The sequence below is a fragment of the Rhizobium sp. BK181 genome (assembly GCF_014193305.1).
Taxonomy (GTDB): Bacteria; Pseudomonadota; Alphaproteobacteria; order Rhizobiales; family Rhizobiaceae; genus Rhizobium.
Genome location: NZ_JACHZA010000008.1, coordinates 1 through 57143, shown reverse-complemented (window position 1 = coordinate 57143; position 57143 = coordinate 1). Strand labels below are relative to the sequence as shown.

49 protein-coding genes and 4 pseudogenes (1 of these 53 running past the window's edge) are annotated in these 57143 nt (G+C 60.1%); 19 read left to right on the top strand and 34 right to left on the bottom strand.

Features of this window, described 5'->3' with window-relative positions; all coding sequences use genetic code 11:
* Positions 1-42, top strand: the end of a protein-coding gene (locus FHT77_RS18835; RefSeq protein WP_183756445.1) for a DUF3422 family protein. 1236 nt of this gene lie to the left of the window's left edge; 42 of the gene's 1278 nt are visible here — the last part of the coding sequence; the start codon falls outside the window, past its left edge; it ends in the stop codon at positions 40-42.
* A gap of 106 nt (positions 43-148) precedes the next feature.
* Here the strand turns inward: FHT77_RS18835 and FHT77_RS18830 are convergent, their stop codons facing one another.
* The 4 genes from FHT77_RS18830 to gabD all read right to left on the bottom strand — a co-directional run bounded on the left by FHT77_RS18830 (position 149) and on the right by gabD (position 6835).
* Positions 149-1684, bottom strand: coding sequence for a SpoVR family protein (locus tag FHT77_RS18830; protein ID WP_183756444.1), 1536 nt, complete (start codon positions 1682-1684; stop codon positions 149-151).
* 11 nt (positions 1685-1695) lie between these two features.
* The gene (locus FHT77_RS18825) at positions 1696-3012 is read right to left on the bottom strand and encodes a YeaH/YhbH family protein (protein ID WP_183756443.1); all 1317 of its coding nucleotides are present in this window, start codon (positions 3010-3012) and stop codon (positions 1696-1698) included.
* Positions 3013-3037: 25 nt separating this feature from the next.
* Positions 3038-4987: a PrkA family serine protein kinase gene (locus tag FHT77_RS18820; RefSeq protein ID WP_183756442.1), complete on the bottom strand. Its 1950-nt coding sequence runs from the start codon at positions 4985-4987 to the stop codon at positions 3038-3040.
* Positions 4988-5380: 393 nt separating this feature from the next.
* The gene (gene gabD / locus FHT77_RS18815) at positions 5381-6835 is read right to left on the bottom strand and encodes an NADP-dependent succinate-semialdehyde dehydrogenase (RefSeq protein ID WP_183756564.1); all 1455 of its coding nucleotides are present in this window, start codon (positions 6833-6835) and stop codon (positions 5381-5383) included.
* Positions 6836-7119: 284 nt separating this feature from the next.
* Here gabD and FHT77_RS18810 point away from each other — a divergent pair.
* A pseudogene (locus FHT77_RS18810) lies at positions 7120-7381 on the top strand (DUF4142 domain-containing protein); the annotation flags it as partial.
* Positions 7382-7719: 338 nt separating this feature from the next.
* Positions 7720-8307, top strand: a complete 588-nt coding sequence (locus FHT77_RS18800) for an IMPACT family protein (RefSeq protein ID WP_183756563.1) — start codon at positions 7720-7722, stop codon at positions 8305-8307.
* Positions 8308-8381: 74 nt separating this feature from the next.
* On the opposite strand, the gene FHT77_RS18795 is transcribed toward FHT77_RS18800, so the two are convergent.
* The 14 genes and pseudogenes from FHT77_RS18795 to FHT77_RS18730 all read right to left on the bottom strand — a co-directional run.
* Complete coding sequence (locus FHT77_RS18795; RefSeq protein ID WP_183756441.1) at positions 8382-9404, bottom strand: LLM class flavin-dependent oxidoreductase; 1023 nt, start codon at positions 9402-9404, stop codon at positions 8382-8384.
* 170 nt (positions 9405-9574) lie between these two features.
* Positions 9575-11119 carry a DHA2 family efflux MFS transporter permease subunit gene (locus FHT77_RS18790; RefSeq protein WP_183756440.1) on the bottom strand — a complete coding sequence of 515 codons (1545 nt, stop codon included), beginning with the start codon at positions 11117-11119 and terminating at the stop codon, positions 9575-9577.
* A 45-nt stretch (positions 11120-11164) separates the two neighbouring features.
* On the bottom strand, positions 11165-11542 hold the full coding sequence (locus FHT77_RS18785) for a VOC family protein (RefSeq protein ID WP_183756439.1): 378 nt from the start codon (positions 11540-11542) through the stop codon (positions 11165-11167).
* Positions 11543-11777: 235 nt separating this feature from the next.
* On the bottom strand, positions 11778-12068 hold the full coding sequence (locus FHT77_RS18780) for a hypothetical protein (protein WP_183756438.1): 291 nt from the start codon (positions 12066-12068) through the stop codon (positions 11778-11780).
* Between the two features lie 69 nt (positions 12069-12137).
* Complete coding sequence (locus tag FHT77_RS18775; protein WP_183756437.1) at positions 12138-13178, bottom strand: fatty acid desaturase; 1041 nt, start codon at positions 13176-13178, stop codon at positions 12138-12140.
* 456 nt (positions 13179-13634) lie between these two features.
* The gene (locus FHT77_RS18770; protein ID WP_183756436.1) at positions 13635-13856 is read right to left on the bottom strand and encodes a hypothetical protein; all 222 of its coding nucleotides are present in this window, start codon (positions 13854-13856) and stop codon (positions 13635-13637) included.
* Positions 13857-14199: 343 nt separating this feature from the next.
* The gene (locus FHT77_RS18765) at positions 14200-15375 is read right to left on the bottom strand and encodes a helix-turn-helix domain-containing protein (RefSeq protein ID WP_183756435.1); all 1176 of its coding nucleotides are present in this window, start codon (positions 15373-15375) and stop codon (positions 14200-14202) included.
* Positions 15376-15439: 64 nt separating this feature from the next.
* Complete coding sequence (locus tag FHT77_RS18760) at positions 15440-15778, bottom strand: slr1659 superfamily regulator (RefSeq protein WP_183756434.1); 339 nt, start codon at positions 15776-15778, stop codon at positions 15440-15442.
* A 17-nt stretch (positions 15779-15795) separates the two neighbouring features.
* The gene (locus FHT77_RS18755) at positions 15796-16353 is read right to left on the bottom strand and encodes a slr1658 superfamily regulator (protein ID WP_183756433.1); all 558 of its coding nucleotides are present in this window, start codon (positions 16351-16353) and stop codon (positions 15796-15798) included.
* 4 nt (positions 16354-16357) lie between these two features.
* Complete coding sequence (locus FHT77_RS18750) at positions 16358-18715, bottom strand: SpoIIE family protein phosphatase (RefSeq protein WP_183756432.1); 2358 nt, start codon at positions 18713-18715, stop codon at positions 16358-16360.
* On the bottom strand, positions 18712-19890 hold the full coding sequence (locus FHT77_RS18745) for a class I SAM-dependent methyltransferase (protein WP_183756431.1): 1179 nt from the start codon (positions 19888-19890) through the stop codon (positions 18712-18714). The genes FHT77_RS18750 and FHT77_RS18745 overlap by 4 nt, the downstream gene beginning before the upstream one ends.
* On the bottom strand, positions 19887-20384 hold the full coding sequence (locus FHT77_RS18740) for a ubiquinone biosynthesis methyltransferase UbiE (protein ID WP_183756430.1): 498 nt from the start codon (positions 20382-20384) through the stop codon (positions 19887-19889). Before FHT77_RS18740 ends, FHT77_RS18745 begins: the two co-directional genes overlap by 4 nt.
* 13 nt (positions 20385-20397) lie before the next feature.
* Positions 20398-22131 (bottom strand): bifunctional diguanylate cyclase/phosphodiesterase, encoded by a 1734-nt coding sequence (locus tag FHT77_RS18735; protein WP_183756429.1) that lies wholly within the window; start codon positions 22129-22131, stop codon positions 20398-20400.
* A 346-nt stretch (positions 22132-22477) separates the two neighbouring features.
* A pseudogene (locus FHT77_RS18730) lies at positions 22478-23573 on the bottom strand (M24 family metallopeptidase); the annotation flags it as partial.
* A 310-nt stretch (positions 23574-23883) separates the two neighbouring features.
* Between FHT77_RS18730 and FHT77_RS31395 the strand changes: the two are divergent.
* Positions 23884-24066, top strand: coding sequence for a hypothetical protein (locus FHT77_RS31395; protein ID WP_246712761.1), 183 nt, complete (start codon positions 23884-23886; stop codon positions 24064-24066).
* 179 nt (positions 24067-24245) lie between these two features.
* On the opposite strand, the gene FHT77_RS18725 is transcribed toward FHT77_RS31395, so the two are convergent.
* From FHT77_RS18725 to FHT77_RS18715, 3 genes are all read right to left on the bottom strand, one after another.
* Positions 24246-25016 carry an SOS response-associated peptidase gene (locus tag FHT77_RS18725; protein WP_183756428.1) on the bottom strand — a complete coding sequence of 257 codons (771 nt, stop codon included), beginning with the start codon at positions 25014-25016 and terminating at the stop codon, positions 24246-24248.
* A gap of 102 nt (positions 25017-25118) precedes the next feature.
* On the bottom strand, positions 25119-26369 hold the full coding sequence (locus FHT77_RS18720) for a dihydrolipoamide acetyltransferase family protein (RefSeq protein ID WP_183756427.1): 1251 nt from the start codon (positions 26367-26369) through the stop codon (positions 25119-25121).
* Positions 26370-26372: 3 nt separating this feature from the next.
* The gene (locus FHT77_RS18715) at positions 26373-28454 is read right to left on the bottom strand and encodes a transketolase C-terminal domain-containing protein (protein WP_183756426.1); all 2082 of its coding nucleotides are present in this window, start codon (positions 28452-28454) and stop codon (positions 26373-26375) included.
* Between the two features lie 316 nt (positions 28455-28770).
* Between FHT77_RS18715 and FHT77_RS32275 the strand changes: the two are divergent.
* From FHT77_RS32275 to minE, 5 genes and pseudogenes are all read left to right on the top strand, one after another.
* A pseudogene (locus tag FHT77_RS32275) lies at positions 28771-29385 on the top strand (GSU2403 family nucleotidyltransferase fold protein); the annotation flags it as partial.
* A 237-nt stretch (positions 29386-29622) separates the two neighbouring features.
* Positions 29623-29760, top strand: coding sequence for a DUF1127 domain-containing protein (locus FHT77_RS18705; RefSeq protein WP_007797120.1), 138 nt, complete (start codon positions 29623-29625; stop codon positions 29758-29760).
* Between the two features lie 333 nt (positions 29761-30093).
* Entirely contained in the window at positions 30094-30816 is a 723-nt protein-coding gene (gene minC / locus FHT77_RS18700) for a septum site-determining protein MinC (protein WP_183756425.1), read from the top strand.
* 32 nt (positions 30817-30848) lie between these two features.
* Positions 30849-31667, top strand: a complete 819-nt coding sequence (minD, locus tag FHT77_RS18695) for a septum site-determining protein MinD (protein WP_183756424.1) — start codon at positions 30849-30851, stop codon at positions 31665-31667.
* Positions 31664-31924, top strand: a complete 261-nt coding sequence (minE, locus tag FHT77_RS18690; protein WP_183756423.1) for a cell division topological specificity factor MinE — start codon at positions 31664-31666, stop codon at positions 31922-31924. Before minD ends, minE begins: the two co-directional genes overlap by 4 nt.
* 111 nt (positions 31925-32035) lie before the next feature.
* Here minE and FHT77_RS18685 read toward each other — a convergent pair whose 3' ends face one another.
* Complete coding sequence (locus tag FHT77_RS18685; protein ID WP_183756422.1) at positions 32036-32638, bottom strand: TetR/AcrR family transcriptional regulator; 603 nt, start codon at positions 32636-32638, stop codon at positions 32036-32038.
* A gap of 218 nt (positions 32639-32856) precedes the next feature.
* Here FHT77_RS18685 and FHT77_RS18680 point away from each other — a divergent pair, with 218 nt between their 5' ends.
* The 3 genes from FHT77_RS18680 to FHT77_RS18670 are packed head-to-tail and all read left to right on the top strand — an operon-like array spanning position 32857 to position 36613.
* Positions 32857-33333, top strand: a complete 477-nt coding sequence (locus FHT77_RS18680) for a (2Fe-2S)-binding protein (RefSeq protein WP_183756421.1) — start codon at positions 32857-32859, stop codon at positions 33331-33333.
* Positions 33330-34316 (top strand): FAD binding domain-containing protein, encoded by a 987-nt coding sequence (locus tag FHT77_RS18675; protein WP_183756420.1) that lies wholly within the window; start codon positions 33330-33332, stop codon positions 34314-34316. The genes FHT77_RS18680 and FHT77_RS18675 overlap by 4 nt, the downstream gene beginning before the upstream one ends.
* Positions 34313-36613 (top strand): xanthine dehydrogenase family protein molybdopterin-binding subunit, encoded by a 2301-nt coding sequence (locus FHT77_RS18670; RefSeq protein ID WP_183756419.1) that lies wholly within the window; start codon positions 34313-34315, stop codon positions 36611-36613. Before FHT77_RS18675 ends, FHT77_RS18670 begins: the two co-directional genes overlap by 4 nt.
* A gap of 381 nt (positions 36614-36994) precedes the next feature.
* Here FHT77_RS18670 and FHT77_RS18665 read toward each other — a convergent pair whose 3' ends face one another.
* Positions 36995-38827, bottom strand: a complete 1833-nt coding sequence (locus FHT77_RS18665) for an ABC transporter ATP-binding protein (protein WP_183756418.1) — start codon at positions 38825-38827, stop codon at positions 36995-36997.
* Positions 38828-38867: 40 nt separating this feature from the next.
* A complete protein-coding gene (locus tag FHT77_RS18660; RefSeq protein ID WP_183756417.1) occupies positions 38868-40064 on the bottom strand; it encodes an aminotransferase class V-fold PLP-dependent enzyme in 1197 nt (398 codons plus the stop codon).
* An 88-nt stretch (positions 40065-40152) separates the two neighbouring features.
* Between FHT77_RS18660 and FHT77_RS18655 the strand changes: the two genes are divergently transcribed.
* Positions 40153-40992, top strand: a complete 840-nt coding sequence (locus tag FHT77_RS18655; RefSeq protein ID WP_405049316.1) for an IclR family transcriptional regulator — start codon at positions 40153-40155, stop codon at positions 40990-40992.
* Positions 40993-41003: 11 nt separating this feature from the next.
* Here the strand turns inward: FHT77_RS18655 and FHT77_RS18650 are convergent, their stop codons facing one another.
* From FHT77_RS18650 to FHT77_RS18630, 5 genes are all read right to left on the bottom strand, one after another.
* The gene (locus FHT77_RS18650; RefSeq protein WP_183756415.1) at positions 41004-41501 is read right to left on the bottom strand and encodes a RidA family protein; all 498 of its coding nucleotides are present in this window, start codon (positions 41499-41501) and stop codon (positions 41004-41006) included.
* A gap of 33 nt (positions 41502-41534) precedes the next feature.
* Entirely contained in the window at positions 41535-42743 is a 1209-nt protein-coding gene (locus FHT77_RS18645; protein WP_183756414.1) for an amidohydrolase/deacetylase family metallohydrolase, read from the bottom strand.
* Position 42744: 1 nt separating this feature from the next.
* A complete protein-coding gene (locus FHT77_RS18640; RefSeq protein ID WP_183756413.1) occupies positions 42745-43623 on the bottom strand; it encodes an ABC transporter permease in 879 nt (292 codons plus the stop codon).
* Positions 43623-44564, bottom strand: coding sequence for an ABC transporter permease (locus FHT77_RS18635; RefSeq protein WP_183756412.1), 942 nt, complete (start codon positions 44562-44564; stop codon positions 43623-43625). Before FHT77_RS18635 ends, FHT77_RS18640 begins: the two co-directional genes overlap by 1 nt.
* 80 nt (positions 44565-44644) lie before the next feature.
* Positions 44645-46171 (bottom strand): ABC transporter substrate-binding protein, encoded by a 1527-nt coding sequence (locus tag FHT77_RS18630; protein ID WP_183756411.1) that lies wholly within the window; start codon positions 46169-46171, stop codon positions 44645-44647.
* Between the two features lie 250 nt (positions 46172-46421).
* Between FHT77_RS18630 and FHT77_RS18625 the strand changes: the two genes are divergently transcribed.
* Positions 46422-46634, top strand: coding sequence for a hypothetical protein (locus FHT77_RS18625; protein ID WP_183756410.1), 213 nt, complete (start codon positions 46422-46424; stop codon positions 46632-46634).
* 169 nt (positions 46635-46803) lie between these two features.
* Here FHT77_RS18625 and FHT77_RS18620 read toward each other — a convergent pair whose 3' ends face one another.
* A complete protein-coding gene (locus FHT77_RS18620; protein WP_183756409.1) occupies positions 46804-47931 on the bottom strand; it encodes an OpgC family protein in 1128 nt (375 codons plus the stop codon).
* Positions 47932-48197: 266 nt separating this feature from the next.
* Here FHT77_RS18620 and FHT77_RS18615 point away from each other — a divergent pair, with 266 nt between their 5' ends.
* Entirely contained in the window at positions 48198-48395 is a 198-nt protein-coding gene (locus FHT77_RS18615; RefSeq protein WP_183756408.1) for a hypothetical protein, read from the top strand.
* Between the two features lie 88 nt (positions 48396-48483).
* Entirely contained in the window at positions 48484-48963 is a 480-nt protein-coding gene (locus FHT77_RS18610) for an MEKHLA domain-containing protein (RefSeq protein ID WP_183756407.1), read from the top strand.
* A gap of 362 nt (positions 48964-49325) precedes the next feature.
* On the opposite strand, the gene FHT77_RS18605 is transcribed toward FHT77_RS18610, so the two are convergent.
* Positions 49326-49907: a L,D-transpeptidase gene (locus FHT77_RS18605; protein ID WP_183756406.1), complete on the bottom strand. Its 582-nt coding sequence runs from the start codon at positions 49905-49907 to the stop codon at positions 49326-49328.
* Positions 49908-50522: 615 nt separating this feature from the next.
* Here FHT77_RS18605 and FHT77_RS18600 point away from each other — a divergent pair.
* From FHT77_RS18600 to FHT77_RS18590, 3 genes are read left to right on the top strand one after another with little or no spacing between them, the layout of a single operon-like run.
* Positions 50523-52220: a type I secretion system permease/ATPase gene (locus FHT77_RS18600; RefSeq protein WP_183756562.1), complete on the top strand. Its 1698-nt coding sequence runs from the start codon at positions 50523-50525 to the stop codon at positions 52218-52220.
* Positions 52217-53524: an HlyD family type I secretion periplasmic adaptor subunit gene (locus FHT77_RS18595; protein WP_183756405.1), complete on the top strand. Its 1308-nt coding sequence runs from the start codon at positions 52217-52219 to the stop codon at positions 53522-53524. Before FHT77_RS18600 ends, FHT77_RS18595 begins: the two co-directional genes overlap by 4 nt.
* 58 nt (positions 53525-53582) lie before the next feature.
* Positions 53583-55010, top strand: a complete 1428-nt coding sequence (locus FHT77_RS18590; protein WP_183756404.1) for a family 16 glycosylhydrolase — start codon at positions 53583-53585, stop codon at positions 55008-55010.
* An 82-nt stretch (positions 55011-55092) separates the two neighbouring features.
* Here FHT77_RS18590 and FHT77_RS18585 read toward each other — a convergent pair whose 3' ends face one another.
* The 3 genes and pseudogenes from FHT77_RS18585 to FHT77_RS18575 all read right to left on the bottom strand — a co-directional run bounded on the left by FHT77_RS18585 (position 55093) and on the right by FHT77_RS18575 (position 56379).
* Positions 55093-55305: a hypothetical protein gene (locus tag FHT77_RS18585; protein ID WP_183756403.1), complete on the bottom strand. Its 213-nt coding sequence runs from the start codon at positions 55303-55305 to the stop codon at positions 55093-55095.
* 240 nt (positions 55306-55545) lie between these two features.
* Positions 55546-55877 (bottom strand): annotated as a pseudogene (locus tag FHT77_RS18580) (substrate-binding domain-containing protein); the annotation flags it as partial.
* Positions 55878-56013: 136 nt separating this feature from the next.
* Positions 56014-56379, bottom strand: a complete 366-nt coding sequence (locus FHT77_RS18575; RefSeq protein WP_183756402.1) for a hypothetical protein — start codon at positions 56377-56379, stop codon at positions 56014-56016.
* Positions 56380-57143: the final 764 nt, after the last annotated feature.

Genomic DNA, 57143 nt, shown 5'->3' with positions numbered 1-57143 from the left:
CGCAGCATCAGGCGCAGGCATGCCGAAGAGGATAGGCATTGATGTGCTTTCCCAGGCAGCCGGAGCGATATGCGATTGGGCTTGCGGGAGACAAAGGCAATGGCCCGACTTGCGGCAATCCGCTTTGGGGCGCCAATTCCTTCCCGGTTCAGGCGGTCGAGCACTCGTAAAGGACTGCCCCCGTCGAGCCATCGACACCCTGTAGGCTTACATCGTAGCCCCATAGGTGGCGGATGTGAGCCAGGGTGGCATCACGGTTGCTTTCTTCGAGAAGGATGCCGTTTCTGACATTGTGCTGCAGCCTGAGCTGCCTGTCACCGAGCAGGTCGACATCAACCACCTGGATATCGGGCTGTCTTGCGCCGACGTCATAGCTGCGCGCAAGCGACGACCGGATTGCCGCATAGCCTCGTTCGTTATGGATCGAAGATACCTCGCAAAAATTGTCGGTGGCGCGATCGCTCAGCACGAACAGCCGGAATTTTCGCATCATGGCCGGGCTCAGATACTGCAGGACAAAGGACTCGTCGCGGTGATTTGCCCAGGCATCCAGAAGCGTTGCCTGCCAGTCACCATTGCCGGCAAAGGACGGAAACCAGTCGCGATCCTCCTGCGTCGGGTCCATGCAGATGCGCTGGATGTCCTGCATCATCGCAAAGCCAAGCGCATATGGGTTTATTCCTGGGAAGCGGGGATCATCAAAGGCGGGTTGGAAGACCACGTTGGAATGACTTGCCAGGAGCTCCAGCATCACGCCTTCGCTGATCCGGCCCTGATCGAAGAGGCGGTTTATGATCGTGTAGTGCACAAAGGTGGCGCAGCCCTCGTTCATCACCTTGGTCTGGCGCTGCGGGTAGAAATATTGCGCAATCACCCGCACGATCCGGAGGATTTCACGCTGCCAGGGCTCGAGGATGAGACTGTTCTTTTCCAGGAAGTAGAGCAGGTTCTCCTCGGGAAGGTTGAGAACCTTCTTGCGCTCGGACGCATCGCGTTCGGCATCCTCCGGATTGCGGCTCTCTGTTGCGAGCGGCAGTGTTCGCCACAGGTCACTATAGGTCTGTTCCTCGTATTCCAGTCGTTCGCGGGCACGCTCCCTGACTTTTTCGGATGAAAGGCGCGGCGGCCGCCGGTAGCGGAAGACGCCCTGGTCCATCAAGGCGTGTGCCGAGTCCAGGACTGCCTCGACGGCATTCGTCCCGTGCCGCTCCTCGCATTTGGAAACGTATTTCTTGGCAAACTCCATGTAGCTCAGGATCGCGCCGGCATCGGTCCACTGCCGGAACAGGTAATTGTTCTTGAAGAAATGATTATGGCCGAATGCGGCATGGGCGGTCACCAGCGCCTGCATGGCCATGGTGTTTTCTTCCATCAGATAGGTGATGCACGGATTGGAATTGATCACCAGTTCGTAGGCAAGTCCGCGCCGGCCCTTGCGATAGAGATTGTCCTCGAAGATGAAGCGCTTGCCAAACGACCAGTGCTGGTACATCAACGGCATACCGACCGAAGAGTAGGCATCCAGCATCTGTTCCGACGAAATGATTTCCAGTTGGTTGGGATAGACATCCAGCCCCATCTCGTCGAGCGCCACGGTTTCGATGGCGTCGTAGGCACGTGAAAGGGTCGCGAAATTCCAGTCGGAACCGTCAAACAGCAGGCCTGGGCTCGAGCGTCTCGCCATTCGGTCTTCCCTTACTTGCGCGTGCGCACGGCAGGCTGCCGGGTAAAGAGCTTGCGAAAAACCGGATAGATGTCGGCCGGCTTGGAAATACGGGTCATCTGGAAGTTGGGGATCGCGCCGTCGACGGTGCGGTAGGCACGCCACAGCGAGGTGCCGTTGTCTGTGGCTCCAAATATTTCCGTTTCGCGCTCATCAATGATTTCGACATAGGCGTAGTACTGGCAAAGGCGCATCAGATGGTTGCGGAGAAGCTCCGCGCAGCGTTCCGAATCGCCGCTGATATTGTCGCCGTCGGAGGCCTGGGCGGCATAGATATTCCAGAGATTGGCGGGATATCGCTCCTCGATCACCCGAAGCATTTCCTCGAGCGCGGTCGAAACAACAGTGCCACCGCTCTGCTTGCTGTAGAAGAACGTTTCCTCGTCGACCTCATGGGCCTCATCGGTGTGACGGATGAAGACGATGTCGATCCGCTCGTACCGGCGCGTGAGAAACAGATGCAGCAGCACGAAGAAGCGCTTGGCCAGATCCTTCTCGCGCTCGCCCATCGATGCCGATACGTCCATCAGGCAGAACATCACGGCGCTGGCATTGGGCAGCGGCTGGCGTTCGAAGCGGTTGAAGCGAATATCGACGGGATCGACATAAGAAATGCGCCGTCGCCGCCGTTCCAACTGCTCCAGTTCCTCGCGCAGCGCCTGCAGGCGCCGCCGGTCCGCGGCAGATCGCTCCTCCATCGCCTCCAGCACGGCGATCTCGTCCGCAACTGCCTTCACGGTCGCCTCGCTCGGGCGTTGCAGCGCTATTCGGCGGCCGAAACTGTTTCGCATCGTGCGCCCGACATTGATGTTTGTGGGCGTACCAGCGGTGCTGAAGCCGACACGGTGCGGCTTGTAGGTAACCGTTTCCTTCAGATTGAGCTTTACCATGTCAGGAAGCTCGAGATCCTCGAAGAAGAGGTCGAGGACTTCGTTGCGCGACAGGATGAACTGGAAATCATCCTCGCTCTCGCCGCGACCAGCGCCGCGATCTCCGCCTCCGCCACCTCCTTGTGGTCGCGACAGCTTGTCACCTGCCATGTATTCCCGATTGCCGGGGAGGATGTACTCCCGGTCGCCGCTGCCGCTGCTTGGCTGGAATGTCGGCTCGCCCGCGCCACGCTTGGGCATGGGAACGCCGTGGGCGGCGTCCACATCGGCGATCTTGTCCGATTTTACCTGCTCCTTGATAGCCCGCTTCAATTCCTCCCGGGCTCGGTTCAGGAAACGCTGTCGGTTGCCAAGGCTCTTGTCCTTCGGATTGAGCCGGCGGTCGATGAAATTCGGCATCTGCCAATCCCCCGGTTCGGCATTGTCAACCGGCCTTGTTGACCCGCATGTACCAATCAACGAGCCGCCGGACCTGGCGGACGGTGTAGCCTCGCTGAGTCATGCGCTGGACAAATTCGGCGTGCTGCTTTTCAGTCGAACTGTCCTTCTTGGAGCCGAAGCTGATGACAGGCAGTAGATCCTCGACCTGACCGAACATCCGCTTCTCGATTACCTCGCGAAGCTTTTCATAGCTGGTCCAGGAGGGGTTCCGGCCGCTGTTCCTGGCGCGGGCGCGCAAGGTAAACTTGACGACCTCGTTGCGGAAGTCCTTGGGGTTGGCGATGCCGGCCGGCTTTTCGATCTGCGACAATTCGCTGTCGAGAATTTCCCGATTGAGAATCTGACCGGTGTCGTAGTCCTTGAAGTCCTGGTCCTCCAGCCACGCGTCGGCATAGGAAATATAGCGGTCAAAGAGGTTCTGGCCGTACTCGCTGTAGGATTCCAGGTAGGCCTTCTGGATTTCATGGCCGATGAATTCCGCGTAGCGCGCGGCGAGTTCCGACTTGATGAAGTCGAGGTAGCGCGCCTCCGTTTCCTTCGGGAACTGCTCCCGCCGGATCGCCTGCTCCATGATGTACATCAGATGCACCGGATCGGCTGCCACCTCCTTTGTGTCGTAGTTGAAGGTCTCCGAGAGGACCTTGAACGCGAAGCGGGTGCTGATGCCGGTCATGCCTTCATCAACGCCCGCCGCATCGCGATATTCCTGGACGGACTTTGCCTTCGGATCCGTATCCTTCAGATTCTCGCCGTCATAGACGCGCATCTTCGTGTAGAGCGGAGAATTCTCATGCACGTGAAGGCGTGTTGCGACGGTGAAGCGGCTGAGGTTCTCGAGGACTTCGGGAGCACAGGGGCTGTTTGCCAGTTCGCTCTCGCGAAGAAGCTTTTCGTAGATCTGCCGTTCCTCGGTGACCCGGAGGCAATAGGGAACCTTGACCACAAGGATACGGTCGAGAAATGCCTCGTTATTCTTATTGTTCTTGAACTGCAGCCACTCGGATTCGTTTGAGTGGGCGACGACGATGCCCTGGAAGGGGAAGGCGCCGAAGTTCTCGGTCCCGTTGTAGCTGCCTTCCTGGGTCGCAGTCAGCAGCGGGTGCAGGACCTTGATCGGTGCCTTGAACATTTCGACGAACTCGAGAAGCCCCTGAGTCGTCCTGTTCAGCCCGCCGCTGTAGGAATAGGCGTCCGGGTCGGCCTGGCTGAAGTTTTCGAGTTGTCGGATGTCGACCTTGCCGACCAGGGCCGAGACGTCCTGGTTGTTTTCGTCACCCGGTTCGGTCTTTGCAATTGCGATCTGGCGCAACCGGGATGGCGTCAGCTTGACGACGCTGAATTTCGAAATATCGCCGCCGATCTCGTCAAGCCGCTTGGTTGCCCAGGGCGAAATCAGCCCGGTGAGGCGGCGCCTGGAAATGCCGTACTTGTCTTCGAGAAGGCCGGCCATGCGGTCCGGGTGGAAGAGCCCAAGGGGGGACTCGAAGATCGGGCTTACCTTGCCATTGACCGCCAGCGTATAGATTGGCCGCTGTTCCATCAGCCTTTTCAGGCGTTCGGCCAGCGATGACTTGCCGCCGCCGACGGGTCCGAGCAAATAGAGGATCTGCTTGCGTTCCTCGAGGCCCTGGGCAGCGTATCTGAAGTAGCCGACGATCCGCTCGATCGTATCTTCCATGCCATAAAAGTCGGCAAATGTGGGGTAGATCTTCAGAGTCCGGTTGGCAAAGATGCGGCCCATGCGTTCGTCGGCACTGGTATCGATCAGCGTCGGTTCACCGATCGCCTCGACCATGCGCTCTTGCGCCGTTGCGTAGAGACTTTTGTCGTCGCGGCACGCTAGCAGATATTCCTGCAGGCTAAATTCTTCCTGCGCAGCACTTGTGTAAATTTCCGAAAAAAGATCAAAGACGTCGCTTTCACCCTTTTGCATGATGCTCTCCCGCGGCCGGCTGGTTAAAACGGGATAGCAGCCCTGTCGGCCCGCTCATCACTATAACGGCGCTGCGTAGTATTTGTTCCTTCAAATACTTACAGGAATTCGGATTTGGCTCGTAAGGGCCATACAGCATCATATCGTCTCCATTCTAGCGCTGGAATTGCGACTCAAATGTTGAGCAGTGCTGATGACAATATGCCACGAAAGCCATCCAATCTCCATGGCAAAGGTCATCACGCTGCCGCGACGACCATTGTATTTTCGACCGCTGCAATTCTGTGCCGGCGAAGGAAATCACAGCCGCAGGACGCGTTTTGCTACGGCGAAGGACGTTGGGTGGCCGTGCGAGCGCTCACAGAAGAGTGAAGACGAGCTGCGACCAGTCTCTTAGCTGATGCCGCCGAGGCAGACGTATTTGATCTCCATGAATTCATCGATTCCATATTTCGACCCTTCGCGGCCGAGGCCGGAGAGCTTGACGCCCCCAAAGGGCGCTTCTGCCGTCGAGATCAGCCCGGTATTGACCCCGACCATGCCGTATTCGAGGGCCTCGGCCACGCGGAACACGCGGGCGAGATCCTTGGCGTAGAAATAGGATGCTAGGCCGAACTCGGTATCGTTGGCCTGGGCGATCACATCGGCCTCGTCCTTGAACCGGAAAAGCGGCGCCACCGGCCCGAAGGTTTCCTCGCGCGCGACAGCCATGTCGCTGGTGACACCGGTCAGCACCGTTGCCTCATAAAAGGTGCCGCCAAGCGAATGGCGCCTGCCACCCTCCATGACGTGTGCCCCCTTCGACAGGGCGTCAGCCACATGCTCCTCGACCTTTTCCAGGGCCGGCTGATCGATCAAGGGACCAAGGATCACACCCTCGTCGAAGCCATTGCCGATCTTCAGCTTGCCGACAGCCGTGGAAAGCTTCTGCGAAAAGGCCTCGTAGATACCGTCCTGGACGTAAAGGCGGTTGGCGCAAACACAGGTTTGTCCATTGTTGCGAAACTTGGCGATCAGCGCGCCTTCCACCGCAGCATCGAGATCGGCATCGTCAAAGACGATGAAGGGGGCATTGCCGCCGAGCTCCAGCCCGAGCTTCTTGATGGTCGGGGCGCTCTGCCTGTAAAGTTCGGCGCCGATTTCGGTCGAGCCGGTAAAGGTCAATTTGCGCACGATCGGATTGGCGGTCATCTCCGCCCCGATCTCGCGCGCCGAACCGGTGATGACGGAGAACAGGCCGGCGGGCAGTCCGGCACGCTCTGCAAGCACGGCGATCGCGATCGCTGAAAAAGGCGTCTGGCTGGCTGGCTTCAGCACCAGGGCGCACCCGGAGGCCAATGCCGGACCTGCCTTGCGGGTGATCATGGCGTTGGGAAAGTTCCAGGGCGTGATGGCGGCAACCACGCCGATGGGCTGCTTCATCACCATGATGCGCTTGTCCGGTTGGTGGCCGGGAACGAGATCGCCATAAACGCGCCGGCCCTCCTCTGCGAACCATTCGATGAAGCTTGCGCCATAGACGATTTCGCCGGTGGCTTCGGCAACGGGCTTGCCCTGTTCCAGCGTCAGGATGCGGCCGAGATCGTCCTTGTTTTCGATCATCAGCTCGAACCATTTGCGCAGGATGATCGCACGGTCTCTTGCTGTGCGGGTCGCCCAGGCCTTTTGCGCCGTGGCGGCCGCCTCGATCGCAGCTTTGGTTTCCGCAGCGCCAAGCTTCGGTACACGACCGATGATGTCGCCTGTGGCCGGGTCATTGACCTCGATCGCGTTCGATGGATCGGCGTCGATCCATCGACCGCCGACCAGGGCCGCCTCGCGAAAGAGTCCAGGATCCTTGAGGTTCATCTTCTCCATCCCATCCAAAAACGGTGTCGTTGCTGGTGGCAATGTCGGCCTCCTTTGCCGCGCTTGTCAAATGCCATCACGTGGCATCGACATGTGCAAGATTTTCGCAGCCTTCGCCCTGACTGTCTTCCGTTGCCCCCGGGGAGAAAAGGGTGTTGCAGAACACGAATACGGGAGCGGTCCGGTTCTCCCGGTCGATGCCGGGAACCTTATTCGGGAGCCGACATCCAACGTTTGTACAGCGATAAACTGTCCGGCCTTTCGGCAAGGACGAAGGAGGTTCCATGACTACGCGACTGATGACAGCCGTGACCACGATCTGCCTGCTTGGGTTGGCACCCTGCGCCGGCTGCGGACAAACCGACAGATCCCCAGATCGCTCATATCGCCTACACGGCCGGATCGATCGAGATCGAGGCGGCAAAGCAGGCACCGAGCTTTGCCGAGGACATGGTGCGGGACCACGAGGCGATCAACAAGCAGGCGCTTGCCCTGGTGAAGAAGCTCAAGGTCACACTGCAGGACAATGATGATGCGGCATCGATGGACCATCCTGGCCTTCGCGGTGGCCCTCGGGGCCGCTCCAGCGCGGGCAGAGACAATCGCGGTAACGATCGAGAAAATGATGTTTGCGCCCGCCGGGGGTCACCGCCAGGCCAGGTGAAACGATCGAATGGGTCAACAGGGATATCCTTGCCCATACGGCGACCGCCGAGTTCAAGGGGATCCGGTCGATTGACTATTACTGTTGGTTCCATCTGAACATGAAGGGACGGATTGAGGCCGGGCGGCGACGGTCAGCCGCCCTCGAAGCTGATCCGTTACGGATGATCACGCCCCATAATCCCCTTCGCCCGTCGGCAAGGCTGGCGTATACAGCTGCGATGTATTCCCTGGAACGCCCTATTGTCTTCGAGCAGATCGTCAAAAAAAGCAGGTTTCTGGCGGCGGCCCTACCGATTGCCGATGAAGCCGACGCGAAGGATGCACTGGCCACTTACGCGCATGCCGATGCCAACCACAATTGCTTTGCCTGGCGAAGCGGCCAGACCTATCGGTTCAGCGACGACGGTGAGCCGAGTGGAACCGCCGGCAAGCCGATCCTGCAGGCAATCGACGGGCAATCGCTCGACAAGGTCATCGTCATCGTCACGCGTTGGTTCGGCGGTGTGCTCCTCGGCACGGGCGGCCTGATCAGGGCCTATGGCGGAACGGCTGCCGCTTGCCTGCGGGCGGGGGAGACGATCGAGATCGTCCCGACGCTCGAAGGAACGATTGAGGCAGCCTATTCGGACCTGGCGATCCTGAAGGCGCGCCTGGCGGCGGTCCCGGGCCTCTCCATCCTCAAGGAGACATTTCATGGAGGCGGCGCCGAGCTGACGGCACGCTTTCCGGAATGGAAATCGGAGGACGTCGAACGGCTTGTTGCAGACACCACAAGCGGACGCAGTACGCTCTTTGTGCCGCGGTAATCGCAAGGCCAGCCAAGGCCCGCTGCCGCTCTTCAATATGGCAACGCGCAATGCTCCATCCTGATGGCGACCGATCAGCGCCAGCCGAGGGCCGGCGCGACATGCTTCAGGATCATTTCGATGACATGGGCATTATAGTCGACGCCGAGCTGGTTGGGCACGGTGAGCAGCAGCGTATCGGCTTCCGCGATCGCTTCGTCCGATGCGAGCTGCTTTACGAGAGCGTCCGGTTCTGCCGCATAGGAGCGACCAAATATAGCCCGCGTGTTCTGGTCGATAAAGCCGATCGAATCCTGCTCCTTGCCACTGCCCCCGAAGTAGGCACGATCGCGATCATCGACGAGCGCGAAGATGCTGCGGCTCACCGACACACGCGGCGTTCTCTGATGGCCGGCCTCCTGCCAGGCCCGCCTATAGGCGCGGATCTGGGCTGCCTGCTGGACATGGAAGGGTTCACCGGTTTCGTCATCCTTTAAGGTAGAACTCTGCAGGTTCATCCCGAGTCTGGCCGCCCAAATGGCGGTCGCATTGGATCCAGCGCCCCACCAGATGCGATCGCGCAGGCCCTGCGAATACGGTTCGAGACGCAGCAGGCCAGGTGGGTTTGGAAACATTGGTCTTGGATTGGGCTCGCCAAAGCCCTCACCCTTCAGCGCCTGCAGGAAGACTTCGGCGTGGCTGCGTCCCATATCGGCGTCGCTCGACCCTTCGTCTGGCTGATAGCCGAAATAGCGCCAGCCGTCGATCACTTGCTCGGGCGAGCCACGGCTGAGCCCGAGTTGTAGCCTCCCGGTTGCAATGAGGTCGGCCGCGCCGGCATCCTCGGCCATGTAGAGAGGGTTTTCGTAGCGCATGTCGATGACCGCGGTTCCAATTTCGATGCTCTTCGTCCTGGCGCCCACGGCGGCAAGCAGTGGGAATGGCGAGGCGAGTTGCCGGGCAAAATGATGGACGCGGAAATAGGCGCCCTCCGCCCCGAGCTCTTCGGCGGCCACAGCAAGATCGATCGACTGAAGAAGAGCATCGCCGGCAGAGCGGGTTTGTGACTGGGGCGAGGGCGACCAGTGGCCAAAGGAAAGGAAACCGATTTTCTTCATGATGACGTCCGTGACTGTGACGGTCTGAACCGCCGGATTGTGATGGCCATAACATGGGAAGGGGAATTAGCCATGAAAAGGCGATTGAACGCTGCGTTCACCGTTTGCGACCTCCGACGTCAGACAGACTAAACGCCGCCGGAAATACGGGATGCCGCAACGATGAGCGCTCAGCGCGGTGCTGCGACCGGCCTTGCGAATGGAAGGACAAGCAATGCACAGGCAGTCAGGACGGCGGCCATCATCCACGCCTCGTTGATCGCCTGGACACTCGCCGCCGTCTGCACCAGGGGGTCGAGTGCCGCGACGGTATCCGGGTTGAGGGTGCCTCCATGTCCAACAAGCTCCTCTGCGGGTGCGCCGACAAAGGCGGCGGCTGCGTGGTCGCCCGCGCGCAGCCGATCCCACAGGGATTGCGTCAATGGCTCGGACCGCGTGTAGATGATCGTGTCGATCATGGCGATGCCGATCGCGCCCCCAAGGTTGCGCATCAGGTTGAAAAGGCCGCTGGCATCCGGAACCTGGTCGGGCGGAAGGGTCCCCAGCGCCAATCGAGTCGGCGGCAGCAGACAGAACATGATCGCTGCCCCACGCACGACCTGCGGCCAGAACATCGCGTCGTAACCGGTCCGTGGATCCTCGAACGCACTCATCCACAGTCCGAGCGCAAAGAGAAAGAAGCCGACGGCAGAGAGGAGGCGCGGATCCGTCCGCTTCTCCAGATAGACTGCGATCGGTGCGGCAATGAGTTGCGTGATGCCGGTCACGAGCATGGTCGCGCCGATCTCGAGCGCGTTCTGTCCTCTGATGAAGGCCAGAAAGACAGGCATGAGGTAGACTGAACCGAAGAGGCCGATCCCGAGCCCGAAACTCAGGGCAGAACCGATCAGGAAATTTCGATCACGGAAATGACCGAGGTCGACGATCGGACGTCTGCGGCGCAGCGAGCGAACCGTAAAACCGGTTCCCGCGACGAAGCTTATGGCAAACAGGCCGGCCACAAGGGACGAAGTCCAGCCTGACGTGGGCGCCTCCTTCAGTGCAAGTTCTAGACTGGCAAGCGAGATCGCCAGCATGACGAGCGAGGCAAGGTCGAGGCTTTTGAGTTCGCCGAAATCTGCCTTGTGGTGCGGAAGGCACCGCCAGGCTACCACCGCAGAGACAAGTCCCGGAATGATGTTGATCAGAAACAGCCAGTGCCAGGAATAGGTCGCCGTCAGCCAGCCGCCGATGATCGGGCCGATGGTGGGGGCAAGGACGGCGAGCACGCCTGCGATGGTCGTGGCGATCGCCTGCCGCTCGTTCGGAAAAAGAATGAAGACGGCGGAGAAAACGGCGGGGATCAGTGTTCCCCCCGAGAAGCCCTGAAGCACCCTCCATGACACCAGTGCGCCAAAGGTTCCGCTCGCTGCGCAGCCGGCCGAAGCCACGACGAACAGGAGGATGGAAACGATGAACAGCCACCGCATCGTCAGAACGCGGGTAAGAAGTCCCGTCAGCGGGATCGCGACCACTTCCGCGATCAGGTAGGCTGTCTGGATCCAGCTCATCTTGTCGGGATCGATGTCGATGCCTTGCTGGATTGTCGGCAGGGACGTTGCTACGACTTGGACGTCGAGGATCGCCATGAACATTCCGGTGCACATCGCGACAAAGCCGACCCAAACCATCGCTGACGGCGCATGATCGGAGACGGTCTGTCGATGCTGTGGCATTCGATGGCCTTGCGTTTGTCTATGGCAGGCGGTCGCCTTGCGAGGTTATTCGGGGCGGTGGAAGAAAGCCTCGATCCGATAGCCATCGGGATCGATCATGAAGGCGGCGTAGTAAAATGATCCGTATTCCGGCCGGAGACCCGGTTCACCATTGTCGGTCCCGCCATTGGCAATGCCGTTGGCGTGAAAGGATCGAACAGCATCCTCGCTCTTGGCGACAAAGCAGAAATGCAGTCCCGATTCGATGTCGGGGACAACCGGCCGTGCGGCCGGCTTTATCCAGAATTGCGGGTGTTCGGCGCCGTAGCCGACCCAATTGTCACTGTTTGAAAGCCTGGTGTATCCGAGAGGCTCCAGCGCCTGGTCATAGAACTTGCGTGCACGCTCGAGATCGGCAACGCCAATGGAAACATGGTCGAACATCACTTCTCCTCTGAGGTCGGCAGCGTGGTCTCGCTGCCGCGGACATTGGGCCCGGGGACGATCGGAGGGCCCGCGTGGAGACTACAGTCTCGCATCCCCAAAGGAAATGATTTCCATTGGTCGTGCCCCGTCGACATCTGGCTCGGTGAGAAGGGTCGTTGGCCCGTCGCTTATCTTGAAAGCAACGTTGCCGACGGTGAGAGGAAACAACGGCAGACAGTCGTTAAGGTGCAGACTACTTGTTCTGCATGAGCCAGATCTTGCCCGCCATCGTGATACCGCAAGCGGCGTCGTATTTGCCCGCGTCCGGCGAAAGGTCTTGCAGCAATCCGAATTGTTTCAGATCATCGACTGTCGCCGAGGTCAGGAATTTGATCTTCTGCGGGCGTTCCTTAAACCTGTCGTTCTTCGCATAGGTCACGGTTGCGTTCAGGTGGGTCCATTTCCCGGCATCAGCGGGAAACAGATTTCCATCCCTGGCGAGTTTCAGGCCTCTGATTTGTGTCGGCGTAAGCGTGGTCGGCATTATTGCAGTCCTTGAAGTGTTGACATTGCTGTGCATGGCGATTTCCACCAGAGGATCATCTGGAGCCTGTCAGGCCCCTGCCGCTGCCCGGGAGGCTTCGCGAAAGGATACGAGCTTGCCCTTCGCTTCGTCCCAGAGCACGAGCCGCACACATCTGAGGCTATCGCCAAGCGAGATGCGGCCAATATTTCTCAGCTGTGGGTAGTCGCGCAATACTTCGGGCAGCCGGTAGTAAGGGATCCTGCTCGACAGGTGATGAACATGATGAATCCCAATGTTGCCGGTTATCCATCGAAGCACCGGCGGCAGATCGTAGTATGAAGCGCCGTGGAGCGCAGCTTCCGCAAACTGCCAGTCGTCGGCATTCGACCAGTGCGTCTCCTCGAACTGGTGCTGTACGTAAAAGAGCCAAATACCTGCTCCTCCTGCGAGGGTCACGATTGGCAGGTGGATTGCAAGAAAATGGGCAATTCCGACAGTCCATATCAATCCGAGCGACAGTGCCGCGATCGCGAAATTGGTCGCCATTGTGGAAATCCACGGCGACAGACCATCGCGCATCATCCCGAACGGCAGGCGTTGCTTTAAAAGGAACAGCCAGGCGGGCCCGATGCCGAACATGACCAGCGGATGCCGATAGAGGCGATAAGCAAGCTTTTTCAGTCTTGAAAGTGAATGGTACTCGGCGACCGTAAGGGTGTGGATGTCGCCCGTTCCTCGCTCGTCCAGATTTCCAGCCGATGCATGATGGGTAGCATGCGCCCGCCGCCAGTAGTCATAGGGGGTCAGGGTCAGAACGCCGATTGTTCGTCCCGTCCAGTCATCAAGACGTCGGCGCGCAAAAAACGAGCCATGTCCACAATCGTGCTGGATCATGAAAAGCCGCAACAGGAATGCAGCCGCCGGAACGATCGATATCATTCCCAGCCAGACGCCCTTCGAGAGAGAGATGAATGCAATGCCCCAAAAAATCGCAAAGGGAACGAGCGTCACCACGATCTCGAAGCTGCTTCGCCAGAGGCGAGGCTGGCGGTATGCGGAAAGAACCTTTAGCCACGCGCGATCATTCGCCCTTACCGGAGCGGTAAGCACTGCGACACTGCCTTTCATATGTCCAATTTGCCTTCCTGGCCGAAGAACCGATGCCGCAGCCTCGCTCGCTTCGCCAATTCCTGCTTCAAGGGGCGCCTGCCTCAACGAGCATTTCAACCTCGTATTGGAAAACATGTTCCTTCCCGCGTGATGTTGCCAACACGCTGGGGTGCTTTTCGACTTGTGAGAAGGGAAGTTGTTACGAAGCGACGAGCGCAGCAAAAACAAATATCGGCAAACAAGTTTCGATGCCGCCTCTTATAGAGGCCACGACAAAGCGTCAACCTGCAGGAAGGGCTGGGAGCGCCAGGAGTACAAACCGGTTTGCCGATGGCACGAGCAGCCGGGCCGGACCGGTGCCCCAAAAATGAACGTGCCGCTTCGCGGTGGTGCGCGAAGCGGCATGCACTCGGGCCGACCCCGGGGTCGGGCATGTTCGCGGCCTCCCCAGCAGGACGCGAATGCTACGCGGTACTAGTTTGCCTTGACCCTTCGGGCGAGTGCCATGACATAGTCGTCAGCGATGTCTGCCAACGTCAGTGCGACTTCTGCTTCGTTCCAACCCGCACCCACTGCGCGCTGTACAAAGGCCCGGAAAGCCGTTGCAAGCACTTCCTCGCGCTCGACGACGCGATACGGATCATTCGCAGCATACTGAGGATTGTTAATATTGATCGTGGGATTGGTCGGGTCCATTGCCTGTGCCTCTGAAAGTTGCCTTATTGCACTGGAGCGCATTTGTCGTGCACTCCATCTCCGCTGCCTGCACTTTGATTATGCTTCGTTTTTAATGGCTTACCCGACCCTTGTCGTTAGCCAAGCATCCAAAAACTTGCAGCAGCGTCCATTTCTGGAGCAGCAACTCCAGGTAACTGCTATTTTTGACGGGGCCGGCAGATGGTGCCTGCGGGGTTGCGTTGATTGACGCGGTTGCTGTGTGCAAGGCGCGTGCGGCACTTCCTTTGCGCTGGAGTGTCAAGGCCACACGCCAGCGTGCCGGTTTCCCCGTCGACCACCTTTTTTGTTGATTGGAGGACCGTCAGTCCTGGCGGTGGCCAAGCGACCTCAGCCACTTGTCGAAGGAATCTGCGCCTTCGACCCCCGAGATCGGTTCGACCGCCTGTCCGAGGTAGGAGGGAACGGCGATGTGTCTCGCCTCGCGCGGGGTGTAGCCGAATTCCTTGCTGAAGGCCCGGCTGAAGTGGGCGGCGGAGGAAAAACCGGCAGCAAAGGCAATGTCGATGATCTGCTGCCGGTTGGCAGCATCGCTAAGGGCAGCGTGAGCGGAGAGGAGCCGTCGACGCTGGATAAAGTGGTGGACACCGCCATCGCGCTCGAAAGCCTGGTATAGCCGCGTGCGCGACACGCCGAGTTCGCGACAAATTCGCTCCGTCGTCAGGTCATCGGCCGTCAGATTGGCCTGCACGAAACGGAAAACCCGTTCCTTCAGGGGCAGGGACGAGGGCAGTTCTGCCGAAGGATAGTCTGCCGCGGACGGCGAGACACAGGTCAGGATCATGTCACGGACCGTCTGGACCACGTGAGGAAGATCCCCCTCCGACAATTGAGCAAGCTTTGCCTCGAGCCCGTCCAGATAATCGATCAACAGCGTTGTCCGCGTTCCCGATAGCGTCGTGTTGTTCTTGACCTCGGTGGAGGTGAAGTAAAGCAGTTCCCGCGGCAGGTAGAGGGACAGGATCTCGGCGTCCGTCGAACGCCCTCGGAAAGGGTGTCCAAGGGTTCGCAACTCGACCTTGCCCGGTTCGCCGTGACAAACGCGTCCGTCGACCTCGGTCCATGTCCTGCCGCTGCGCACGACCATGACGTGCCAGTGGTCCATGAGGTTTGACCTCACCTTTGTCTCCTGGCGAAGGAAGCTGTGTGCCGGGGCCGTCTGCTGTACGACCAGCATTCCGCCGAGGTTCCATGCTGCGTGGTCGGCCGGGAAGGGCGTTCCGGGAGGAACGCTGTCCGGCAGCCGAACGTCGACCAATGGCGCCATATAGGCCTGCCAGGCAGAGAACTGCTGGTCCGCCGGCAAATTCCCCGTGGTAAAGCGGAGCGGCTTCAGGACCGAGGGAGGAGCGGGCGGTTCCGGCGGCTTTTCCTCTCGCGGGAACCGGCGACGTTCGATCCCTGACGTTCTGCTTTCTTCGGCGCGCGCATCCTCACCTGCGGGCGGCGCGGCTGCTCGTGATGGTCCATTGTCGGGCAATTGACGCCTCCTTGACGGACCAGGCAAGGCACCACCCTTGCCTGGTCCAGGCCAACTCATAATCCTAGGTCATCCTCAGATCGACGCCCGGGTGCAGCTTCTTCAGGTTCGGCAGGGATTTCATCTGCCAGGAGACCTGAGAAGAGCCAAGCACCGTCAAATGCAGATCCGGTCGCTTGCGCGCTTCGATTGTCAGTTTAGCCAATAAATTTATCCCCGAGGAGTTGAGGAATTCAAGCCCAGTCAGATCCAAGGTAGTCTTGCCGCCGCCGTCTTCAATGGCTTTCATCGCCAGCGCATGGACCGGCGCATAGGCATCGGGTCCCGCGAGCCTCATCGTACCGTCGAAATAGACGGTGCCGCCCTCGGACCAGACGCGGTATGCTTCTTCTCTAATTTCCATTCAGCACCTTTGATGTTTCAGGACGATGGAATTGCCATCGCGGCATAGGTCTGGATCTTCGTCGGTTCGTTGTCTTCCTCGCCTTCGAAAAGCCAGGCAAACTGCACCTCGTAGTCGCTCATCAGCGTCAGAATGCCGAGGCCGGATGCATTCCCGCTTGTCGCCATCGCACTGGCCTCGATTTGCTCGATCAGGAGCTCGCCGGGGTCCCCGCTCGTGACCGTGGTCAGCAACTGCTGAAACCTGTCGGCGGTTTCGCGGTCGACGAGGTTAGAGACGCGAAGCCGGAAGCAGTCTGCCTGTGCCAGCGCTTCCACGACCACCTCGCCGCGGCTGCGAAACTTGATGGCGTTCTCGATCAGCTCGTTTGCAAGATAGCCAATATCCTGTCGAAGCTGGTTGTAAAGCCGCTTTGACGGCCGAAATCTCGGTGTCATCATCTCTGCAATGAAGTCTGACGTCATCCCGGAATGTTTCCAGGCGAGATCGAGCGGACCGTCAAGCAGACGCAGTCGAATGGAGTGGGCAATCTCCGGTGACGCCAGATATTCCTGTCCAAAGAGCACCGTTGTCATCACTTCACCTATGTCGCATCACGACCAGCGTGATGTCATCATGAATCTTCTGCGTTCCGATGTACGCCATGAGGCCGTCGATGATGCCGTCCTTGACTTCCTCGGCCGACTGGCCGTGCAGCTGTCGTGCGCTCTGGCAAAGCCTTTCGATGCCGAACAGCTCGCCACGGGAATTTTCGGCCTCGGTGACACCGTCGGTGTGGAGCACGATCAGGTCGCCTTTCTCAAACGAGATCTCGCGCGTGTCGACGAATGGCGTGATGTCGGACTCAAGGCCGACGGGCAGGCCGAGGTCGCCGGTATCGATGCGCTCGACCTCGCCGGTCTGGCGCACCACGATCAGATCTTCATGCTGCCCCGAAATCGTCAGTCGGTCGCCGTCGTAATCGAGGAACGACAATGTCAGGTGCTTGTCGGTCCTCGTCCGCTCGATGTTCTTGAAGATCGCGCTGTTCAAGTGGGTGAGGAATTTCGAGGGATCCGTTTCTCCTGCCTCCAGCAATGCCCGGGCCACCGACTGCACCATGAGCATCAGCACCCCGCTCTCGAGGCCATGACCGGTCACGTCGCCGATGCCGATCTTCAAACTCCTGCCGCTCTGCAGGACATCATAATAGTCGCCCCCGACCTCGTCTGCGGGACGCATGTAGGCGGCAATCTCCAGGTGCTCGACCGCGCCGAGTTCGGTCGCGCGCGGCAGGACCATCATCTGAATGTGCCTGGCGACATCCAGCTCGGCGCCGAGACGCAGGTTCTCGCTCTTCAGCTGCGTGTTCAAGGCCTGGATTTCCTCCTTGGCCTCCTCGATCTCCCGCGTCCGTTCTGTCACCATGTTTTCGAGGTTTTCGGTGTGAAAGCTGATCTGCTCGGCCATGCGATTGAAGGCGAGCCCGGCCTCTGCCACCTCGTCCTTGCTGCGAATGTCGACCCTGACGGAATAGTCCTTGGCCTGAATGCGCCGGGCAGCTGCCGCGAGGGCGCTGATGCCGCCGGTAATGCGTTTCGACGCCGCAAAGACGGCGGCGGTGACGATCAGAAGCGAGATGAGGACCGCAAGCACCTGATAGATCAGGATGCGATTGGTCGCTTTGGTGATCTGCTCTCTGGCGGCGATCAGCGAGGCATAGATCTCCCGCTCCGGGACAACGATGCCGAGCGACATGGCCTCCTGCTTGACCGGCCCATCCACCCACAGATTGGACGGGGCAAGCTGCTTGGTGACAAGCAGATAGGGCACGTCCTCGCCGTTCTCCGTCAGCGAGATGCGCTGGACCTTGCCGTCCTGATCCAGGGGAAGGGAAGCGATGGCCTTTTGCGAGCTTTTTGGCAAGGAACGGTCAATCCCGGTGACACCCTTGCCCGCCTCTTCATTCGCCGCCTGGAGGCCCATAACCCTCTCGCCGGCCGAATTGATCGCCACGACATTGCCGTTCGACATGGCAAGGAAACCGAAGCCGGTCTCTGCCACCTTCACGTGCTCGACGACCTCAGCGAGCTGGTCGAGCGTGATGTCGGCACCGGCGGTCCCGGCGACGCCGCGACGGTCGGGCGTCCACAGTGGATGGAAGAAACTGACGATCAGCTTTCCGGTGATGGCATCGGTATAGGGCGCGGTTTGGGTGATGTTGTCTGGAGCGGGACGCGACGCGGGATCAAGCGCCCACCGCTCCCATGACTCGTAGAGCCCCGGAAAGAAGAAATCCCAGAAGTTCTGGTCGTTGTGTTTCGGATAGAGCCGATCGAACGTCTGCGCCTGATCCGTGTAGGGTGCCGTCCTGAAGATTGGCCGCTCCTTCGGGCCGATGTAGTACATCTGCAGTTTCGATGCGCCCGTCCGCAAAAGGTTCGGCGCAACGAGATCGAGAACGGTGCTTGTGTCGATATCGGCCTGGACCTGGGGTAGTGGACGATGATCCTTGTCGAGCAGATACCCCCATACACTGACGACGGAAGGGGACCCCGGAAGGTTCTGTGCCCAGTTGCCCTTGGCGTCATAGGCAACCGTCACCCCTTTGGGTTCGGCACTTGCCATCGCGGCGCCAACCGCATCGTTGCGGGCCGAATGATCGATCTGGTCCTGCAGAACGCCTGCGAGGGCTTTGACATCCGAATGGACCTGACCAAGAAGGAGGCTGACCTGCGCAGCCGTCGAATCCGTGGATGTGCGAATGTAGTCCTGGCTCGCCTTTTCCAGGCCCTGACCGACCTGTGCCGTCGCATCCCGGGACAATCGCTGCACGTTCCACAGGGCGAGGCCGCCACTGACAAGCAGGTCGAACAGCACCGCACCACCGACAACGATGATGAATTTCGTACGAAACGACCGAAGCCCAACACCTTGCCCGCCAGCGGTTACCGTCATAGTGGCTTTTGTCCCGAAGCGGCCCAGATCGGCCAGCCGGCATAGCCGCGCGGATGCAGGGCAGCAAAGATATGATCAGCGAAACCCTGTCTGAAACGCTTGATGAATTCGGGCGTATCGCCGCGCCTGACTGCCATTTCGCCGGCGTAGACATCTTCCCACGCCTGGATGATGTCAGCGAACTCCTGGGGGTCGCCGTCGTGATTGGTAACCATGAAGCTCTCGATCTTCACATCGTCAAAGCCGGCATCCCGCAACAGGCGTGAGCCCTTCGGACCCATCTCGACATCCATGTCGAAATGGCGAAACAGCTTGGCGACCTCGGTATAGGTCCACTGAATACTGTCGGCGCGCGGCTCGCCCAGGCAGTGGGAGTTCTTCTCGTTCGTGATGTAGACGCGCCCGCCCGGTTTGCAGATGCGAAAGAGTTCCCTGAGGAGAACCTCCGGCCGGTCGAAGATCTGCAGGGAATGCCGGCATGTCACGAAATCGAACTGGTCGCTTTCGAACAGCATCTGCGAGGCATCGCCGAAGGTATACTCGATGTCCCTGACGCAGAATTGCTCCGCGACCGAGCGTGCGTAGTCGAGGCTTGCCACCGAGTGATCGAGCGCAACCATCCTGGCGGGGTTGAATTCCTTCCGGACAAGCATCGCGAAATCGCCGATGCCGCAACAGATGTCGGCAATCGTCATGCCGCTGCGCAAGCCATGACGGGGCAGGATTTGCCGTTCATGCCGCCAGGTCATCTTGGTCTGGGTTCTGAGGATCGGGATGAAGCTCTGGTTCTCGACGAAGGTCTGGCCGGGATAGAAGGCGGAATCGTAGACCTCCATTGTGATGTTCGGGGAGAGCTCGCCGAGATGCCTGAACATCTGCGTTGCCCATGTCACGACGCTCGATACGACAACGACGATCTGCAGTTCCGGCCTCGAGCGCGACGCGTCGACCAGGACGCGGCTAAGCGCGTGGAAGGCCGTGCTGTTCATATGCGTCACGCGCTTGAGGTTGACATAGAAGACGCCCTTCACCGTTTCGATGCCATCCCGGAGGACTTTAAGGTCGTCGGCGATGTCGGCGATGGAGCGAGGGCGGCAGACACCGGCGGCGAGAAACTCCTGATTGCTGGTGTCGAACTGCGTCGTGAAGGCTGGAGAAAACGTGATGGCGGTCAATTGAGCAACCTCTCGAGCGGCAGGTCGACGACGAAGGTCAAGGTGTCGGCACCCGTCGAGCGCAACTCGATGCCCGCGTCATAATTGACCGCCAGCCCCACGAGGACCGACTGCTCGATGGGCGCTGTCTCATCTGCGATGATCTCGACATAGCCAGCGAGCTTGTCGCCATCCTTCAGCGAGTCCACGACCTCGCTATAGTGCCGTTGCTGCTGCGATGGGCAGGGGAAGCTCAATTCGATGCGTTCGACGTGCTGGTGGCGATAGAAGCCGAAGACGAGCTCACCATCCTGGACGTCGGCGCGAAACGACATCTCGAGAAGTTCGTTCAGGGCTGATGACAGAAGGTTGGAATGGCGCAACGGGTCACGGCGGTCATGGCTGACCATGCGGGCGACATAATTTGACAGCTGGTCGCAATGCAGCCAGTCGGCCGTGAAGGTTGCCATCTCCATTTCGAGTTTGAGCAGTTGCTCGAACGCGGCCTCTTTCATTGCATCGGACCTTTCAATTGCTTCCCTGACCAACGGACATCTGCGCACCGTGGGCACGCGTTGTCGTACCGGCGGCTGCGCCGATCCTTGCCTTCTTCCCATGCCGGATGAACGAACCAAGCCGATCGACATGCATGGGCGGGCCCAGGAAGTAGCCCTGCAGACGGTCGCATCCCTCTGCCAGGAGCCAGGCTGCCTGTTCTGCGGTCTCGACCCCCTCGGCAGTGACGCACATGTCGAGACCATGTGACAGGGAAATGATCGACCGCACAATCGTCTGGCTCTTTTCGTCATCAAGCAGATCGTTGATGAAGTACTTGTCGATCTTGATGTTATCGAACGGGAAATTCTTGAGGTAACTCAACGAGGAATATTCCGTCCCGAAATCATCGAGCGAGATCTGGATGCCAAGTACGTTGAGGGTGTTCAGCGTGTCGAGATTGTTGGTCGTACGTTCCAGGAGCACGGTTTCCGTGATCTCCAGTTCCAGCCGCTCGGCGGGTAAGCCGACGAGGTCGAGCGTTTGTGACACGCGGTCGGTAAATCCGGCCGTCAGGAACTCGGCGGGGGAAAGATTGACGGCAACCGTATAATGGTCCGGCCAGTTGAGGGCCGCCCTGCAGGCTTCCTCCAGTACCCATTGGCCGATTTCGCTCATCAGGCCATCGGCTTCGGCCATTGGGATGAAGACGATCGGCGGGATGACGCCAAGCCGCGGGTGGCGCCACCGCAATAGCGCCTCAAAACCGGTGACAGTTCGGGAAGGGTCGAAGAGAGGCTGATATTCAAGGAAGAACTCCTTGTGCTGCAGCGCGACCCGCAAGCTCCGCCGCAGGAACTCCCTTTGCTCGAGGACAATCAGCATCGCCGGATCGAAGGTGCGCGCGCGACGTCTGCCCTCTTTCTTCGCCGCATAGAGAGCAACGTCGGCAGCCTTCATCAGTTGCTCGCCCTCGTTGCCGTCGCGGGGCGCAATCGCGATGCCGACGCTCGCCCCGACAAAGACTGTGATGCCATCCACCACGAAGGGCTTCTTGAACTCGGCAATCAGGTCGTCCGCCAGTCTCTCGCCTTCGCGTGGCTGACCCTGTGCGAGCTGGATGATGGCAAATTCATCGCCGGCGAGGCGAAAGGCTGTGTCATCGGTGCCGAGCACGCTTCGAATGCGGTTGGCGGCAAGCTTGAGCACGATGTCGCCGGCACCGTGGCCGAGCGTATCGTTGACCGGCTTGAAGTCGTCGAGGTCGATCTGCATCAGTGCGAGATTGGTACCCTTCGTCGGCAGGAGACGCGCGAGTTCGTCACTGAAGCGACGACGATTGGGAAGCCCCGTCAGCACATCGTGCGTTGCCTGGTGACGCCAGAGCGCCCGTTCGTCTTCCTGGGCGTGTGTCTCGCCGGCAAGATCGCCGGCTGCGATCTCGATGATTGCGAGCCCGTCCTTGGCGGGAAGCAGCAGCAGGTCGCATTGTTCGTCAGGTGTCCTGCCCAGCCGGACCGATCGCGGTCTGCCGGATTTGATGACCTGCCGGACAAGCTCGGCGATCGGCGGTCTGGCGAGCGTCGGGTAGACGTCCGACAATGTTACGGTTGATCGACCGGCGAAACCCTCACGCTTCGCCAGATCGTCGGACCAGTCGATGATGACGAGGTCGAGATCAAATAGCGAGAACGTTGCCGCGGCGCGATGAAAGAATTCGGATCCTTGCGGAACCAGCTTGGGCCAATCCGGACGATTTTCCGGCATATAGCTTGGACCTCCTCATCCCGCCGCGCTCGGGTGTTGGCTTCTGACTGCCACCGTTTCGCAATGGCAGCTTATATAAGAGCTAGCGTATACCGTGTTCCAGTCAACAGAAAACGCTACCATAGCACAGTATTCTGCACGTTTGTGGCGATCGCAACGCCAAATTGGCGCGAGCCTCACGTGTGTCTCAGGGCAGGGTTGCATCTGATGACGACGGATATCGTTTCCCTCGGCAACGGCAAACGGAATTGCATTCGGCCGAGGTCGCAGCCCATCCGGAGGACCCGCACGGCGAATCAGGCGCCTGGCAACGATTGGCGTGTCCGGTCTTGCCTGGACTAGAGGAAGAGGGACTGCTTGCCGGCGTGGTGAACCAGCGCGGACCATCCGCTGTGATGAAGATGTGATCCTCGAGACGAACGCCGAATGCATCTGGGAAGACGATCATCGGTTCGTTCGAGAAGCACATGCCCGTCGCAAGGGGAGCGCGGTTGCCCCTGACGATGAACGGTGCTTCATGGATGTCGAGGCCAAGGCCGTGGCCGGCGCGGTGCGGCAGACCGGGCAGGCGATAGTCGGGACCGAGACCATGTCGGGAAAAGACGGCGCGCCGCGGCGTCAAGGCTTTCGCACGGGGCCCCGAGCTTCGCGGCGTCAAACACCGCCTGCTGACCCTTGCGCTCTATGTCCCAGGCGCGCTCGAACTCGGCCTTGCCGCCGCCGAGCATGGATGCGCGCGTCAGGTCGGAGTGATAGCCGTCGATGCGGCAGCCGGTATCGACGAGGATGACGTCTCCCGCAGAAAGGATCTGCTCGCCATCGGCGCCATGTGGCAGGGAGGTGGCAGATCCGAACGACACGATCCTGAAGGTCGATCCATTGTCGGCGCCAGGCTCGATGCTGCTGGTCGATGAAACGGGAGACCTCGGAGCCGGCGATGCCGGGCGCGATCATGTCGCGAACCTTGCGCTGGATCTCCAGCGTGATGTTCATCGCATACTGGATCGGGGCAATCTCTGCCGGCGATTTGATCATGCGAAGGGCGTTGAGCATGCCGCCGCCGTCGACAAGCCTTGCCGCCCCCATCTGGCCTGCAAAGGCGTGGTAGAAGCTGAGTTCGATTGCGTCACGAGTGCAAGGATGCCGGATGGCGGGATCAGTCCGGCAACGAGTGCGGCGCTGCTCTCGTCTTCCTCCCAGCTCAGGATGTCGCCCGGCAGATGAGGGAGGCTTTCCACGCGGCTGCGTTCGAAGCCCGGAACGATGTAGGTAAGCCTGTCTTCGGTGACAAGCGCGCCAAGCAGCCTCTCGCTTGGCTGCCAGACAAGGCCGGTGAAGTAGCGAAGGCTTTCAATCGGGCCAAGGAAGGTTGCCGCGACGCCACGTGACTGCATGGCCTGACGAAGTCCGGTCAGCCTTGCGAAGCGCTCGACCTTCGTGATTGCCGCGACGGGTGAGGCCTAAGCGAAATGTGTCACGCGAATTCTACCTGTGATCTGTGCTGAATGATGTCCGCGACCATAAGGCAGATGTAGGCAAGTCGTCGACAAGGCAATTCATCAGGCCGTCCGACCCCCTTCGAAAACTTCGGCGCAAGGTTTGGCGGAGCGCTCCTTTGCCCCGCTTTTCGAAGATCCGCTTGACAGGCTATGGTCGAGCATACGCAAGTCGACCTTGCGTGATTCCTCGCGCATCCTTTTGAAAGGGCCGCAGATTCAGCCTTGCGCAATGACCATTCGTGGAGAGCCGCCGATGAGAAGGTACCGGAGATTTCTTGCAATGTGTGGGGCTTTCATGCTCGCCGCGGGCGCTTCAGGCTGCGGGACGCCCCCCAACTCCTATGGGTCCGCATCTGGCTACCTGCCGGGCGATTCGATGAATCGAGCCTGTTCTGACGGCTTCCGGCCGAGCGATGGTCGTTCGTGCAGTTACTGAAACGGGGTTCCGCAGCTCTGCGTTGATGCACTACATGGCGGTGGCGGCTTCTGCCTGAGAGTGAATGTCCGCGCATCTGTCCCTGACGTCGGGCTGGCCGGTTCGGCGATGTCCGCTCCGGCGGCGCATCGGCTCGAAAGAGCGGCTCGCCAGTCGCACCGTGACGCAGTCGGCTCGATCTAGAGGATGGTGGGTTCGCTCGGCTCTCCGCGGGGTGACACGATGGTCGATCCCCATTGCTCACGTCCGATCACCCTGATTGCGTCGTCAGGCCCCGGGCGGGCGAGCGCTTTTGCTTCCTCCCACGGCGCGTTCAGCCAGATGTCGGTCTCTTCCCTCGTCAGCAGCAGAACAGGCATCGCCTTGTCGTGGATCGGTTTTACGACGGCGTTGGGGTCCGTGGTCAGGAAAGCGTAGAGATCGTCGGTGGTCAGTCCGTCCCTGGCCTTGCGTACACTGGTCCAGCCCGGCACGTGAAGACCGGCAAAGAACATCACCGGTCTTTCCTCATTGCGAGCAAACCACGCATTGGGGACACGATCGCCGTCGCGCTGGGCGGCGGGATCAGGCTCGGCAAAGGAGGTTACGGGGACAATGCATCGATGTTCCCGGCCAAGCCAGCGTTTCCAATGCGCCAGATGAAACTGCCGCACATTTGTTGTCCCACGGTCCGGCTCCATGCGGATCAGGGCGTCCATGTCCACCGCCTCACCCTTCTTCCGGAGCTTCTCGGCACGAGCTTCGGCAGCTTTCTTCTGGGCGAAAAAAGGGGAGGGAAGGCCCCAGCGGGCATGAACGAGCTGCCTGCGACCATCGAGCGTGTTCCTGACGATGGGGCCGGCCTGGTCGGGATTCATCTGGTAGGCGGGCATGAGGTTGACGAGGCTCTCGACGTCGAGGGCCCATTTGCTGACCCAGTCCTTGTCCTCCATGCGATACAAGTTGCACATTTGCAGACCATCCCGTTTCGATGGCCGCCACGGTAGACGAGGCAATGACCGATGCCAACTGCTGCGATCGGGTGACATCAGCGCGGCGGCCGAGCGGCGTTCTTAGCTCCGCGGATGTGACGGTTGCGATGCGTCCCATGCTTCCAGCGTCTCAACGAACCGCGTCAGCCACGCATTGGTCTGATGGGCGTCCAGGGCGCGGTGGTCGATCGTCAGGGATACATAGGCCATCGGTCGGATCTGGATTGCGTCAACGCCGTCGACAGTTCTGACGACAACCCGCTTTTCTATCTTTCCAACGCCGAGAATGGCTGATTGCGGTTGGTTGATGATGATCGGGGCTGCGACAAGCGATCCCGAGACGCCATGGTTCGATATGGTGAACGTGCCGCCGCGCATGTCGGCATTGGTCAGCTTTCCGTCCCGTCCCCGCATGGTTATGTCCTGAAGCCTTGCGGCGACGTCGGACAGGTCCAGATCCTGGGCCCTGTGGATGACGGGAACAACCAGCCCGCTGTCGCCGAGCGCGACGCCGATGCCTATGTTGAGGTCGTCGAAGATCTCCAGGTGGTCGTCGTGCCATCGGCTGTTGACCTCAGGGACTGCCCGCATGGCTGCGGCACATGCCGCGACAATGTAGGACGAGTAGGACAGATCGATGCCTTCGGCCGCAAATTCTGCCCTGTACATGGCACGATGGCGCATCACGGCGGTGAAGTCGGCTTCGAAGATTGACGTGACGTGGGGGGCGGTCGTGACCGACTCCAGCATGTGCCGCGCGATCGACAGCCTCATCGGCGTGTGTGCGACAATGCGGGAGCTGGCAGGCGGTCGATCGGACTGTCGTCGATCAGTGTCGGAAGGTGTTTCGCCACCGCCTGGCGATTTCCTCGCCAGGAATGCGTTGTCCATATCCATACGGGTCACGCGACCGTTCCGCCCGGTACCGACAACGTTTGCCGGATCGATGCCGTATTCCTCGAAAGCGCTTCGCACCGCCGGCGACAAACGTTCGCTGCCGAGCGTTCCGACGCCGGCACGTACGGGAGCGTTGTCACCTTTTATCGTCTCGTTCTCAGCGGTCTCGCAAGTCCCCTGGTCAGGGAGCGCATGGTCGGCCCGGATCCGGGCGAGCACGGCTCCGGGCGTTGCGTCGGCGCCAGGCATCATGAGGATCTCGGCGAGAATGCCGGCAACGGGTGCCGGAATCTCTTGGGTCACCTTGTCGGTTTCGATCTCGACCAGTGCGTCGTCCTCAGCAACTGCATCTCCGGCCTGTTTCAGCCAGTTGCGAACGACGGCCGTTGTCCCCTCCTGTTCCAGGGGGACCAGGACCTCGATAAAGTTCGCCATCGTCTAGTACTCCAGGAGGTCCTTGATTTTCTGTCTGATGCGGTCCGCCGACGGCACTGCCCACTCGAGCAGGACCGGACTGTGAGGACTGGGTATATCAGGCATCGTCAATCGCGAGACCGGCGCGTCGAGGTCGATGAAGGCCTCATTTGCTATGACGGCAGCAATCTCGGCGCCAAAGCCGGCCGTGCCAAGATCCTCGTGTACGACAAGGCACCGCCGCGTCCTGCGCACCGAGGAAAGGACACTCTCGCGGTCCCAGGGCATCAATGTGCGAAGATCGATAAGATCCGCCGAGATCCCTTCTGCAGCCTCCTCGCAACGAGGGACCATCGCGCCCCACGTCACGATCGTGATCGCCTCGCCCTTGCGGGTAAACCGCGCCTTGCCGAAGGGGAGGGTGTAATGGTCGCCAGGATAGGGTCGACGTGCCCAGGGATGGTCGAGCATTGCCCGGTGCTCGAAGAAGATGACTGGATCATTGCCGCGCAGTGCAGTGCGCAGCAGTCCGACCGCATCTTCCGCATTTGAGGGAACCGCCACCTTCCAGCCGGGCTGATGGATGAAGGCGACTTCGTTCGTCTGGCTGTGCCACGGATCCCCACACTTGAAGAAGCCACCCGGCATGCGCAGCACGACAGGCGCGGCGAACCGATTGTTGGTGCGCCACCGGATTGTCCCGCAATCATTGATCTGCTCCGTTGCCGGTTCTGCATATTTGCGGAACTGGATTTCCGGAACGGGAACAAGTCCGGCAAGCGCCATTCCGACCGCCCGCCCGACGATGCCTTCCTCCGAGAGCGAAGTATCGAACACCCGGTCCTTCCCGAATTTCTCCTGCAGGCCGAGTGTCACGGCATGGACGCCACCCTTCTGGCCGATGTCCTCACCGAACAACACGACGCGCTCGTTGATGCTCAGTTCATGATCAAGCGTGCGTCTGATCGATGTGACCATGTTGATACGCTGGCCTTCCGGGGAAGGCTCATCGGTCGATTCCGGCGGGCGATAGCCGGTGCTGTACTGGCCACCCATGGCCTGGAGATCGCCCTCGAAGAAAACATGGCGCACCACGGTCTCCGGTGAGGGCACGTTCCGGCTTTCCGCCTCGATGCGGGCCTGTTCTGCAATGCTATCCGCTTCCGCCCTTGCTCTGTCCCACGCCTCTGCACTCATGATCGATGGGACCAGATAATCTCGCAGGCGCGGCAGCGGGTCGCGCGCCCACTCTGCCTTGACGAGTGCTTCGCTTTTGTAGGCCTGCGTATCCTGGAAGCTGTGGCCCTCAAGGCGCGGGACGCTCAGGCGCAGAAGGGCCGGCATTCTGTCGCCGCGGACATAGTGGACCGCCTGTCGGGTGAGGCGGGCGACATCGGCAGGACTGCAGCCATCGCCTTCAAATATGGCAAGGTTGCGCCAGCTTGCGAGGTTGGCCGCGATGTTCCCGCCGGGCGTCTGCATGTCCGATGGCACGGAGATCCCGTACCCGTTATCCTCGACGTAGAACAGCATCGGCAGCTTTTGTGTGGTGGCAATCGTCAATGCCGACCAAAAGCCATTCGACGCAACGGACCCATCGCCACCGAGAACGACTGCGATTGCATCGCCATATTCAGGCTTTCCCATTGGCCCCGCATAGTACTGAAGCGCCTCCGCCCAACCGGCCGTCGGCGTGTATTGGGCGCCGACACCGCCGCACATCGGCAGGGCCGAGGCGCCGTTTCTGCTCGGATAGTTGAAGACCACGCCAATGTCGCGGCCGTCGGAATAACCACCTGCCCGACCCATGGCCGAGCCGAGGGCGTCGGCGGGGTCGACGCCAAGGGACAGGAGCAAAGGCCGTGACCGGTAGTAGCCGCATGTCGCATCGTGTCTGTTCGTCAGCTGCAGGCCGAGGATGATCTGCGCCATGTCATGGCCGCGGGCGGAAAATTGATAGAGGACCTTCTTCTCCGGAACAAGGCGCGCTTCTTCCATTTCATCAAGGCTCCGCGACAGCTGGAGCAGACTGGCAACCCGCGTCCAGTCAATGCCTTCGTCAGGTACCTCCCTGTCTCGAAAACGGGTCGCGACCACCTGTGCCATCTTCGTTCCTCCTCGACTCTTGGTTCTGGGGAGAATAGCGCAGTGTCAGAGACGAAGCGTTTCAGGTTCCAGCAAAAAGCGCCTCCGGATGAAACATCGGTTTCAAAAATACCTCCATAAGCGGAAGTTTTCCGTCCGGATAATCCTGGGGAGGGATCGGCTTGTCGAAGCAGTAATGCCGGAGCAGCCTGTCGTCCCCCTGAGAGGTTCCGTCCGGGAGTGACCCGCCGCTTGTTCTTTCAGCTTCCTCGCCGGTTATGCTGTTTTTGTAAAATGGTTTAACGCCGTGCGAGCCACAAAAACGGGGTCAAGGTGCTTGAAGACTATCGACCTCGTGATCAGACAATGCTGGCCGAGTTGGTCAGCGCTCGCTCGACGCCGCGTGGACGGCCGATTTCCCTCCGGAGGGACGGTTCACGCCCGCCAACATCAAAGGTCGCCGCTACTGGTATTTCGACATCCCCGATGGACACGGAGGAACGACACGTCGCTATGTCGGTCCGCAACACGATCCTGATACCGCGCAGCGGGTCGCTGACCACAAACTGAGAAGGATGACCTTGGCACGCGGCGGCGAATGGTCGCGAAGGGGGAACGACTGCGCCCGATGCCATGTCCGGAGACATCGTAGAGGCATTGGCCGATGGCGGTCTGTTCCAGCTTCGGGGCGTCCTCATCGGCACGGTGGCTTTCAGTGCTATTAGCGGGTTGCTGGGCGTCCGCTTGCCGATGACAGCCATCCTCACCGGGGTGCCGATATTGCGCAGGACTATGCCATCTCCTGGGAAGTCGAAGATAGCCTGCCTCCGATCGTCGAGCTGCTGCAGGGGGTGATCCTTCATTCCGGCCGGTGCCTCATCGATCCGGCGCCGCAGCCTCGTCGGCATTCCAGAATTCGACTGGCTATCGGGTTGAATTCCTGACCTCGAGCCCCTGGTGACCGAGTGTCAAACCTTGTCCGGATGCTCAGTTATACTGTTTTTGCAAAACAGCCTGACGAGTGCCGCGTCGGCGGTTATCGGACGCACGACCCGATGTGGAAACCGCCGCCCGGTTGCTCACCGGCAGGGCGAGGTTGCAAATTCGAGATGCCACATATGCGGTTTTCGAAGTGCTCATTTGGAAAGCAGTCAGCTATATATTTGTGCAACGCACAAGGAGATATGACATGAAAATCGGTAACCGGATCGGAGAGTTCCTACAGCTCCGCAAAGCCTACAGAGACCTTTCGAGACTCGACGATGCAGCCCTGAAGGACATCGGGGTCACGCGTGGTGACATCAAGCGCCTGGTTTACGGTCGCTAAGACGACGAGAAGACCGAGACATCAAGGCCCGCCAGAGCGGGCCTTTGTTGTATTTGGGCCATACCGTTCAGCCCCGACCCGACCCCGACATACGGGCAACCAATCATCAGAGCGATTGCCGCGGGAGGACACGCGCTTACCTCCGCGTAAAGGGGTGAACTGGCAGGTGCCAAAGCAGCCGCCTTTGAGGCCTGGCCGACGATGACGTCAAGCGCTGATTGCAACAAGCCGACGGCGTTTCGGAATGAAAATTGTTAACGCCCCGGGCGTCAGATATTAACCATTTGTTAACCAAATCAGCGATAAAAATTGGTCAACGTTTTCTTAACATAGATGACCAAAGTGCTAACTGACGCTCGCTCTATCCGTATCAAGGGCCGCTCCTTCCTCGCGGTCATGCTATCGCCAGATCTTCCCTTCGACGACTGGCTCGTACGACTGGATGATCTTGCCGCGCGGTCTGCCGGCTTCTTCCTGGGGCGGCCTGTGGTACTCGACGTGAGCGATCTTCAGATCGACCGCGCACAACTGAAGGGCCTAATTGCCGAGCTTGCACAGCGCAATGTCAGCATCATGGGGATCGAAGGCTGCCGCCCGTCGCTGATCGGACCAGGCATGCCGCCGGCTCTCAAGGGAGGGCGCCCAGTCTCGGATTTCGAGGTTCCCCAGCAGGAGCCGACCATTGATGTTGAACGCAAGGCGCCGGTGATCGAAACGCGTGCGGCGTTGCAATCAATCGTCATTCGCGAGCCTATCCGTTCCGGTCAGTCGCTGATTTTTCCAGAAGGCGACGTTACCGTCATAGGTTCGGTCGCGTCAGGTGCGGAGATTATTGCCGGCGGTTCGGTTCATATCTACGGAACATTGAGGGGGCGCGCCATGGCTGGTTCGGTTGGCAATACGTCAGCGCGCATCTTCTGCCGCAAGCTCGAGGCAGAGCTCGTTGCCATCGACGGCATCTACAAGATGGCCGAAGACATAGCATCCAACCTTCGCGGACAGTCCGTTCAGCTCTGGCTGGACGGTGATTCCATCAAGGCAGAGAAACTTAGTTAGGCCCGAAACTGGCTATCACACAGGAGATAAAGATGGGGAAAGTCATCGTCGTCACTTCGGGCAAGGGCGGAGTGGGCAAGACCACATCCACCGCAGCCCTCGGAGCAGCCTTGGCCCAAAGGAACGAGAAGGTCGTTGTTGTCGACTTCGACGTCGGCCTTCGCAACCTCGACCTCGTCATGGGGGCTGAGCGCAGGGTTGTCTACGACCTGGTCAACGTCATCCAGGGGGACGCGAAGCTTTCCCAGGCGCTGATCCGCGACAAGCGGGTTGAGACGCTCTTCCTTTTGCCGGCATCACAAACGCGCGACAAGGACAATCTTACCGCCGAAGGCGTCGAGCGCGTGATCAATGACCTGAAGCGTCATTTCGACTGGATCATCTGCGACAGCCCAGCCGGCATCGAACGTGGCGCTACGCTGGCGATGCGCCACGCCGACGTCGCTGTGGTCGTCACCAATCCGGAAGTTTCCTCCGTCCGCGACTCCGACCGCATCATCGGTCTGCTTGATTCGAAGACTGAGAAGGCTGAACGCGGAGAGCGGATGGAAAAGCACCTGCTCCTGACACGCTACGACCCGAACCGTGCCGAACGGGGTGACATGTTGAAGGTCGACGACGTGCTGGAGATCCTCTCGATCCCGCTGCTTGGCATCATCCCGGAAAGTTCGGACGTGCTTCGCGCATCCAACATCGGTGCCCCCGTGACCCTGGCGGACAATCGCAGTGCGCCTGCGCTGGCCTATTTCGATGCGGCGCGGAGACTGGCGGGTGAGGAGTTTCCAGTCGTCATCCCGGGAGAGAAGCGGGGCATCTTCGGCAAGATCTTCGGACGGAGGGCGGCTGCATGAGCATTTTCAACTTCTTTGGGAAACAGCGGACCGCGCCTGCGGCCCGCGAGCGCCTGCAGGTATTGCTGGCGCACGAGCGCGTCTCTGCCGGGTCTGATCTTGTCTCGCTGTTGCGTGAGGAAATCCTTGCGGTCATCGCCAAGCACATTGACGTCGACAACGAAAGGGTGCGCGTGACAATGGATCGCGACGAGCATATGTCGGTGCTGGAGATTGATGTCGAAATTCCCCTTGGTACGACCGTCAAGGCGGCGTGACTCAAGGCAGCATGATTTCAAGGCGGCGTCCCTGGCGCCGCCTTTTCATTTTCAGCGTCAAGCCTCACCTCAGACAGGCAACGCCGCTGCCGTCGTCGATGCGGTCGCCGGCTATTTCCTTCGCAAGCCATCCATCAAGAGCCCGATGAGGCGGTTCGAGCGGTCGCGCCATTCCGGGGACGCTGGCAGGGAATATATGCTCGAAAGGGCGTGCAGGAGGTCCGTCGTGTCGATGTCGTCCCGGATCTTGCCCTCTTGCGCTGCTGTTGTCAGAAGGCCGCCCGCCGCGCTTTTGAGGCGGCCGGCACCCTCGGCAAAGAGAGAGCTGTTCGAGTCCATCAATATCTTCAGGCTGCCGGCCATTCCGCGCTTAGTGGCGATGTAGTCGACGAAACGTCGCATCCACTCTTCCAACGCGATATCGGAGGGATGCCTTGCCGCAAGCTCCAGTGCGGCAGCCGCGAGAGCCTCCAGTTCCCTGCGGTAGATCACTTCAACCAAGTGCTCGCGGGTGGGAAAATGGCGATAGAGGGTGCCGATCCCCACGCCGGCCTTTCGAGCAATATCCTCGAGCGACGTTTCAACGCCATGCTCGGCAAAGGCGGCGGACGCGGCTTCAATCAACTTTTCCCGATTCCGGCGTGCGTCGGCCCGAAGGGGAGGGTGTGAGGGCGGTGCTGTCTCCGGCGCGGCCGAGGGCAAAATAGACTCCATGCACGTTCGGGACTTGACGCGACGCGGCAAGTCTCTAGATTAAACGGAGGCGCCTCCGATTATATGGAGCGCCCTCCACTTCTTAATCCAGAAGAGGGCATGATGTCATGCTGAAACGCGCCCGGCCTTGCTTTCATGACGTTAGCTAGCGCGCCGGGCTTGTTTGGCCACCCCTCTGGAACCTCATTGCCATCCCGTGACGAGAGCAGGAGCTCCCCATGACCCGGACGATTCATCTTTCCCTCGACGTCAATCGACACCGTTACGAACTCGATGTCGAGCCACGCGTGACCTTGCTCGATGCGCTTCGCGAGCATCTGGGCCTGACCGGTACGAAGAAGGGCTGCGATCAGGGACAATGCGGCGCCTGCACGGTGCATCTCGATGGCAAGCGCGTGCTTGCCTGCCTGACCCTTGCCGCGCAGGTCGAAGGCCAGGAGGTCACGACCATCGAGGGGCTGGCGTCAGACAATGGCGATCTGCACCCGGTGCAGGCAGCCTTTCTTGACCATGATGCATTCCAGTGTGGCTATTGCACACCGGGGCAGATCATGTCGGCGGTCGCATTGATCCGCGAGGGAGGCGCCATGACGGACGAGGAGATTCGCGAGGCCATGGCCGGCAACCTCTGTCGCTGCGGAGCCTACAACCATATCGTTGCGGCCGTGCGCCAAGCTGCGGAGATGGCCCGATGAGAGATTTCGAGTATATCAGGGCCCGCTCGGTCGATGACGCCCGAAAGCACGTCATGCAATCGGGCGCCGTGTTTATCGCAGGCGGGACAACCCTCCTCGATCTCGCCAAATGCGGCGTTGCCGCTCCCGATTCGGTGATCGACATCAGCCGTCTTCCGGATCTGGCGAAGATCTCTGCTGACAGCGACGGTGTCACGATCGGCGCGCTCGCGAAGATGGAGGATGTGGCAGCAAGCCCGGGCATTCGCGCCGATTATCCGGCCGTTTCAAAATCCCTTTCCCTTGCCGCCTCCGCACAGTTGCGAAACATGGCGACAACAGGGGGGAACCTGTTGCAAAGGACACGCTGTCCCTATTTCCGCGACCCCGCGACCTTCAAGGCCTGCAACAAGCGCGCCCCCGGTTCTGGCTGTTCGGCAATTGAGGGGGTAACCCGAAACCATGCCGTGCTCGGAACCAGCGACGCCTGCATCGCGTCCTATCCGGGCGACCTCGCTGTCGCGCTGGCTGCCCTCGATGCGGTGATCGATCTCGGCGGGCGTCAGGTGGCCGTGGAAGACTTCTTCCTGCTGCCGTCGGACACGCCGGAGAGAGAAACGGTACTGGAACCAGGAGAAATGATCCTGTCGATCAGGGTTCCCCGCACGCCGCTGGCAAGAAACTCGACCTACCTCAAGGTTCGTGATCGCCAGTCCTTCGAGTTTGCCGTCGCAAGTGCAGCCGTCGGATTGGAATTCGAGGCCGACGGCAAGACGATCCGCAACGCCAGCGTTGCATTGGGCGGGGTTGCGACAACGCCGTGGCGGGCGCGGTCCGTTGAAGCAGCACTGAAGGGGAAATCCCTTGATGACGTCGGAGCGATTGCGGCCGCAAGCCGCCTTGCCATGGAAGGTGCCGTCAGTCACGGCGGCAACCGTCACAAGATCGAACTCGCACCGCGTGTCGTGACGCGCGCCATTCTCGAGACAGGAGGTCTGGCATGACCATTATGGAACCTCACAGCAAACGTGGAGACTCCTCTGATGGCACGATCGGTGGGCGACTGTCGCGCCTTGACGGCCGGCTGAAGATCACCGGCGGTGCGCCCTTTGCCCTCGAGCATCAGGTCAAGGGGGTCACTTACGGTGTCCTCGTGCAGAGCAGGATTGCAGCCGGGCGCATCGTCGCCATCGACAGCAGCAAGGCCGAGGCAGCACCGGGAACGCTGATGGTGCTGACGCCGGACACCGAACTCAATCTCAGCATTGCGTCGGACTGGTATGGAAACCGGCCGGACAACCAGGCCTATCATCCGCTGTCCCGGGACATCACCTTCAACGGTCAGGCCGTTGCGGCTGTCATCGGGGAAACCCTGGAGCAGGCGAGTGAGGCGGCAAGGCTGATCGAGATCACCTATGAGGAGGCTCCGGCGATTGTCGGTTTCGACGACGCCGCGGCGAAAGAAGGAAAGCTACTCGACGCACTGACGGTCACCTGGGGTGATGCAACGAGCGCACTCGCCGCTGCCCCTGTTCGCGTCGAGGCAGAGTACAAGACGCCGCGGGAATTCCATGTCGCGATCGAGCCGCATGGCCTCACCGCAGAGTGGGACGGCGACACCCTGACCATCCGGGAGCCCAGCCAGTGGACGCACGGAATGGCCCGCACCTATGCAGAGTGGTTCGGATTGCCCTATGAAAATGTGCGGATCATTTCGCCGTTCATCGGAGGCGGGTTCGGTTCCAAGGCGACGGCTTATGCCTATGGCGCACTTGCAGCGGCGGCTGCCCGCAAGCTCGCCCGGCCGGTGAAGCTTGCCGTGACGCGTCCTCAGACGTTCACCGCCTTCGGCGGCCGTGCTGCGACCCGGCAGACGATCGCACTCGGCGCGAATTCGGAAGGGGTCCTCCAGGCACTTGTCCATCGCGGTGCGAGCGAAACGGCGACCTATGCCGATTTTCCGGAGCAGACCAGCGCAGCAACGCCGCTGATGTATGCGGTCGAGAATTTCAGTGCGGAGCATCGGCTGGTCGCGGTGAATACGATTGTTCCTGGAGCGCTGCGGGCACCAGGCAAGAATCCGAGTGCCTTTGGGCTCGAATGCGCGATGGACGAGCTCGCTTACGCGGTCGGCATTGATCCTGTCGAGATCAGACTGCGCAACTATGCCGAACGTGATCCGCAGTCGGGCAAGCCCTGGTCTACGCGGCGGTTGCGGGAGGCGCTGTCAGCGGGCAGTGAAGCATTCGGATGGTCGCGCCGCAGCCTTGCCCCCCGCTCGATGAGAAACGGCCGGCGTCTGGTCGGATGGGGCGTCGCTTGCGGAACGTTTCCGGTCCTTCGAGCCGCAAGCGAAGCGCTTGTCCGTATTCTCGCTGATGGTTCGGCAGAGGTCGTCAGTGGCGCGATCGACATGGGTCAGGGCACCTACACGATCCTTGCCCAGACGGCGGCCGATGCGCTGGGTGTCCCGGTCGAGACGATCAATGTCCGGCTTGGCGATTCATCGCTTCCCGGTGCGACGGTTGCCGGCGGCTCGATGCTCGCCGGCGCCATAACAGGGGCCGTGCACAAGGCTGCATCGGCCGCGCGCGACGAACTGATCGCGCTGGCGCTCAACGATGGAGCGTCACCATTTCGCGATACCGGCGCGAACACGCTGACGGTTGCCGACGGGCGCGTTTCGGTTCCGCGCGACGGAGGCATGTCGTTGCCGATCCGTGACCTTATGTCAGCGCTCGGTCGCCAGTCGATCGAGACGCGAAAAAACACGCTTCCGGACAATGAGCAGGGGCCCGATAGTCACCGCAAGGCCTGGACGACCATGGGAAGCATCCGCGGACCAACGGCAGGTGATTATTCCATGCACAGCTGGTGCGCGCATTTTGTCGAGGTGATGGTCGACGAAGACTTCGGGACGATCCGTGTCTCCCGCGTCGTATCGGCATTCGACTGCGGCAGGATCTACAATCCGAAGCTGGCGGAAAGCCAATGGCGCGGCGGCATCATCATGGGGATCGGCCAGGCGCTTCTCGAAGAGGGGCTGGTGGATCCGCGCAATGGTCGCCTGGTCAACAACAACCTCGGTGATTATCTCGTCGCCACCAATGCTGATATCCCTGACATCGAGGTCATCTCGGTCGGCATTCCAGACAAGGAAGCCTCGGTTCTAGGTGGAAAGGGGGTAGGGGAGGTCGGTATCGTCGGTGTGGCGCCAGCAATTGCCAACGCTGTTTTCCATGCAACCGGCAAGCGGATCCGCGACCTCCCGCTCACACTCGACAAGGTGCTGGGTTCGTGACCACCCCGAAGGACTGAACGCGTGACAGTGATGTGAGGTGGCGAGCATCGGCCACCTCGCATCGGTTCGGGCAAGCTCAAGCCCCATGCCGTGAACAGGCACGCCTCTTCGTTGTACCAGTACCTTTCGACACCAAACGACCTGTGTCCCGACAGCGCAAGCCTGCACGTGAGGGGTTGTCGCCGACAGCAGGCAGGTGCAAACTACAAAATGACAGAAAGCACTGCCGCCGGCGACCGTTTCTAAACGCCAAACTCCGACCACGGTTCCGCAACGATTGCTGCAGCTGCTTACCAGATTGGCGCGAGAAAACCGCGGTCTGCCGCTGCCGCCGCCCGAGGTGTGGCGGCAGCGATCGCTTCGACCTTCATCACGGAGCGCTCAGGCGATCACAAGATGTCCCGGCGAAACGGTTCGATATTCACGCCGGTCAGCCTCGTATTCGACGGGCCGGATCGGGCTCTTCAACTCCTCGACGACGGCCTTGCGCTTCTGATGGCGGCGGTCGGGATCCGGTACCGGCACGGCTGCCATCAGCTTCCTGGTGTACTCGTGCTGGGGGTTGCCGAAGATCGCCGCGCGGGGGCCGATTTCGACAATCTCTCCGAGATACATCACGGCCACCCGATGGCTGACGCGTTCGACGACGGCCATGTCATGGGAAATGAACAGGAAGGCGAGATCCAGGCTCTGCTGCAGGTCGAGCATCAGATTGATGACCTGCGCCTTGATCGATACGTCGAGCGCCGAGACGCTTTCGTCTGCAACGATCACCTTCGGCTGAAGCGCCAGGGCCCGGGCGATGCAAACGCGCTGTCGCTGGCCGCCGGAGAATTCGTGCGGGTAGCGCTGCGCCATATCGGGCGTGAGCCCAACCTTCAACAGCATGTCGGCGACGACATCCCGTGCCTGTTTCGCCGTACCCATCTTGTGCTCGAGATACGGTTCGGCAATCGCCTGACCGACGGTCATGCGGGGATTGAGCGATGCGAAGGGATCCTGAAAGATCATCTGGACCGATTTGCGCATCTCGCGCATCTCGCGCTTGCCGAGGGAGAGCATGTCGCGTCCCTCGACGATGACGGCGCCGGAATCCGGCTCGATCAGGCGCATGATGGCGCGACCGGTCGTCGATTTGCCACAACCGGATTCGCCGACGAGGGACAGTGTCTCGCCGGCGCGAAGGTCGAAAGACACGTTCTCGACTGCATGCACCCGCCCGCTCAATCGGCCAAGCAGTCCCGAATGGATGTCAAAGCGTTTGGTCAGCCCTTTGACCTCGAGGATCGGTCTGTCCCTGGTGACGGTATCAGGCACTTCGACCCCAGCATCGGTTTCGCCCGTCACGGCGTTGACGACGGGAAAACGCAATGGCCGCGTGTAGACCTGCATCGATCCGAGCACCGGCACGGCCGACAGAAGAGTGCGGGTGTAGGGATGCTTTGCGCGGTGGAAGATGTCACCTGTTGTCCCGGTCTCCACCTCTTCACCGCGGTACATCACGACGGTCCGGTCGGCGATTTCGGCAACGACGCCCATGTCGTGGGTAATGAAGAGGACCGAGGTTTTCTGTTCGTCCTGCAGCATCTTGATGAGATCGAGGATCTGCCCCTGGATGGTTACGTCGAGCGCTGTCGTCGGCTCGTCGGCGATAAGGAGTTTCGGCCGGGAGGCAAGCGCCATGGCAATCATCACGCGTTGGCGCATGCCGCCCGAAAAACGATGCGGATACTCGTCGAAACGGGAGGCCGCGGACGGGATGCGAACCTTTTCCAGCAGGCGAATGGTCTCCGACCTGGCCTCTGCCGTTGACATCGCCCTGTGGCACAGCAATGCCTCCGAGATCTGATCGCCGATGGTAAAGAGCGGATTGAGGCTCGTCATCGGCTCCTGGAAGATCATCGAGACATCGTTGCCGCGCACCTTGCGCATCTCGTCTTGCGAAAGGGACAAGAGGTCACGGCCATCAAGCATGACCTTGCCCTCGATACGGCTTGAGTCCGCCTGCAGGAGCCGCATGATCGAGAGTGACGTCACACTCTTTCCCGAACCGCTCTCACCGACGATGGCGACCGTTTCTCCAGGTGACACGGAGAAGGAAACATTCCGCACGACCGGTTTCCAGCCACCATCAACCAGAAACGAGGTGGTCAGGTTGTGAACGGACAGAACCGGGTTAGCGGGCCGCGAAGCGCTAATCTCTGTGACACTCATTTTTGTTCCCTTTCCTTTATCCCTTGCCGCCTGCCGATCCTCAGTCCGGCCAGCGCAAAATCCCGTCGAAGCGGTGTCTGCTGCGGTTTTCGAGCGGGGTGGCGATGATCTCGTTCGAGGCGCGGGCCCTGTCGAGTTCTTCGCTCAGCCGGGCGGCAACGATCTTTTCCTGGCCAGGATGCAGGTTGCAGGGATCGAGATAGAAATGCTGATGCTCGACCTCGTGGTCGCGTACGATGACCGGCTGGTCGCCACGCGACAGTGCCGTGGCCAGATCCCACGCGGTGATGTGTGCCTCGGTTGGCGACACCACGACCCGCAGGCGCTCGAGCGGATTGTTCGTCGGATCAGGTTCGATGAGGGCTCTCACGCCCGGGCGGCCATCCAGCGTTTCCTTCCAGAGCTTGAGATAGCCTGTCTCACGTTCGCGGATTCCAGCGTGATCGCGCTTTTCCCACGCTTCCAGCGCAGCCATGACGCCATAGATGCTCTCCTTGCCAACCTTCATGCCGCGACCGATCCCCATGTTCTGAAGGAAGGCGCTGCGGACCAGTTCCTTTTTGCCGGCAACGATGCCGGAGGTCGGGCCGCCGAGGAACTTGTGCCCGGAATAAAGGGCGATATCGGCCCCTTGTGCAAGAAACAGCCTGAGGTCGTATTCGGAAGCTGCGTCGACGATGACCGGAACGCCCTTGGCGTGAGCGATCTCGACGAACTCGCTGAGGTGCAGCAGGCCATAGTCGACAACATGATGGGACACGACATAAACGGCCGCCGCTGTTTTTTCGGTGATGGCATTTTCCATGTGAAAGCGATGCGTCGAGGTGGCCTGCCCGATCAGCACGACTTTGCCGCCGGCAAGTCGGATGGCCTGATCGACGGGCGCGCCGTAGCTCACGACATGACCCATCTGCACGAGGACTTCGTTCTTCTCGAGCGTCGCATCGGGCAGTTTTTCGATGGCGAGGAGATTGTTGCCGGTGATTGCACCGGCGACAGCAAGGCTGATGCCAGCGGAGCACGATGCCGTGACAAAGCCTGCTTCGGCGCCGGTCAACCTGGCGATGACCTTGCTTGCCATGCGCTGCAGGTCATTGATTTCGACAAATTGCGGCAGGATTGCTTCCATCGCCTGGATTGCTTGCGGAACGACGATCGAGGCGCCGAGGCTGGTCATCGTACCGGACACGTTGATGACCGGGCGCAGGCCGATCGTGGTGCGGATATCATCGGACATTCTAGTTCTCCAAAGTGGCGGCTTGCGAATTGCCATCGACAGTTATGCCATAGTAATGTAATAGCGTCCCGTAATCAGACGAGGAACCTTGAAATTGGACACCAAGCCCTCCTCCGCAACCCAGGTTGACGAGACGGTATCGGTTGACGAGGCGGACGCCAAAGGCGCGCGGCGCTCTCGGGTGAGCGGCATCGATCGTGCCTTGCAGGTTATCGATTATCTTTACGAGACCGGTTCCCCGGCCGGAGCCTACGCGATTGCCAAGGCCGTCCGGGCGCCGCTCTCCACGGTCTATGTCATCATTGACGACCTGGTAGACAAGAACATGCTGGCCCGCAATTCCGACGGATCGATCTGGCTGGGTTCGCGCCTCTATCATTACGGTCTCGCCTATGCGCGGTCGCTGGATTTCATGAGTGTTGCCACGCATGAAATGCACGATCTTTGCCGCCAGGCGGGCGAAACCGTCCAGGTATGCGGTCGCGACGGCGACTACATGCTGGTCCTTGCGATGGCGGACGGTCCGAGCCACTTCCAGGTCGCCTCGCGGGTCGGAACGCGCGTGCCACTGAACTGGACTGCATCCGGCAGACTTCTTGTCGGTCACCTGCCGGAGAGCGAGCGGGTGGACCTGTTCAGGCGCTGCGCCCGCAGCTCGCCGACCGGACGCGCCGAAATCGATGCGGCAACGCTTTCTGACGCAGCCGGGAAGGCGTTTGCGGAGAGGCTGTCGATCCAGGTCGCCGAGTCGGACTACGCGGTTGCCTGCATTGCCTCCCCGGTCTGCGACCGGGAGGGACAGTGCGTTGCGACCATCTCGATTGTGCTGCCGGAACAGAAGGTCCTGTCCGACGAGAGCCGTTACACTGAACAGGTGCGGGCTTCGGCGCAGCGGATCGAAAAATTGATGGGTTGGCGCAATCACTGATAAAGGTCTCCTCAATCGTTCAGCGAGACGATCGCCTCGATCTCGACGGTGATGTTGCCGGGCAGTGATCCGAAGCCGACGGCCGAGCGAGCGTGCTGGCCGGCCTCCCCGAAGATTTCGATAAACAGATCCGAGCATCCGTTGATGACGCTTGGATGGTTTTCGAAGTGCGGCACGGCGTTGACCATGCCAAGCAGCTTGACGACCCGCTTTACCCTGGAGAGGTCGCCGAGGGCGTCGTGCATGACGGCGAGCAGATTGATACCGGTAAGCCGTGCATGCTGGTAGGCCTCTTCCGTACTGACATCGCTGCCGACCTTGCCGGCATGGAGGTGACCATCCGCCTCCCGCGGGCCCTGGCCCGACAGGTAGAGAATATTGCCCTCGCGGACGTGGGTGATGAAGTTGGCGATCGGCGCTGGTGCTGATGGCAAGGTAATGCCGAGCGCCGCGAGGCGCTCATAAGGCGTTTGCACCGCTGCCGCGGCCTTTGCTGGTGACGTGTTCACGTCTGCTCCTATCTGCGGGTTTTGACCTTGCGCTCAACGCCACGAATAGCCGTGAGTGTGGCGGACAAGCTTGCGGGCACGCGGAATATAGCGGCTGGCGGTGGTCGCCTCCGATCCGATCACCGCGTAGCGCGGTTCGAACAGCTTCTGCAGGCGGGAAACATCGCCATTGGAGTCGGTGGCTTCGAGATCGGCGTCGATGAGGTCGAAGATGGTGAAATCCGCCCTCTGGCCGACGGAAAGACGGTTTTCCATCGACAGCTTGATGACCGAGGCCGGCGCGTGGGTCACTGCTTCCACGACCTTGTCGAAAGGCATGCCGACAGAGAGGAGCTTCGACATTGTCGTTGCCAGGTCCCAGACCGGGAAGTTCATAGAGTGACCGTGGAGGTCGGTCGAGATCGAGAACGGCAGGAGGCCACGTGCAATCGCCGCTTCTGCCACCTTGAAGGAGAAGGACGCCCCGCCATGACCGATGTCGAGGCGAATGCCTTCGCCAGCGCAACGCTCGGCGAGATTGAAAAGGTCCTCGTCCTCCATGATGCTCGAGCCCGCCTTGCCGTTGAAGCAATGGGTCACGACATCGCCCGGGCCGAGGATCTCCAGCACCTCGTCGTAGAGCGCAGGCGGCTCGCCGACATGCACCATCATCGGAATCTTCAGGATCTTTGCGATCTTCTTGCCGAGCTTCACGGGTGTCACGCCCCACGAGCCGGTGATGACATGGCTCGCACGCACTTTCAGGCCGACGATGTGCTCGCTGTTCTGCGCATAGCACTCGACAATGCGGTCGAGATCGATGTCGCGAATATCGCGAAGCTCAGCGACGCGATTGCAGGCGACAAGGCCGATCGAGCCGAGATTGAGGAACGCCTTGATACGCTCTTTCGACGGCTCGATGATGTATTCGCGGAAGCCGTGGAAGTTGGCTTCGCCGGCCGAACCGGCATCAACGAGAGTCGTGACGCCCCGCTCGGCACCGCATTCCGACGGGCGGATCGAGATGTCGGTCCCGCCGTGCCAGATATGGACGTGGAGGTCTACCCAGCCTGGTGAAATCCAGGCGTCTTTCGCATCGATGCGAGAGGCATCCGCAGGGGTTGGAAGCGACGGGCCGATTGCAGAAATCTTTCCATCGGCACCGACAAGGATATCCGTCGTGCCGGATGGCGAAGCGGCACCAAAAGCCATTGGCTTGACGTTGGTGATGAGAAGCGGCTTGCCCGCTGTTTCACCGGTCATTCTAGAGGTCCTTTCGAAGTCTTGGGTCGAGCATGTCCCGCAGACCGTCGCCGACCATTTGCAGCGACAGCACGGAGAGGATGATGGCGAAGCCCGGGAAGTAGGTCATCCAGTCGGCCTGGCCGATATACTGACGGCCGGCTGCGATCATGGTTCCCCAGGTCGGAATTTCGGGGCTGACGCCGAGGCCAAGGAAGGAAAGACCGGCTTCGGCAAGCATGGCGCTGGCAAAAAGGAAAGTCCCTTGTACGATGATCGGCGACAGCAGGTTTCTAAGCACGTGCCGCGTCATGATGTGGAAGGTGGAAATGCCGAGCGCCTGCGCTGCTTCGACATAGGGGAGCTCGCGGATCACCAGGGTCGAGGCGCGAACGATCCGCGCCAGACGCGGCGAGTAGACGATCGACAGCGCAACGATGACAGTGGTGAGCGACGGCCCGAGCGCGGCGACAAGCGCGATCGCCAGAAGAATGTCGGGAAACGACATCATGGCGTCGATCAGCCGGGCAATCGGCGTGTCGAGTTTCTTGAAGAAGCCGGCGAGCAGTCCGAGCGTGACGCCGATCAAGGCGGAGAGCGCAACAACGGCCACCCCGACCAGGAGCGAGAGCCTGCCGGCATAGATCGTCCGCGAGAACACATCACGGCCGAACTCATCGGTGCCGAACCAGAACAGCTCACTTGGCGCCTTGAGCCGGTTGACGATCGAAAGCTTCGAGGGCGAGTAAGGCGCAATCCAGGGGGCCAGCGCCGCCAGAAGCACGAAGATGGTCAGGACGAGGATTCCGGCGGCGACCCTCTTGCGTTTGAGGAGGCGGCGAAGAAATTTGCTGCGCTCGCTGGGTGGGGTTTTCTCGGTTGTGGTTGCGATATCGGCCATCAGTAGCGCACCCTTGGATCGACCAGCAGATAGAGCATGTCGATCGCGAAATTGATGAGGACGTAGAGGCCGGCAATCACCAGCAACGCGCCCTGGATGACGGGATAGTCGCGTCTGAGAACGGCAGAGACGACAAGATTGCCAACGCCAGGCAGGCCAAACACGGTCTCGGTTACCACGGCGCCGGAGATCAGCACGGCTGCGGTGAGCCCGAGAACGGTCAGGATCGGGATCAGTGCATTCTTCAGTGCGTGCTTGAGCACGACCTTGCGTTCGACCAGTCCCTTGGCTCTTGCGGTACGGATATAGTCGTCGCCCAGCACGTCGAGCATCGAGGCGCGGGTAAAGCGCAGGATTAGTGCGGAGGAGACGAGACCGAGTGCGAAGGCCGGCAATGTCAGATGGTACATGCGTTCAAAAAAGGACGCGCCGGGACCGCCATAGCCCGAGACAGGAAAGGCGTTCAGGCGCACGGCAAAAAACTGCATGAGAATGAGGCCGAGCCAGAAGCTCGGGATGCTCGCAGCCAGCATGGCGATGGTGGTCGACAACTGGTCGATAAAGGAGCCGCGCCGATATGCGGCATAGATGCCGATCGGCAGCGCGATGACACTTGCGATCACGAGCGAGAAGATCGTCAGGAAGAAGGTCGGCTCCGCGCGCTCGAGAAGGGCCGACGTGACCGGCATGTTGAGGAAGATCGACTGGCCGAGGTCTCCCTTCAGGAGCTGGCCGATATAGAAGAAGTACTGGACGACGATCGACTGGTCGAGACCCAGCCGGGCGCGCAGGTCGGCAACGTCCTGGGTCGTTGCATCGGGGCCGAGCATGACTGCGGCCGGATCGCCGGGTGTGACGCGCACGATCACGAAGACAATCGTGACGACGAGAAAAATCACAACTATCATGCCGAGGAGGCGCTGGAGGATGTAGCGTATCATGGAAAGCGGCTCCTATGTCCGCTGGAGCGGGATCATGGACGGATACCGGCCTCACGGCCGGCACCCGCCGCGCCTTCGGCCTACTTTTTGATCGACGCGTTCCAGAAGTAAGGCCAGGGCGCGGGATCGACACCCTGAAGCTTTGTCGACATGGCCGAGACGGCATTGAAGTCGCCAATCTTCATGAACGGAACTTCGTCGTACATCGTCTTCTGGACATTGGCCCAGAGCTCAACGCGCTTCTTTGGATCCACTTCTGTCGTGAAGGCATCGAAGACACTTTTGCGCGCCGGTGTATCCCACCAGCCGGGCGAACTCGGGGAGAGGGAGCCGATAAGAGCCGGTTCCGGAAGGAACGGGCTATGGCTGATATAGATGTCCCACAGCCCCTTGTCGGTTCGGCGCTGTGTCAGCGTCGCCCAGTCGACGACCTGCAAGTCGACCGCAAAACCGGCAAGCTTCAGGTATTCGGCCGCGACCTGGGCCATCTTGTAGTGAAACTCGTACTGGCGGCTGGTGAGGATGCGGATCGGCTCCCCATTGTAGCCGGCCTCCTTGGCAGCTTTTGCGGCGCCCTCGGGATCGGCAATATTGTAGTTTCCCTTGACACCGGCATCAGTGCTCCAGGCGAAGTTGCTTGGGTAAATATTGCCGTCGGCCGTGTAGAAGTCGGTGCCGCCGAAGGCTGCGGCCATCATGTCTTCCATGCTGAGTGCCTGGCGGACCGCCTTGCGGATCGCGACGTCTTTCGTGACGCCGGCAGCGGTGTTGAAGACGAAAACCGGATAGCCGAATGGCTTCAGCAGCAGAGGCTGGGTTGCCGTCGACGTCGTCAGCTTGTCAAAGGATTCGACCGGCAGTGAATCGATGTAGTCGTACTGGCCGGAGACAGCCGCCTCGACACGGGTATTCGCATCGGGCACGGGTACGAAGCGGATTTCGTCGAGATACTGGTGGCGGGCGCCGCCGTAACCGTCGCTCTCGCCGGAGCGTGGCTTGTAGTCATTGTAGCGGACGAGCTGAATATACTGGTCAGCCTTGCGCTCCTTCAGCATGTAGGGCCCGGTGCCGATGAATTCGCTCATCGTGTCGGCCTGCTTTTCCGCAGGAATGATGATCGCCGCGGAATTGTTGAAGGCAAGCAGCGAGACCAGCGGCGCGTAAGGCTGCTTCAGTTTGATGGTAACGGTTGACGGGTCGGTCGCGGTGATCGACTCGATGAAGGCCGCAGCCTGTTTGCCACGCGAGGCAAGCTTGGTCCAACGGTTGAGAGAGGCCACGACGTCATCGGATGCCATGTCGCTTCCGTCGTGAAACTTGACACCGGTGCGCAGCTTGATCGTGTAAGTCTTGCCGTCGGCGCTGACCTCGGGAAGCGCCTCTGCCAGGAGCGGCGTCACGGCCCAGCTCTTGTCGAAAGTGTAGAGCGTTTCGAAGATGTGTTGGGTGACAATGCCGACAAGGTCGGCCGTCGATGTCATCGGATCGAGTGTCGGTGGTTCGCCGATCGTCGCGACGTTGATCACGCCGCCTTTTTCCTGCGCCAGCAGAAGCGACGGCGCTGCGATCAGCGCCGTGCTGACGAGGTATGCGAGCTTCAATCTCATATCTAACTCCCGATTTGTTCCACAATTATGTTATATGCGCTTTTATAAAAGAATACATGGCGGGTCAGTCCTGTCAATGCAGGATCGTCTCGTCCTCTGGAAAGCCGGCCACGCCCTTGGCCAAGGGTGCTGCAGAAACTTAGCAACGCCTGAAATTATATAGGGCGGGTCGCCTTATGGTTGCTGGCGCCAGGAGGGCTTTTGCCCCTTACTGTGCCCTCGAGGCAGGCCGCTGTTGGAGGGGAATTTGATGTCAATCGAAGCCCGACATGCATTGATAGCCAAGGCATTCAGCCGCGTCAGGCAGGCCGGATGCCCGCTGGAGACATCCGAGGAATTCGAGGGCTGGCTGGGCCAATGGGCTCGGGCCGACATCGACATCCAAACGCTTCGGAAACGCTACGTCGAATTGCTGCAGACCCGGGATGCTGCCTGGAGAGAGAGGCACGTGCTGGTTGATTGAATGCTTCTGAGGACCTGGAGGAGGGACTTTGATGAGTGATCGGGCGATGGGTTACCTGGTTGCGGCGGAGGTATGCGTCTTGTTCTGGATCGCTGTTGCGATGCTGGCGCTCGGCGCGGCTTAGGTCTGACTGACGGGCCGAGGCCGGTTGAATGGCGGCTCCGGCTGTCTATTCGGCTCTGGCCGCCTGCGTTGCGGCGCGAGCGGAAAGCTTGGAATTTTGCAGGCGCTCGGCAACGACATATTGTGCCGCAAGCCCGGCTGCAAGGGTGGCCGCCTCGAGTAGCAGCGGGAACTGATAGGCCTCCCGAAGAACCTGCAAGGCGATGCAGATCAACGAGCCCCAGGCAAAAACCGCAAGCCCCTGTTTTCCGAGGACGGTGACGGCGCCAAGCCGTTCTTCTGCAGCAATCCGAGCACAGATCGGCAACTGCGAGACGACGTAGGCGAGAGCCAGGATGTGGAGCAGGCGAGGAAGCGGAAGGGTAGCCTTGTCGAAGCCAACGAGGAACGCCGGATGGTTGCCCCAGCTCGTCAACTCGTAGTGCTGGCCCACGATCACGAAAAGCGAGAAGGCGAGGTAGGCAAGCGATGCCGTCATCAGCGTCAGGTTGTATCCGACGAAAGTCTCCTGTTTCTTCAATGCCATGCCCGCGCACAGACCGACGCAGTAAATGAGCTGCCACGAGAATGGATTGAGGAACCACATCCCTTCCGTCGGGAAGTTGGGAAGATTGATATTGAAGTAGCCTGCAGCGCCCCAGATGCTGACAGACACCGCAATCAGCGCCGGACGACTGATCGAGCCGATTGCGAGAAAGATCGGTGTTGCGGCAAGCAGCAAGATATAAAGGGGCAGGATGTTAAAATAGCCGAGCTGGTGGGTCATCGCCACGAAACCGGCTGCGGTTTTCCAGGGCGCTTCCAGGTAGGAGCCGAGGTTGACACGGTCCGACAGCGCGCCGGTCGCAAGAAAATGGTCGCCGGTCACGAGGATTGCGACCGCGAGGCCGGTTGTGGCGAGATGCACACCGTAAAGATGTCGTGCACGGCGCAGAATGCGCCCGGTCGCCACCATAACGTCCCGCCCAAAGGCACTCGAATAGGCGAGCCCGGCTGACATGCCGGACATCAGCACAAAGGCCTCTGCCGCATCGGAAAAGCCGAAGTTCTTCGACGTTAATCCTTCGAGAAAATTGCCAGGCACATGATTGATGAAGATCATGATCAGGGCGATTCCCCGGAAGAAATCGAGACGCCGATCGCGGCCGGCCGATTGAGAGGGAGGATGAGGCATTGCTAAATTGTTCCGACGATTCGTTGCGGATATGACGATGAGGCAACCGTTAAGCAGCCCCATCTGAAGCCCAGATGAACGCATGGTTCATGTTGTTATCCGCCTTGTGCTGACTGATGCCTGTCCGAGATATTGCTATTGTTCAACCCGCGCCTGCGCTGTTAACTGGGTATTCAGCATGTCGCTACGCGGGTGAGGAGGTCGTTGATGCCTCGATGTAAATCTGCGGAGTTGAGTCTTTCAGGCAATCTACGAGGCCAAGGAACATGAGCCTACCTTTTCATGAGACAGCGCTGGGGCGCGAGTTCGATCTTTTCGCTAATGAACTGGCGACGCTGCCACGGTCACCTGATGTCACAGCGCTGGAACTGCGTTTTGCGCTGTTGCGGGAAGCTGTCGCCATGCAGTTGGCAAAGCCTGGCCGGTTCACCTACACCTTGCCGACGTCGTTGTTTGATGCCTGACTTTGCATTCTTTCACGGCACGCCATGGGCGCATCGCCTCGATTTCCACGTGCATCATCGGACGACCCGGGAGAGGATAAACTGAGGCATGAGAACCGAGTTGCCCGAACCGACCGGCCTTGCGATCGATCCTGAATTTTTCAAACTGCTCATGGGCAGCTTTCTCCGGCTGGTTGGAAGGCCGCTTCTGGAAATGGGCAATGGACAAAGCTTTGGGCCCGACTCGCTATACCGGAGTACGTCGACCGTCATCCTTGCCCATGATACCGCGCCTGATCCACGATTTATCTACGCCAACATCGCCGCACAGCAGCGGTTCGAATATGCGTGGGACGAATTCATCGGGATGCCCTCGCGATTGTCTGCGGAAGCGCCGGACCGGGCGGAGCGCCAGTCGCTTCTCGAGGCCGTCGAGCATCAGGGGTTCATCGCTGACTACCGGGGTATTCGGGTCAAGAAATCAGGAAAACGCTTCTGGATGGAGCATGGTGTGGTCTGGCAACTCATCGATGAGGCGGGCGATAGACATGGTCAGGCAGCAGCGTTTTCGAGCTGGACCGACCTGTAGGTGGGTGGGAGATTCACGACGGGCGTTCGGGAGCGCCGAACGGATAGCGGCCCTTGCTCACCGGGTGCATCGGCCCGTTCGTTTCCGATGATGCCGGGCATGTCCCTCGCACGACGTGATCTTGATAAGGGGATTGTACCGACGTTCCTGCTCGAGGCTCATCCAAAGCTCGGCATCGGCCAGTTTCCGATCTCGCGCCCTTTGGTCGGCTCAAAGTTTTCTCAGTCATTGTACCTTCCGATCGGACGTTCGAAGCGCGCACTGCGACGACCGAGTCCGACCAGATCATGACTGACTGTCCGCCATCCCGCCGATTGGCCCAGCTTGCAGCATTGAGCATCGCGAGCAAGTAAGCAGACAGCCTACCGCCGGACAATCACGCGGGTGCCCGGCTGGACCATGTCGTAGAGCTCCTCGACATCTTCACGGTACATACGAAAGCAGCCGCTCGAGGCGTTCGTGCCGATGGACCGCGGATCGTTGGTACCATGAATGCGAAGCAGGCCGTCGGCGAGATAGATAGCCCGCGTGCCAAGCGGATTGGACGGACCAGGCTGAACGACCGCAGGAAGTCTCGGATTCTTGCGCCGCATGTCCGGCGTCGGTCGCCACACGGGGTGCTTGGTCTTCGATGTCACCCGCGTCGTGCCAAACCATTGCTTGCCTTGGCGGCCGACGGCGATCGGATAGACCAGCTGTTTGCCTCTCGGGGTGGTGTAGACAAGCGTATGCTCGCGAGTTGCGATCTCGATCGTGCCGGTTGCCCTCCTCGTCTGGGTTCGACGCTCGGGCAGCGGCTCTCCATAGTAGGGAGGTGGCATGTAAGGGTTGTAGTACCCGTCATCGCCGTAGATGTCGTAGTCGTCATATGGCCCGTAGATCTGGGCACTCGACTGGCACACAGACAGCAAAAAAGCTGCCGCAACAAGAATCAGAAACTTCATTTTTGCTATCCGCCCGTTTAAGTACAAGTTAGCCGGGAATTCTGTGGCGGCATTGAGGCATCCGACCCCCCGGGATTCAGTGTGATCCAGAGGAGGAAAGCTGAAATCCCGGGATTGCCGGCCGATAGCTGGGACATACTTCAAAAATTCGACGCGGATCCCGGTCGATCCGTGTTCTCGCCATTTCGAGACGACGGGCGCAGATGGTTGATACTGATTACGCCGCGGTAAGACTGTCCGGCTGCTCGCACTCAGGTAGTTTTGTGGCGAAGATGCAACTATCAGTCCCGGCGCACTGCGGCCGACCACGTCGATATTTGAGGAACACTCAGAATAACGTCGTCGCGTGCGAATGCGGACAGTCTGTCTGGGACCTGTCACTGGACGTGTGCTTTGCGCTTAACACCTCGTTATCCGACCTATGGCATGGGCTGGCGGCGAGCGTGGTTTGAGGTCGTCATTCGTCTTCTTTTGGCTCAGTCTGAGAGGCGAAAGAGGCAGAAAACGACACGGGGTTGCAGTCGATTGCTGCGAGATGTCCCGAAGCCAGAAGGAGCACAGGTGTCCAAAAGCAACCTCCCCATCAGGCGACGGGTGATCCCTGGCCTCCTGTCGATGCTACGCGGCGGCGCTCTCGGAATCGGCGTGACCAGCTGCCTCGTTAACATCCTGGGGCTTACGGGCTCGCTTTTCATGTTGCAGGTCTACGATCGGGTCATTCCCAGCCGGAGCCTGCCGACCCTGATTGGACTGATCGCAATCGTTGTCACGCTGTTCGCCTTCCAGTGGCTGCTTGACCTCACACGCTCGCTTTTGCTCGGGCAGGTCGGGCGAACCGTCGACGAGCGCTTTGCCGGCCGAGCCTTTTCCGAGGTCGCGCTCGCCGCATCGAGAAAGCAGACTCAAGATGCGGGAGTCCAGTCGATCCGCGATATCGATACTGTGCGCGGTTTTTTGTCCGGCTCCGGCCCAGGAGCTCTTTTCGATCTCCCGTGGATGCCGTTCTATCTTGCCTTGTGTTTTCTCTTCCACCCCTGGATTGGTGTGACCGCAGCGACAGGCGCCCTTGTTCTGGCGGGCCTCGCGTGCATGGCCGAACTCAAATCCAGGAAACCGATCGCTGAGACGGCTACCCTCCTTGCCGAGCGGATGGATTTTGCCGACGCCGTCAGGCGTAATTCGGAAGCGGTGGTCGCCATGGGTTTTGCAGCCAGGCTTTCGACACGGTGGGCCGGCCTCAATCAGCGTCACCTTGACAGTCACCTGCAAAGTTCGACCCTCATCAATACGCTTTCGACGCTCTCGCGATCGGCGCGGATGTTTCTTCAGTCAGCGGTGCTTGCGGTCGGTGCGGTCCTGGTCATTCGCCAGGAAGCGACGGGAGGTATCATGATCGCGAGCTCCATTCTCGTCAGTCGAGCACTTGCACCGATCGAACTTGCCATTGCGCATTGGCGAGGATTTGCCGCCGCGCGACACGCCTGGTCACGCTTGAACCAGGAGGCACCCGACGCCGACGACGCCGGACATGACGTCGAGCTGCCTGCGCCCAAGGGCTCGCTGACGGTCACCAATCTCCATCTCGGTGCACCGGGGTCAAAGACCCCGATCATTCGCGGCCTGTCGTTCGATGTGCATGCCGGCGAAGCGATCGGCATTGTCGGCCCGAGCGCGTCGGGAAAGTCATCACTGGCACGGGGGATCGTCGGTCTGTGGCCAGCCTTTGCCGGCGACGTCAGGCTCGACAAGGCCTCGCTTGGGCAATGGTCGCGAGCGGCACTTGGTCGACATATCGGCTACCTGCCGCAGGATGTCGCCTTGTTCGATGGGACGATCGCCGAAAACATCGCACGGTTCGACCCAGACGCTCCTTCCGATCTGATCATTGCCGCCGCGCGAGCAGCTGGTGTCTACGACATGATCGTCGGGTTGCCATTGGGATTCGACACGCAGATTGGCAAAAGGGGTGCTGTCCTGTCTGCAGGACAACGGCAGCGCATTGGTTTGGCAAGAGCACTTTATGCCGATCCGTTCCTGGTTGTCCTCGATGAACCGAACTCGAATCTCGATGCGGAAGGCGAAGTTGCGCTTTCCCAGGCAATCGAGAACGTGCGCTCGCGCAAGGGTGTCGTGCTGGTCATCGCCCACCGGAAAAATGCGCTTGCCGGGGTCGACAAGGTGCTCGTTCTCGAAGGTGGACGCGCAAAGGCCTTCGGCCCGCCGCATGCGGTCCTCAACACGGCGCCAAAGTCGACGGCCGTTTCAGGTTCCTTCGTAAGGCTCTTGCGTGCGGGTGGGGAGCTGTCATCATGATCAGGCTGTCTGCGACATCACCGGAAAAAGCAATTCGCCGTCTCACAGTGCTTTCTCTGACAACAGCCATCGTTCTCGTCGGTGCGCTTGGCGGCCTGGCGTCCGCAATTCGTATCAATGGTGCGGTGATTGCACGAGGAACGCTTGTCGTCGAAAGCTACGTCAAGCCGGTTCAACATCAGAAGGGCGGGACGGTCAGGCAGGTCTTCGTGCGCAACGGCGATCGCGTTGTCGCGGGACAGGTCGTCCTTCACCTCGACGATACGCAGACGAGAGCAAGCCTTGCGATCGTGTCGAGACGGTTAAAAGAGCTGGCAGCGCGATCGGCGCGCCTAGCAGCGGAGCGGGACGGCGTCGATGCAATCGCCTTTCCGGCAGCCCTTGGCGATGAAAACCCGGGCGAGGCTGCCGCACTGGAAAGGGGTGAGCAGAGGCTGTTCGATGACCGCCGCGCCTCCCTGCGGGGACGTATGGCGCAATTGCGGGAAAGGGTCAGCCAACTGAACCAGCAGGCCGAAGGATTGATCGCGCAGCAGGACGGCAAGCGCCGGGCAATCACCATTATCGAGAAGGAACTCGCCAGCCTGGAACCGCTTCTCAGGCAGGGCGTCATTCCCGCAACGCGAGTGTACGCCCTGCAGCGGGATGCAGCCGACCTCACCGGCGAACTTGGCAGCCTCATCGCGTCGAGTGCAGAAGTGAAAGGGAAGGTCGCGGAAACGGAGCTGCAGATCATTCAGGTGGGTGATGACCAAAGGAGCGAAGTCTCCGAGCAACTGAGGCAAGCGGAAAGTGACAGCAGCGAATTCGCAGAACGGCGTGTTGCAATAGAGGACGAACTTGATCACGTCGATATTAAGGCGCCGCAGGACGGCATCGTCCATCAACTGGCCGTTCACGCGCCGGGCGCCGTGGTTGGGCCTGCGGAAAAGATCATGCAGATCGTGCCCGATCACGACGTGCTGACGCCGGAGCTTCGACTGTCGCCGCAGGATATCGATCAGGTGGCCGTCGGCAAGGAGGTGATCCTCCGGTTCTCTGCCTTCAGCTCGAGGACGACCCCCGAACTGCGGGGGCGGGTTGCGTCCATTGCCGCCGATCTGACGACGGACGCTCATTCGGGTCAACCCTACTATACCTTGCGTGTCGCTGTTGCCGTGACCGAATGGAAGAGGCTCGGGGAGCTGTCACCTGTTGCCGGAATGCCGGTTGAAGCCTTCATCGAGACCGGCGATCGCACGGCATTGGCCTATCTTGCAAAACCGTTAACGGACCAGTTGGCGCGCGCATTTCGGGAGGAGTAGGCAACCGTTCTGGGAGGAGGAACCCAATGAGGCATGTCTTAATCCGAAGGAGTTGATAATGGCAAAGTCAGTACAGAACGCAGTCGGACAAACGCTCTATTACAGTGGTCCGTCGACAGCATGGTTTTCGGCGACCGGCTCGGGTCCGGTGTTGGACGGCACGGCGGGAAACGACTCCATATGGGGCGACAGTTCGGTCAATGTCACAATGCAGGGCGGGACCGGCGACGATATCTATTACCTCTATTCCGGCATCAACCGGGCGGTTGAGGCTCCCGGCGCAGGTGTCGACACGATCAACACATGGATGAGCTATACGCTGCCCGTCAACTTCGAAAACCTGACGGTGACCGGCAACGGACGCTACGCGTTCGGCAACGCAACGGATAACATCATTTCCGGTGCGTCGGGAAGCCAGACGATCGACGGGGGGGCCGGCAACGACGTCCTAATCGGGGGAGGCGGGGCTGATGCCTTCCTCTTTACCCGTGGCCACGGCAGTGATCTGATCGTCGACTTCAGCAGCGACGACACCGTTAGGCTCAATGGCTACGGCCTTTCGTCGTTTGATCAGGTTCTGGCGCACACCACCCAGGAGGGTGCCAACCTGCGGCTGGATCTCGGCGGTGGCGAGAGCCTTGTCTTCGCCAACACCCAGGTTGCGGACCTCAAGGCGAGCCAGTTCCAGCTGACGCTTGACCGTTCCCATCTGGCGCTGAGCTTCGACGACGAGTTCAACAGCCTGTCGCTGCGCAGCGGCGGCCAGGGGACGTGGGATGCCAAATTCTGGTGGGCGCCGGAAAGCGGCAGCACGTTGACGGGCAACGGGGAGCTGCAGTGGTACATCAATCCGTCTTACGCGCCAACCGCCGCGGCAAATCCCTTCTCGATCCACAATGGCATCCTGACGATTTCGGCGGAGCCGGCATCGCAGGCGCTCCAGTCACAGATTAATGGCTACGACTATACGTCGGGCCTCCTGAATACCCACTCATCCTTTGCCCAGACCTACGGCTATTTCGAAATCAGGGCCGACATGCCAACGGAGCAGGGTGTCTGGCCTGCCTTCTGGCTTCTGCCGGAGGACGGGTCGTGGCCGCCTGAACTCGACGTGGTCGAGATGCGCGGACAGGAACCGAACGTCATCAACGCAACCGTCCACAGCGAACACGGCGGCGCACATACGATGACGTCCTTCCCGGTCAAGGTGCCCAGCACGGACGGGTTTCACACTTACGGCGTCCTGTGGGACGAGGATCATGTCACTTGGTATTTCGATGATGTCGCCGTCGCGCAGACCGACACGCCAGAGGATATGCATGACCCGATGTACATGCTGGTCAACCTTGCGGTCGGGGGGGCGGCGGGAACGCCAAAGGATGGTCTGGTACACGGCTCGGATATGCAGATCGACTATATCAGGGCTTACGCTCTGTCCGACAGTCCGGTGCATGTCGCGGCCAGCACCAGTGACTGGCATGTCTGAGCGGTAGTGAAGTCGCGGGCGTTCGACGTCCCGCGGCGTCACCCTCGCCGGGCGGTCCTTGCAGTATCGAAAGCAGTTCCATTCACGGCGAGTTAATCGACGGCAGGAAGAACTCCACGTCCTTGCGAAGGCGGTCCTCCAGTCGCTCGATACGGTCGTGCCAAAACCTCTCCGCTTCGGGTGGGTCGGGCTCCCAGACGCGAACGGTCTGGTGATCGTCGTCAATCTTCACCCTTCTTTTTCCGCCGAGTCGGAGATATTCCTCAGCGAGCATGCGGCCTTCGGTGCTTTCCATTGTTGGATCACATCCTTTCAGCTCCTGCGACAGAAATATCGTAAACACATAAACGCGCGGTCCCGGCCATCGTTCCGAAAAAGATTGAGCTATCCAAAAGGAACGTTGGTATCACGGAAGGGAAATGTCTTTCCAGTCGCAGGGCCCAGTCCGTTCGATTGCTGCGGTCAGTTCTTTTCCGACGGCCTTGAGAGGGCCTGGCAGGATTCACGTACCGTCAGACGGCCGGCAGATCCAGAATAAGCTCGCTGCATGTTCGCCAATAGCCTGCATAGGTTGGGGAATGGCTGTCAGGTTCGGCTGGAAGACGTTGGCCCAGTGAAGATCGTCAAAGCTCGATACCGAGATGTCGTCAGGGCAGGTAGCCCCATGTCGCGGATCGCCTTCAGCACGCCAATCACCATCAGGTTGTTTGCCGAAAAGATCCCACTCCGCAAAATCTGGCAGCACAAGGAGCTGCATGGCGGTATTACAAGCGCGTCGCGATAGCCCGAAAGCCTGCTGCGACCGGTCGACGTGTCCAGTGAACCCGAGATTTAGCCAATGCGTCGATGGCCGACGCTGATAAGATAGTCGATGCCTAGGCATCCCGTTCACGGAAATTGCCGATGCGCACCAACTCGTCCTCATAGGAGAATTTTGCGTTTTCCCATCGTCCCAGGTGTCTCTGCCTGAAATGGCGGACAAAGCTTGCAAACTACGGTCGGATCAGTCGCAGAAGCTTTTGAAACCTGCGGGCGATCCCGATTGGCCGCGGTGTTTCGTCAGAATCGGTGGGAGGCTGGTCGTGAAAAGACGGCTCCCCGATCTCCTCCGGCCGTGCGGTTCGGCCTTGATCGATTGTTCCTGGTCATCGGTCGTCGCAACGCGGAGGCCCTCCCTGGCCTTTGCCGCATCGATCAATGCACGCTTCTGGCCGCCCCACAGCCTGACGTGATGGGCGATGACATCATTCGGCTTCACCTCAAATGCCGATGGCGTGTCTTGAAGCATATCGAGGAAGGCCCGTTCTGCTGCCTCGGTTTCGCTGGCCGCGAGGACGAGCCGTGTTTGCGTTACGAGATAGTAGGGCACACTGAACGTTCTCGCTGATTTGAAAGGGGGATCGACGTCCACTGAAGGACAACTAAGGATAATGAGCTCGCTACAGTTTGTGGTACGTCATGTAAACTCGATTCTACCGTTGTCCGGTTGTTCCCGATGAATACGAGGAAGCTTGTTCAAGCCAACCATATTTCGATCCATCATCCTATTGGAGTTCTGTCTCGAACGCGCCAAGCAGTCCGACTGTCATGCCATTGCGCTCGGCCCGCTGTTCATCGGACGCGCCAGGGCCACTGCTCCCATTTGATTAGCGAAAAGGCCGTGACGGTGGTACGGTATCGGATGGGTCGAACCAGGGGCAAGTCACACGTCGCGTGTGGGCTGCGACTGAAGCACTGCCTCCGGCCTGCCTGAGAGGTGCCAGAGGAAGGGAGGCTTTTCTGCCTGTCCGAACTCGTGCGAACATTTTGGCTGCGATCGCTTGAGGTCTATCGCTGGCTCCGTGTGCGAGGTCCCTTTTACCTGGGTCCACAGTGAAACATCCCGGCACGCGCTCGATGAGCAACAAGTTCGTTTGGGACGGAGCCGGTGTGCTAGTGCGCACGTTTTCAGGCTCAAAAAAGCATTATTGAAAATTCCCTCTAAAATTCAGGGAGATGTAAGAATTCTCTCTTTTTTTGAAAAGCCCTCTTGATCTGAAAAAGGGGTAGGATCTATAAGCCCACTCACTGAACGAGGGCGGCGGCGCTGCTGGCGACGAAGTCCTTCGCTCTAGAGATTTCTTTGAGATTGGC

Bases quoted from the DNA above. Each gene is read 5' to 3' on its own strand.
- FHT77_RS18800 (WP_183756563.1), top strand. From the start codon at position 7,720: ATGTATTCCCTGGAACGCCCTATTGTCTTCGAGCAGATCGTCAAAAAA.
- FHT77_RS18615 (WP_183756408.1), top strand. From the start codon at position 48,198: ATGAGCCTACCTTTTCATGAGACAGCGCTGGGGCGCGAGTTCGATCTT.
- FHT77_RS18665 (WP_183756418.1), bottom strand. From the start codon at position 38,827: ATGAGTGTCACAGAGATTAGCGCTTCGCGGCCCGCTAACCCGGTTCTG.
- FHT77_RS18670 (WP_183756419.1), top strand. From the start codon at position 34,313: ATGACCATTATGGAACCTCACAGCAAACGTGGAGACTCCTCTGATGGC.
- FHT77_RS18735 (WP_183756429.1), bottom strand. From the start codon at position 22,131: ATGCCGGAAAATCGTCCGGATTGGCCCAAGCTGGTTCCGCAAGGATCC.
- FHT77_RS18760 (WP_183756434.1), bottom strand. From the start codon at position 15,778: ATGGAAATTAGAGAAGAAGCATACCGCGTCTGGTCCGAGGGCGGCACC.
- FHT77_RS18795 (WP_183756441.1), bottom strand. From the start codon at position 9,404: ATGAAGAAAATCGGTTTCCTTTCCTTTGGCCACTGGTCGCCCTCGCCC.
- FHT77_RS18675 (WP_183756420.1), top strand. From the start codon at position 33,330: ATGAGAGATTTCGAGTATATCAGGGCCCGCTCGGTCGATGACGCCCGA.
- FHT77_RS18625 (WP_183756410.1), top strand. From the start codon at position 46,422: ATGTCAATCGAAGCCCGACATGCATTGATAGCCAAGGCATTCAGCCGC.
- FHT77_RS18740 (WP_183756430.1), bottom strand. From the start codon at position 20,384: ATGAAAGAGGCCGCGTTCGAGCAACTGCTCAAACTCGAAATGGAGATG.
- FHT77_RS18595 (WP_183756405.1), top strand. From the start codon at position 52,217: ATGATCAGGCTGTCTGCGACATCACCGGAAAAAGCAATTCGCCGTCTC.
- FHT77_RS18785 (WP_183756439.1), bottom strand. From the start codon at position 11,542: ATGTTCGACCATGTTTCCATTGGCGTTGCCGATCTCGAGCGTGCACGC.
- FHT77_RS18635 (WP_183756412.1), bottom strand. From the start codon at position 44,564: ATGATACGCTACATCCTCCAGCGCCTCCTCGGCATGATAGTTGTGATT.
- FHT77_RS18790 (WP_183756440.1), bottom strand. From the start codon at position 11,119: ATGCCACAGCATCGACAGACCGTCTCCGATCATGCGCCGTCAGCGATG.
- FHT77_RS18605 (WP_183756406.1), bottom strand. From the start codon at position 49,907: ATGAAGTTTCTGATTCTTGTTGCGGCAGCTTTTTTGCTGTCTGTGTGC.
- FHT77_RS18685 (WP_183756422.1), bottom strand. From the start codon at position 32,638: ATGGAGTCTATTTTGCCCTCGGCCGCGCCGGAGACAGCACCGCCCTCA.
- FHT77_RS18825 (WP_183756443.1), bottom strand. From the start codon at position 3,012: ATGCCGAATTTCATCGACCGCCGGCTCAATCCGAAGGACAAGAGCCTT.
- FHT77_RS18820 (WP_183756442.1), bottom strand. From the start codon at position 4,987: ATGCAAAAGGGTGAAAGCGACGTCTTTGATCTTTTTTCGGAAATTTAC.
- FHT77_RS18640 (WP_183756413.1), bottom strand. From the start codon at position 43,623: ATGGCCGATATCGCAACCACAACCGAGAAAACCCCACCCAGCGAGCGC.
- FHT77_RS18620 (WP_183756409.1), bottom strand. From the start codon at position 47,931: ATGCCTCATCCTCCCTCTCAATCGGCCGGCCGCGATCGGCGTCTCGAT.
- FHT77_RS18830 (WP_183756444.1), bottom strand. From the start codon at position 1,684: ATGGCGAGACGCTCGAGCCCAGGCCTGCTGTTTGACGGTTCCGACTGG.
- FHT77_RS18680 (WP_183756421.1), top strand. From the start codon at position 32,857: ATGACCCGGACGATTCATCTTTCCCTCGACGTCAATCGACACCGTTAC.
- FHT77_RS18630 (WP_183756411.1), bottom strand. From the start codon at position 46,171: ATGAGATTGAAGCTCGCATACCTCGTCAGCACGGCGCTGATCGCAGCG.
- FHT77_RS18585 (WP_183756403.1), bottom strand. From the start codon at position 55,305: ATGGAAAGCACCGAAGGCCGCATGCTCGCTGAGGAATATCTCCGACTC.
- FHT77_RS18645 (WP_183756414.1), bottom strand. From the start codon at position 42,743: ATGACCGGTGAAACAGCGGGCAAGCCGCTTCTCATCACCAACGTCAAG.
- FHT77_RS18590 (WP_183756404.1), top strand. From the start codon at position 53,583: ATGGCAAAGTCAGTACAGAACGCAGTCGGACAAACGCTCTATTACAGT.
- FHT77_RS31395 (WP_246712761.1), top strand. From the start codon at position 23,884: ATGAGAAGGTACCGGAGATTTCTTGCAATGTGTGGGGCTTTCATGCTC.
- FHT77_RS18770 (WP_183756436.1), bottom strand. From the start codon at position 13,856: ATGGACCCGACCAATCCCACGATCAATATTAACAATCCTCAGTATGCT.
- FHT77_RS18755 (WP_183756433.1), bottom strand. From the start codon at position 16,353: ATGACAACGGTGCTCTTTGGACAGGAATATCTGGCGTCACCGGAGATT.
- FHT77_RS18715 (WP_183756426.1), bottom strand. From the start codon at position 28,454: ATGGCACAGGTGGTCGCGACCCGTTTTCGAGACAGGGAGGTACCTGAC.
- FHT77_RS18610 (WP_183756407.1), top strand. From the start codon at position 48,484: ATGAGAACCGAGTTGCCCGAACCGACCGGCCTTGCGATCGATCCTGAA.
- FHT77_RS18775 (WP_183756437.1), bottom strand. From the start codon at position 13,178: ATGAAAGGCAGTGTCGCAGTGCTTACCGCTCCGGTAAGGGCGAATGAT.
- FHT77_RS18720 (WP_183756427.1), bottom strand. From the start codon at position 26,369: ATGGCGAACTTTATCGAGGTCCTGGTCCCCCTGGAACAGGAGGGGACA.
- minE (WP_183756423.1), top strand. From the start codon at position 31,664: ATGAGCATTTTCAACTTCTTTGGGAAACAGCGGACCGCGCCTGCGGCC.
- gabD (WP_183756564.1), bottom strand. From the start codon at position 6,835: ATGAACCTCAAGGATCCTGGACTCTTTCGCGAGGCGGCCCTGGTCGGC.
- FHT77_RS18725 (WP_183756428.1), bottom strand. From the start codon at position 25,016: ATGTGCAACTTGTATCGCATGGAGGACAAGGACTGGGTCAGCAAATGG.
- FHT77_RS18750 (WP_183756432.1), bottom strand. From the start codon at position 18,715: ATGACGGTAACCGCTGGCGGGCAAGGTGTTGGGCTTCGGTCGTTTCGT.
- minC (WP_183756425.1), top strand. From the start codon at position 30,094: ATGACCAAAGTGCTAACTGACGCTCGCTCTATCCGTATCAAGGGCCGC.
- FHT77_RS18660 (WP_183756417.1), bottom strand. From the start codon at position 40,064: ATGTCCGATGATATCCGCACCACGATCGGCCTGCGCCCGGTCATCAAC.
- minD (WP_183756424.1), top strand. From the start codon at position 30,849: ATGGGGAAAGTCATCGTCGTCACTTCGGGCAAGGGCGGAGTGGGCAAG.
- FHT77_RS18705 (WP_007797120.1), top strand. From the start codon at position 29,623: ATGAAAATCGGTAACCGGATCGGAGAGTTCCTACAGCTCCGCAAAGCC.
- FHT77_RS18600 (WP_183756562.1), top strand. From the start codon at position 50,523: ATGCTACGCGGCGGCGCTCTCGGAATCGGCGTGACCAGCTGCCTCGTT.
- FHT77_RS18780 (WP_183756438.1), bottom strand. From the start codon at position 12,068: ATGCCGACCACGCTTACGCCGACACAAATCAGAGGCCTGAAACTCGCC.